The sequence below is a fragment of the Caecibacter sp. AF58-12pH5A genome, from assembly GCF_027681725.1.
Taxonomy (GTDB): domain Bacteria; phylum Bacillota; class Negativicutes; order Veillonellales; family Megasphaeraceae; genus Megasphaera; species Megasphaera hominis.
Genome location: NZ_JAQDBC010000004.1, coordinates 5535 through 63205, shown reverse-complemented (window position 1 = coordinate 63205; position 57671 = coordinate 5535). Strand labels below are relative to the sequence as shown.

Below are 57671 nucleotides of genomic sequence, written 5' to 3'. Positions count from 1 at the left end.
CCCTTAGCGAAGGTCATGCGCCGGGAATTGAAAAAACGGGGCGTCAAGGCCCTTAAGGTCGTCTATTCGCAGGAACAGCCCCTGAAACGGAAGCAAAACGGCTGCGGCAAGAACTGCATTTGCCCGCCGGGCAGCTCGCACAGCTGCGATTTCCGTCGTGCCGTACCGGGCAGCATTTCCTTCGTACCTTCCGTTGCGGGCCTGATCATTGCCGGCACGGTCGTCAACGACCTGGTCGCCGGTCAGATCAAGGATGATACGGCTGCTGTGCCATCTGTATAAGGTGCTCCTATCCCAGTCTCGTTGAGACTGGGATTTTTATATACATATACATATGTTCGCACATGTGCTATACTAAAGAAACGGAAAATAATTCTTTATTGTAAAAAAGAGGACTGCTCATGGATATACAATCGCACTTAAATAAAGATTATCATACGTCTACGCCTTTTCATGTTGTAGCCCCCTATGAACCGATGGGGGATCAGCCTGAGGCCATCCAATCCCTGGCCGATGGTGTCCGTTCCGGCCAATGGACCCAGGTCCTTTTGGGGGCTACGGGGACAGGCAAGACCTTTACCATGGCTAAGGTCATCGAGGCTGTCCAAAAGCCGACCTTGGTCATTGCACATAATAAAACGCTGGCAGCCCAGCTGTGCAGCGAATTCAAGGCCTTCTTTCCCGACAACGAAGTTGCCTATTTTGTCAGCTATTACGATTTTTATCAGCCTGAAGCATACATTGCATCGACGGATACATATATCGAAAAGGACGCATCGATCAACGATGAAATCGATAAGCTGCGCCACTCGGCGACGATGAGTCTTTTTGAACGGCGCGATGTCATCATCGTCGCCTCCGTGTCGTGTATTTACGGCTTAGGCGACCCGGAAGATTATAGCGAGCTCGTCGTATCCCTGCGCCTGGGCCAGGAAAAGCCGCAAAGCGAAATCCTGCGCAAGCTCGTAGACATCCAGTATTCGCGCAATGACCTGGACCTTACGCGCGGTACCTTCCGCGTTCACGGTGATACCATCGAAGTATTCCCGGCAGCCTTTGACAATTCCATCATCCGCATTGAAATGTTCGGCGATGAAATTGACAGGCTGACGGAAGTCGATGTCCTTACGGGTGAAATCGTGGCTGAGCGCAAGCATGTGGCCATTTATCCGGCCAGCCATTATGTAACGACCAAGGACAAGCTGGAGCGGGCTATCGGTACGATCCAGAAGGAACTGGATGAACGATTGGCAGAACTTAAGGAAGGCGGCCATCTCTTAGAAGCACAGCGCTTGGAACAGCGCACACGCTATGATATTGAAATGATGGAAGAAATGGGCTATTGCTCAGGCATCGAAAACTATTCCCGCCATCTGGCCGGCCGCAAGCCCGGCCAGGCACCGTATACGCTCCTAGACTATTTCCCTGATGATTTCCTGATCATGGTCGACGAATCGCATGTGACCCTGCCCCAGCTGCGGGCCATGTACGCCGGCGACCGGTCGCGTAAGCAAAACCTCATCGAATACGGCTTCCGTTTGCCATCGGCCCTGGACAACCGTCCCTTAACGTTCGATGAATTTACAGAACGGATCAATCAAATCATCTACGTCAGTGCTACGCCTGGCGACTATGAAATGAGCGTCCAAACGAACCTGGCCCAGCAGATCATCAGGCCTACAGGACTCTTGGATCCGGCCGTCGAAGTGCGGCCTATTGCCGGCCAGATGGACGACCTCCTGGGAGAAATCCGCCTGCGCATGGAACGGCACGAACGGGTTCTGGTGACGACGCTGACCAAGAAAATGGCTGAAGACCTGACGGACTATCTGAAGGAAATGGGCATCCTCGTGCGCTATCTCCATTCAGATATTGCGACGATTGAACGGGCCGAAATTATCCGGGATCTGCGGGCCGGCGTCTTTGACGTCCTCGTCGGCATCAACCTCCTGCGGGAAGGTTTGGATATGCCGGAAGTTTCCCTGGTGGCCATTCTCGATGCCGACAAGGAAGGCTTTCTCCGTTCCGATACGGCTCTCATTCAGACCATGGGCCGGGCTGCCCGTAATGTGAATGGCCAGGTCATCATGTATGCCGACCGCATTACAGATTCTATGGCCCGTGCTATAGACGAAACGAAACGGCGCCGGGAAGTCCAGGATGCCTATAATAAAAAGCATCATATAACGCCAAAATCTGTTAAAAAGGATGTCGTCGATTTGATCGAACTGACCAAGGTCTCTGAAGATCAGGCGTCTTATAACGGGAAAGAGGCACCCCTCACGCGGGAAGCCCTGCACAAGGTTATCCAGTCCGTAACCCAGCAAATGAAGCAGGCCGCAAAGAATTTGGAATTTGAAAAGGCGGCTGCCCTACGCGACCGCTTGGGGACGCTGCGCCAGCAGCTCTCTGATATTAGTCACGATGACACCCTGCCTAAGGAACTGGCCGGTGGCGATATGCCGTCGTCCCGCTATGTCCGCACTGTACGGCGGCCGGACCGCAAAGCGCACAGAAATACTGCCAACACGGGTATGGACAAAAAAGAAGCAAAGCCAGCCAAGCCGGCTAAGAAGAGCAGCGGCCGTACAGCAAAAGGCCGTACGACGAAAACCAAAGCTGGTACTACTGCAACTACGAAAAGGAGTAAAAAATAGATAAGGTATGGAAGATCCGTATATTGTCATAAAAGGTGCACGTCAGCACAACCTGAAAAACATTGATGTCCGCATTCCCCGGGATAAGCTTGTCGTCTTTACAGGCCTTTCCGGATCGGGTAAATCGTCCCTGGCCTTTGACACGATTTACGCTGAAGGCCAGCGGCGCTATGTAGAATCCCTCTCGGCCTATGCCCGCCAATTCTTGGGGCAGATGGATAAGCCGGACGTTGATTATATTGAAGGCTTGTCACCGGCCATTTCTATTGACCAGAAGACGACGAGCCGCAATCCCCGTTCTACTGTCGGTACGGTCACAGAAATCTACGATTACTTGCGCTTGCTCTATGCCCGGGCCGGTGAAGCCTTTTGCCCGCACTGCGGCAAGCCCATCCGCCAGCAGACGATTCAGCAGATGGCCGATTCAGTTCTGGCCTTAGGTGAAGGGGAAAAGGTCATGATCATGGCGCCTGTCGTCGACGGGCGCAAGGGGACGCACCAAAAGCTCCTGGCCCGCCTGGTCAAGGACGGCTACGTGCGCGTCCGCGTCGACGGAGAGGTCTATCTCCTGTCCGACGACATTCCCATGGAAAAGAATAAGAAGCATACCATCGAAGTCATCATCGACCGCCTGGTCATTAAGGACAGTATCCTCATGCGCTTGACAGACTCCCTGGAAACGGCAGCCAAGCTGAGCGAAGGCATCGTCCATATCCTGCGCCTGAAGACGGATGAAGTACTCACCTTTAGCCAGCACTTTGCCTGCCCGGACTGCCACATCAGCCTGCCGGAAATCGAACCGCATCTCTTTTCCTTCAACAGCCCCTTTGGCGCCTGCCCGGCCTGCTCCGGCATTGGCAGCACAATGGAAGTAGATCCGCACCTGTGTCTGCCGGATGGCAGCATTTCCTTTGCCGATGGCTGTGTGGCGGCCCTCAGCAATAACCGTGATTCATGGTTCATGCGCCAGCTCGGCGGCCTCTTGAAGCGCTATGGCTTTACGGTGGATAATTGCTTCGACGAACTGCCTGTGGAACTGCAGGATAAGATTTTGCACGGCACAGCTGAAGACTGTGTCTTTGAATACGAAAACCTGCGTGGTGAAGTTAAGACCTTTACGACACCCTTTGAAGGCGTCCTGCCTATGGTGCGGCGCCGCTATCAGGAAGCATCGTCGGATATGATGCGCGACCAGTTCGGCCAGTTCATGTCCGTCAAACCCTGTACGGCCTGCCACGGTGCCCGTTTGCGGCCAGAAGCGCTGGCTATCAAGATCGGCGGTCTCAACATCCACGAGCTGACGGACCTTTCTGTCAGTGATATGATCGCGTTCTTTGCCAAGGTGGAGCTGACGCAGCGGCAGGCCCTCATAGCCAAACAGATTCTGAAGGAAATCCGGGCCCGCCTCGACTTTCTGCGTACTGTCGGCCTGGAATATCTTACCATGTCGCGTACGGCCGGCACTCTTTCCGGTGGCGAAGCCCAGCGTATCCGCCTGGCGACACAGATCGGTTCCGGCCTCGTAGGCGTCCTTTATATTCTGGACGAACCGTCTATTGGCCTGCATCAGCGCGATAATGACAAGCTCCTTGATGCCCTGCGTCACCTGCGTGATCTGGGCAATACGCTCATCGTCGTTGAACACGATGAGGACACCATGCGGGCAACAGACTATATCCTCGATATCGGTCCGGCAGCAGGGGAACACGGCGGCCAGATCGTGGCGCAGGGGACGGTAAAAGACATTATGGCCTGCCCGGAATCGCTGACCGGTCAATACCTGAAAGGTACAAAATTCATTCCCTTGCCGGAGGAACGGCGCCACGGGAACGGCAATACACTGGAAGTCATCGGTGCAGCCGAACACAACCTGAAGAATATCGATGTAGCCTTTCCCTTAGGTACCCTTACTGTTGTCACGGGCGTTTCCGGTTCCGGCAAGTCAACCCTGGTGAATGAAATTCTCTATAAAGGACTGGCCGAAGCGGTGTACCATACGCCGCACCGGCCGGGAAAATTCAAGGAACTGCGTGGCACAGAGCACATCGATAAGATCATCAACATTGACCAGTCGCCAATTGGCCGGACACCGCGTTCCAATCCGGCAACCTATACGGGGGTCTTTGATTTTATCCGCCAGCTTTTCAGCCAGACGGCCGAAGCGAAGGTGCGCGGCTATAAGGCCGGCCGCTTTAGCTTTAATATTAAAGGCGGCCGCTGCGAGGCCTGCCACGGCGATGGCATTATCCGCATTGAAATGAATTTCCTGCCCGATGTGTACGTACCCTGTGAGGTTTGTCACGGTACGCGCTACGACAGGGAAACGCTGGAAGTCAAATACAAGGGCAAAAATATTTCCGACGTCCTCAACATGACCGTCGATGACGCGTGTGAGTTTTTCGCCCACATTCCCCGTATTTTGAATAAACTGAAGACACTGCAGCAGGTCGGCCTGGGCTACATCCATCTGGGCCAGCCGGCAACGACCCTCTCCGGCGGTGAAGCCCAGCGTGTCAAGCTGGCTACTGAGCTTTCAAAGCGCAGTACAGGCCGTACGTTATATATTCTCGATGAACCGACGACGGGATTGCATACGGCCGATATCCATAAGCTTATGGACGTCCTGCAGCTTCTCGTCGATGGCGGCGATACGGTCATCGTTATCGAACACAACCTGGACGTCATCAAGGTGGCCGATCACCTCATCGATCTCGGCCCTGAAGGGGGCGACGGTGGTGGTACAGTCGTCGCGACGGGTACGCCGGAAGAAATCTGCGCTGTGCCGGCGTCATACACAGGCAAGTTCCTCGCACCGGTTCTCAAACGGACACGGCAGCTTATGGAACAACGAGAACAACACACGAATGAATAGGAAGAAATCATGGCATTATCAGAAGCAGTATTGGAAAAAGTAAATAATCTCACGACCCAGCCCGGCGTTTATCTCTGGAAAAATGAACAGGGACGTATCATTTACGTCGGCAAGGCCGTTAACCTGCGCAACCGCGTTAAGAGCTACGTCCGTAAGGATAGCAACCGCGCCGTCAAGGTAGCGGCCATGATGAGCCACGCTGTCGATTTGGAAACCATCGTCGTAGCCAACGAAATGGAAGCGCTGATCCTGGAAAATACGCTCATCAAGAAGTATCATCCCCACTATAACATCATGCTCCGCGACGATAAGACCTATCCCTACATCAAGGTCACCATCCAGGAGGATTACCCGCGCATTACCATGACCCGCCGCGTCCTGCGTGACGGCGCCCGCTACTTTGGTCCCTTTGCCGACGCTATGGCTGTCCACTACGTCCTGAAGCTCCTGCAGCAGGCCTTTCATATCCGTACGTGCCGCACCTTGAAGGCGACGCGCCCGTGTTTACAGTACCACTTGGGGCACTGCGATGCTCCGTGCGTCCATTACATTACCAAGGCTGACTACCAGGCCCTGGTCCAGCGCGGTCTCGATGTCCTGGAGGGACGCGACACGACGCTCGTACGGGAATTGCAGGAACAGATGGAAAGGTGTGCAGAAAACCTGGAATTTGAAAAAGCAGCCCTGTGCCGGGACCGCATCGAAGCCATCAAGGTTATTCAGGCCCAGCAGAACATCGTTACCCAAGGCGGCGACATGGACGTCCTGGGCCTTGCCAGTGATGCCGGCCAGACGTGCGTTCAAGTCTATACCATCCGCAACGGCAAGGTCATGGGCCGGGAAACGTTCAGTCTGGAAAACAGCGACGACGCAACGCCGGCCGTCATGATCGAAGCGATCATCGACCAGTATTATACGGCAGATACGTTTATTCCTAAGGAAATTGTCGTCGCCGCTGTAGCAGAACAGGAAGACTGTGAACGGCGCCTGAGCCAGCTCAAAGGCCAGCAGGTAACAATCATCGTACCCCAGCGTGGAATCAAAAAGAAACTCCTCGCCATGGCTGAAGAAAATGCCCGCGTTCTCCTGGAACAGCGGCGTCTCCAGTGGCAGCATGACCGGGAAAAGACGAGCGGTGCCGTCCAGGCCCTGGCGCAGGTGCTCGACCTGCCCTGTCTGCCGGAACGAATGGAATGCTTTGATATTTCCCATACCCAGGGGATCGAAACGGTAGCCTCCATGGTGGTCTTTGAAAATGGCCAGCCTGCCCGTAAGGAATACCGGCGTTTTAAATTAAAAACCGTACAAGGTAAGCCGGACGACTTCAAATCTATGGCGGAAATTATGGAACGGCGTTATAATGAGAAAGAATGGCCTGTACCGGACCTGATCGTCATCGATGGCGGCAAGGGGCAACTCCACGCAGCCTTGCCCGTTATCCGCCAGGCCGGCTGCGAAGCACCGGTCATCAGTCTGGCCAAGAGGATTGAAGAGGTTTTTGTCGAAGGACGGAGCGATTCGATTATTCTCAGCCATCACACGCCGGAGTTGCAGCTCTTGCAGGCAATCCGCGATGAAGCACACCGTTTTGCCATTACGTATCACCGCCATCTGCGCGGCAAGCGCAGCCTCGTTTCTATTCTCGATCACGTTGAAGGCATTGGCCCGGCACGCCGCAAGGCTCTGTGGCAGCATTTCAAGACGCTCGATGACATGAAGCAGGCAAGTATCGAAGAACTGGCAGCTGTACCGGGTATGACCCGCCAGGCGGCGGAAAACGTCTATTACTTTTTCCGCTTAGGAACGGATGAAAAACGCAAGAAAACACAATTGGTCTGACCGGGTATACAGGACCCGGCACGAAGGAGGAACTACGATGAAACATAAAATACTGACTCTGGTCTGCGCCGCTATGCTGGCAGGCTCTTTGTCCTATGCTGCGGAACCGGCCGTCGTCGGCACGGCACCGGCCAGTGTCTATACGCAGGCTGACGGCAGCCGGCTGACACTGCAGCTGCCGGACATTACGATCAGCACTAATCCTGCAGCAGCCCAGAAGATCAATGCGTACTTTGCCAAGGAAGCCGCTTCGACGAAGGCCTTCTTCGATAAGCAGCAGGGCAATGGCAGCGTCATGAGCGAAGATAAGTCCTACGAGGTCACCCTCAACGACGGGACCTACTTGTCCCTCGTCGAAACGGGGCATATCCGTTTCGAAAAAGAAGCCCATCCGACCTATTGGAAGACTGGCGTTACCTTTGACCTGGCTACCGGTGATGTCCTGAACTGGCAGGACCTGGTCAAACCGGAAGACGCTAAGGCGTTCACGCTGAAAAATATCAACCGGGCTCTCTTGCTCAGTAAATACCACTTATCCGGGTACTTTACAGGTCTGACGGAATTGCCAAAAAATTTCTACCTCGATAAAAACCGGGGCATTCATTTCATCTTTGGCCTTTACGAAGTAGCTCCGTATTCTACAGGAATCGTCGATTTGGACATGATGAAGGATGCTAAATAACAAAAACATCATATTAGAAGAAAATATTTATTAATTATTTACTCTCTAGGTGTTGCAAAATTGAGATGTCCATGATATGATGAAAACAGATAAGGAATAACTACTTTTACAAATTGGAGGTCTTTCCCATGGACAAATACGAATGCACTATCTGCGGTTATATTTATGATGAAGCTGAAGGCGATGCTGATACGGGTGTAGCAGCAGGCACAAAATTTGATGCTTTGCCGGAAGACTGGGTTTGTCCGACCTGTGGCGCAGGCAAAGATGCCTTCGTAAAGATGGACTAATTGCAGACAGAGAAACCTCCCGTTGTGAGATAATACCCACACGGGAGGTTTTTTGTACGGGTGCCTGACCCTTTAGGCATACGTGCAGCCTGCAGTGAGTATAAAAAAATTAAGGGAGGCTGTATGGTATGGATTTAAGAGAGGTTTATGAAAACGCGCGCGCTAAAATGAAAGGCTGTCACGTCTGTCCCGAATGTAACGGCAAAGCCTGCATTGGCATGATTCCCGGTTTTGGCGGCTTACGCACGGCCCGTTCTTTTATGCGCAACGTGGAAGCGCTGAAGGAATATGGCCTGATTATGCGCAGCATGGCAGGAGTAGAAGAACCGGATACGTCCTGCGTCATCTTAGGTAAGAAACTGAGCATGCCTGTGCTCATCGCACCGGTGGGCGGGATTGTCCTCAATGCCAAGGTCGAAGGGGATCCGGCAGAGGTCGAACAGGCTTATGATGAAGCTGTTACGCAGGGTGCTATGGACGCAGGCACATTGGCCTTTACGGGCGACAGCGGTGCTGCGTACATGTACGCATCGGGGATTGAATCGTGCAAGAAACGTCCGGGGTATGTCATCCCGACGATCAAACCGCGGGAAGACGACAAGATCATTGAAAAGGCAAAGCTCGCTGAAAGTTCCGGCGTACCGGCTGTAGCATCCGATATTGATGCGGCCACGCTGATCAATATGCGTATCTTTGGCCAGCCCGTTGGTCCTAAGAGTGCTGCCAGCATTCACAAGATCGCTGCTTCGGTCAATATTCCCTTTATCGTCAAAGGCATTATGTCGGCAGAAGAAGCGGTTGCCTGTGCTGATGCGGGCGCACAGGGGATTGTCGTCAGCAATCACGGCGGCCGTATTCTCGACGGTATGGCCGGTACGGCAGATGTATTGCCGGAAATTGCTGCTGCCGTCAAAGGCCGCCTGACCATCTTTGTCGATGGCGGTGTCCGTCACGGTGAAGATGTTCTGAAAATGCTGGCTCTCGGTGCCGATGCCGTTTTCATTGGCCGCCCTGCTGCTGTCGCGGCTATTGGTGGCGGCGCAGAAGGTGTTAAGCTTCTTCTGGACACACTGCGCCAGGAATTAAGCGATGCCATGATGATTACCGGTACGAAACGCTTGGACTGTGTCAATAGCAACGTCCTCAAAAAACTGTAAGAAATCCTATGCTATACGAAAAACGCTGCCTCTGTGGAGAGACAGCGTTTTTTTTACAGCAGCGAGGTAATTGATAAAAGTTCTTGCAAAAAGTCAAAAAGACTAATATAATAAGAGTGTAACAAAAGTCAAAAGGTATAACATCTTTACAAGAATACAACCTATGTGGAAACATTTTAGATAAGCAGGTGATTAGTATGAGTGTATTAGCAGATAAGATTGAACAATTTATACTGCATAAGCTTTTAGAAGATGAAGAAGAAAATATCGTCCTTCGCCGTAACGAATTAGCCGATGAACTGGATTGCGCTCCTTCACAAATAAGCTACGTCCTGAGTACACGCTTTTCCAACGATAAGGGCTTTATGGTCGAATCACGCCGCGGCTCCGGCGGCTTCGTTCGTATTATCCGCCTCGCACCGGAAAAGGAAGACCGGACGCCGGCACCAATTTCGGAACGCCTGCCGGCCGTCAATATTACACTGGAAGATCTGGATGTCCTCTTATACAGGCTCATCAAAAGCAAGTCTTTGACGAACCGCGAGGCCGTTCTTTTGCATCATACCTTCGAAGCGCTTTTTGACGAAGTGGATGAGCCCCAGCGGTTGAACGTCATCGGCCGCATTTTAAAACACCTGAACCTGCGCTAATCTGGTGGAAGGAGGCATCGTATATGCTTTGTGATCAATGTAAAAAAAGAGAAGCCGTAGTGCATATTACCAAAATAGAAAACGGCCATCGGGCAGAACTGCATTTGTGCGCCGAATGTGCCCGCAAGCAGGGGAATTTCCCGGATAGTCCCGATTTTAATATTGTCGATAATGACTTTTTCCGCAAAATGGCCTATCCCGATTATTCCGGCCAGGCAGAAAAAGAACCGTGCTGTGCCAGCTGCGGCATGAAATATAGTGAATTTAACCGTCTGGGGAAATTTGGTTGTCCCGATTGTTATGCTGCTTTTGGGACGGAGATTACACCCCTTATGCGCCGCATCCACGGCCATACGAAGCACGTTGGCAAGGTGCCCAACCGGGGCAGCGGTGTCTTTCGTACGACGAACCAGATCAAGCGCCTGCGCCAGCATCTGCAAAAACTCGTACGGGACGAACAGTATGAAGAAGCCGCGAAGGTACGCGATGAAATCCGTTCCCTGGAACGGCAGCTGCCACCGGGTGACAGGACTGGGGGGAAATGAAGATGCTAAAAGATTTGTTAAAAGAACCGCTGGCACCCTGGCAAAATGGCTCCGGTGACGTAAGCGATATTGTTCTCGATAGCCGTATCCGCGTATCGCGCAATCTAAAAAAATATGTCTTTCCGTCAAAAGCGACAGACGAAGAATTGGCGGCTGTCCTGGCAGAAGGCGAACGGTATTTGCCGTCTTTGAATCTCTTAGGCCATGGCACGTATGAGGCTGTCGGTTTGACGGATTTAACACCTCTCGAACGGGAAGTCTTGGCAGAACGTCATATTTCTTCTGCCACGCAGATCAAGATACCGGCCCAGCGAGGCGTCATGGTACGCCAGGATGGTGCCGTATCGGTCTTAATTAATGAAGATGATCACTTTTGCATTCAGACCGCAGCGCCGGGCTTACAGCTTGAACAGGTGTGGGATGAGGCTTCACAAATTGATGATACCCTCGAAAGCAAGCTGAACTTTGCCTTCCGCGATGATTTCGGCTATTTGACAGCCAGCCCTTCCCTGACCGGTACGGGCCTTGTCGCCGGTGTGACACTGCACCTGCCTGGTCTGGTCATGATGAAACGGTTGAACCGTATCGTTCAGGTCATTACGAAGCTGGGCTTTGCCATTTGCGGCCTTTACAGCGAACGAAATGAATACATTGGCAATCTTTTCCAAGTGACCAATCAGGTAACACTGGGCATTTCTGAAGAAGATATTCTCAAACAGATGAAAAAAATTGTCGGCCAGATCGTACAGGAAGAACGAAACTGCCGCAGTCTCTTATGGACGCATAACCAAAACGCCATGAAAGACCGCCTTTTCCGCAACTATGGTGTTCTTTCCCAGGCCTGGATGATGCAGCTCGATGAAGCTGTCGAATTGTTAAGTGATTTCCGCCTGGCTATCGATCTGGGCGTGATACAAGAACGGCCCCAGGCCTATCCGGCCTTATTGACTGCTGCCGGACCGGGGTGTTTGCAATACCAGGCCGGCCGGGAATTGAATGGGGAAGAATTGGATTTACAACGGGCTCAGACCCTGCGGCAGCTTTTGCGTACCTATGCCGTATAACGAGGTACCATCTGAAACAGGGAAGAGGGACGTTGTGTTTTCTCTATAAGGATGTGAATAACCATGTACAATAGATTTACGAATAATGCGCAGCACGTCTTGCAATATGCACAGCAGTCGGCACAACGGCTGGAACATAACTATGTCGGCACAGAGCATATCCTGCTGGGACTCGTGCTCAATAAAGAAGGCGTAGCCGGACAGCTCTTGTCGCAGCTGGGCCTGACGCCGGAAAATGTTGTCCGCGCTATTGAAAAGCTGGCCGCTCCGCAGCCCCGGAATGACGGGGAAACGGCGCTCCTGCCAAGTACGAAACGGGCCTTAGAATTAGCTGTAGCCGAAGCGAACCGCCTGGGCCAAAACTACGTGGGTACGGCCCAGCTGCTGGCCGGACTGCTCCTCGATGAAAACGGCCGGGCCTGGCAGATCCTGGAATCGATGGATATCGATCCCCAGCAGGTCATGCGCCGTCTGGCCGAAATGACAGGCATGGAAATGGAAGATGCCGGTGACGATGGTTCTGGCCAGGGGAAGGTGGATTTGAATTCCTTTGGCCGTGACTTAAATGAACTGGCACGGCAGGGAAAAATCGATCCGGTAATTGGCCGGGAAAATGAAATCGACAGGGTCATTCAGATCCTAAGCCGCCGGACGAAAAACAATCCGGTCCTCATTGGTGCACCGGGCGTAGGCAAGACGGCTATTGCCGAAGGCCTGGCCCAGCGCATTATTAATGGCACTGTACCGGATATTTTGGCGGGGAAACGTATCTTTTCCCTCGATATGGCCAGCCTCGTTGCCGGCACAAAATATCGCGGTGAATTTGAAGAACGTATCAAAAAGGTTATTGAAGCTATTCGCAACGATCCGACGGTCATCCTCTTTATTGACGAGCTCCATCAGCTTATCGGTGCCGGTGCCGTCGAAGGTTCTATGGATGCAGCCAATATTCTCAAGCCCGCCTTGGCCCGTGGTGAACTGCAGTGCATTGGCGCTACGACCATTGATGAATATAAGAAACATATTGAAAAGGATATGGCTCTGGCCCGCCGTTTCCAGCCTGTCCTCGTAGGCGAACCGTCCCAGGCAGATGCTATACAGATTCTCTTTGGCTTGCGCGACCGCTATGAAGCTTTCCACAAGGCACGCATTACAGACGAAGCTGTGCGCAGTGCCGTAACCCTTTCAGCCCGTTACATTTCTGACCGCTATTTGCCGGATAAAGCTATTGACGTCATGGATGAAGCGGCGGCTAAGGTACGCATGAAGGTGTATTCGCCGACAGACGAAGTGAAGCAGCTTGAACAGAAACTGGCGGATATCCGCAAAGAAAAGGAAGCCGCCCTGGCCAGTGAAGATTTTGAACGTTGCGCCTCCCTGCGTGACGAAGGCAAACAACTATCAGAACAGCTGGAAAGCATGCAGAAGGAACGGAAGCAGCAGGATGATGCCCGCCTGGTCGTTACGGAAGATGACATTGCTGACGTCGTAGCCCAATGGACAGGGATTCCTGTCCGCCAGCTGACGGAAACGGAATCGCACCGCCTGCTCCATTTGGAAGAAGAACTGCATAAGCGCGTTATCAGCCAGGATGAAGCCGTTTCTGCCGTTGCCAAGGCTGTGCGCCGGGCCAGGGCAGGCCTGAAGGACGCCAACCGGCCAATTGGCTCGTTCCTCTTCCTGGGACCGAGCGGGGTTGGCAAGACGGAATTGGCCCGTACGCTGGCACGGCAGCTCTTTGGCAGTGAAGACGCTATGATCCGTATTGATATGAGTGAATATTTGGAAAAATACAGCGTTTCCCGCCTCGTCGGCGCGCCTCCGGGCTATGTAGGCTATGAAGAAGGCGGCCAGCTGACCGATGCCGTACGGGAAAAACCGTACAGTGTTATCCTCTTTGATGAAGTCGAAAAGGCAGCACCGGATTTCTTCAACCTCCTCTTACAGGTCCTCGATGACGGACGCCTTACTGACTCTCAAGGCAGAAGTGTCGACTTCTGCAATACCGTCATCATCATGACCAGTAACCTGGGCGCACAGCACCTGAAACCGGAAGCACCGGTCATGGGCTTTGCTGCAGCCGGTCATGAAAAGGAAAATAAGGAACGGGATTTCCAGGAAGCCAAGAAGGAAATTATGGAAGACGTCCGCCGTTTCTTCCGTCCGGAATTCCTCAACCGTATCGATGAAATACAGATTTTCAAACCGCTGGGCCAGGCAGACCTGCGGCGCATCGTCGCTATTATGCTGCAGGAACTGAACCGGCGCTTGGATGAAAAAGGGATTCAAATGGAATGGACAGAAAATGCCGACGACGTCCTGGTCGATAAAGGTACTGATTTTGCCTTTGGCGCCCGGCCGCTCAAACGGGCCATCCAAAAGCTTGTGGAAGACCCGATTTCAGAAATGCTCCTCAGTGGCAGCCTGAAAAAGGGAAGCCACGTCTATGTAGACAGTAAAGACAAAAAGGAACTCGTCTTTACGACGCAGGCGGAGTAAGCTATGGCCAAAATTAAATCACGGTATGTATGTACGAATTGTGGCAGCGTTTCCAGCCGTTGGCTGGGACGCTGTCCGCAGTGCGGTGAATGGAATACGATGGCCGAGGAAACGGTGCGTCCTGAAGCTCCAAGGCAGGCAGCGAGCCTGCAGCGCAGCGGTCAGGACGTACGGCCCAGACAGCTGCATGAAATTGCCATGGAGAGCATGAACCGCATTGGCACGGGGATTGGTGAAGTAGACCGCGTTCTCGGCGGCGGTATCGTACCGGGGGCACTGATCCTGCTCAGTGGCGATCCCGGCATCGGTAAATCGACGCTGGTCTTGCAGGTGGCAGCAGCGGTGGGGAAGGACGGCGACGTGCTCTATTGTTCAGGCGAAGAATCGGCCGGCCAGATTAAGCTGCGGGCCGACCGCCTGGGTGTGACGGCGCCGGGCCTGCTGATTCAGGCAGATACGTCCCTGGATGCTGTGCTGCAGGAAGCAGAACGGCGCCGGCCGCGCTTGCTGATCGTCGATTCCATCCAAACCGTTTACTGCCAGGAATGCGACGGGGCCCCCGGCAGTATGAGCCAAATCCGCGAAGGCACGGGCCGGCTCATGAACTTTGCCAAGCAAAGCAATGTGCCGGTCATCGTCATCGGTCACGTGACCAAGGAAGGAACCATTGCCGGGCCGCGCATGATGGAGCATATGGTAGATACAGTCCTCTATTTTGAAGGAGACCGTCAGTACCAGTTCCGTATTTTGCGCAGCATTAAGAACCGCTTTGGCTCGACCAATGAATCGGGCCTGTTTACGATGACCGAAGACGGATTGTCTGAGCTGGCCAATCCGTCGCAGCTGCTCTTGGCAGAACGGGCGGCCCAACAGGCCGGCTCTGCCATTGCCGCCGTCCTCGATGGGCAGCGGCCTATGCTGGGTGAAATCCAGGCGCTCACGACCCACTCCGTTTTTGCGGTTCCCAGGCGGACCGCATCGGGAATGGATTATAACCGGCTGATCATCCTGCTGGCCGTTCTGGAAAAACGGGTCGGTCTTAACCTGAGCCAGCAGGATGTCTATATTAACGTCATTGGCGGCTTAAAAATTACGGAAACTGCCGCTGATCTGCCTATTTCCCTGGCCGTCGTGTCGAGCTTCAGGGATTTATCTCTGGAAGAGCATACGGTGGTCATGGGCGAGGTCGGGCTCACCGGCGATATACGCCGCGTGTCTCAGGTGCAGCGCCGCCTGCGGGAAGCAGCCAAGATGGGCTTTACCCGTTTTATTATTCCCAAGGGAAATCTTACAGAAATAAAGGAAACAGAGTTTCCCCAGTGCCGCATTATTGGCGTAAAGACCTTGCGTGACGCTATTACGGCAGCTTTTACAGAATAAATAATAAAAAGTTTAAAGTTTACGGTCCCATGATGGGGTTAGAATGTGTTATACTGATAGCATGGAGAGGAAAGGGGGAAAAGCTAATGTTTCTTGTCCGCACTGGCAAGCACGTATGTGTCGCAACGGCCCTGGTGGCCCTGCTTGGTGGCACTAGTGCGTTCGCTTTTTATCAAAGTCCTTCTTCTGCCAGCCGTACCAGTACGACTGTCTTGAGTCCGGCCGGTCCTGTGACGTATCACCAGGGCTACCGTGTCCTGCCTGATGGCCGGACGGAACCGGTCCTTGCCCGGCCAGGGTATGTTGTCAATTCCCATGGCGCTATTGAACCGGTTACGACGAAGATTACGCCGGCAGCTCCGCAGCCTGTACGTACCGGTCCGGTACAGTCCAATACAGGACAGGACAAACCGGCACAGGCACGTTCACTTATGCCGCAAGCAGGAACTGCGCAGCTGTAACTGCCATCAGTATCGAAAAGGTCTGAAGAGCAGCTTTGCAAAGGTAGATGATGCAGAGCTGCTTCTTTATGTATAGGCTTTGTTACAGTTTTTTCGAAAACGTGGTACATTGGTACAAAGTATGGTATGATTATGAATCATAATCAAGGATGGTATTCTTGATGACCGGAAAGGGGGTGAATCGTATGGAAGATAAAAATATGACCGATACGACAGAAAAGAAGACAGGTGAACACAAGAGGCTCAACGGCCGCAATATTGCGGACAATATCATGAAGGGCGCGATTATGCTGATCCTGGCCATCGTCTTTGTGCTCCTGGCAGATCAGCTGGTTTCTACACCGTTTTTCAGCGCTGAAATTGAAAGCAAGTTTTCCCGTGTAGGTATTTTTGGTACGACCTTAATGGCTATCATTACGTACATTTTGGGAGCTCTCCTGGGAACCCTTTTGGGCTATATCCTTTCGCCGCTGATTTTGGGCTTGGTGTGGCGCGTAATCCAGCGCATGGAAAATGGCCTGAGCGACTTTTCTAGTCAGGACTTGCTGATCGGAACGCTGGGATTGCTTTTTGGACTTATCATTGCTAATTTAATAGGACTTGCGTTCTCACGGCTGCCTATTATTGGTGCGTATGGGCCTATTGTCTTCAGTATCATCTTTGGCTATGCCGGCATGAGTATTGCTGTCCGCAAGAAGACGGAAATTGCCGGCCTCGTAGGTATGCTGCGGTTAAATAAACAGGGCAAGGAAAAGGAGAAAGAACGGAAACGTGATGAATTCTCCGGTAAATTGCTCGATACGAGCTCGATTATCGATGGCCGTATTGCAGAAATCTGCAGCACCGGTTTTCTTGAAGGACCTTTACTGGTACCGGTATTTGTCCTGGAAGAGCTGCAGCTCATTGCCGACTCGTCGGACCTGCTTAAGCGTAATAAAGGCCGCCGTGGCCTCGATATTCTCAAGCAGATGCAGGAAGATAATTACGTAGAAGTACGCATTATCAATGATGATTTTGATGATGTCCAGGGGGTAGACTCCAAGCTGGTACGCCTGGGCCGTAAAATACACGCCAAGGTTGTGACCAATGACTATAACCTGAACAAGGTGGCTGCCTTGCAGGGTGTTGTCGTCCTCAATATTAATGACCTGGCAAATGCCTTGAAGCCGGCTCTCATTCCGGGAGAACAGATGAATGTCCTCGTCGTGAAAGCCGGGAAAGAAAATAACCAGGGCGTAGGCTATCTCGACGACGGCACGATGATCGTCGTCGAAAACGGCCAGCGTCATATCGGCACGACCGTGCCTGTTGTCGTCACGTCAGCCCTGCAGACGTCTGCAGGCCGCATGATATTCGTAAAAATCGCAAACGAGTAGGTGAACGTATTGAAAGTATCTGTCATCATAGTAGCAGCCGGTTCCGGTCGGCGCTTTGGGTATGAACGCAATAAATTGTTTTTTCCCCTCTGCGGCAAACCTGTCCTCACGTATACACTGCAGCACGTTTTTGCTGCCACGTGTGTCAGTGAGGTTGTTCTCGTCATAGCTGAACGGGACCGGGAAGATATTAGGGCTATTGTTGAGAGTCTGCATCCGTCTGTATCCGTACGCTACGCCTTAGGCGGCGCAGAACGGGAGGATTCCGTTTATAACGGACTCAGAGAGACCGCTGCAGACACGGATATCGTCATGGTTCACGATGGTTCGCGTCCCCTGGCCGGCCCGGAATGGTTTGACAATGCCCTGGCTGCCATGGGTGATGCGAATGTAGCTGTCTATGCCATTCCCGTCAAGGATACGGTAAAAGAGCGGGAACATGCCAACGCATGGGGGCTGCAAAAAGTCCGCACGCTGGAACGGAGCCGGCTCATAGCCGTTCAGACGCCGCAGATATTCCGGCGGCAGACCCTCTTGGAGGCGCATCGCTATGCCAAGGAACATCATATTTCCGGTACAGACGATGCCTCGCTGGCAGAAGCCATGGGGGAGGCTATTGTAGTCCTTCAGGGCGATGAACGGAACCGTAAGGTAACGACCATGGATGATGTGCCGATTATGGAATTCTACATGACCGGCCCGTCAGAACACCGCGTTGGCAGTGGCTATGACGTGCATCAGCTGTCGAGCGGCCGGCCCCTTATTTTAGGCGGCGTCCACGTGCCTTATGAACAGGGACTAGCCGGTCATTCCGATGCCGATGTTCTCGTCCACGCCGCCATGGATGCCTTGCTGGGGGCAGCGGGCTTAAAGGATATTGGTACCTATTTTCCTGATAACGATCCGGCGTACGCTGGCATTTCCAGCATCGTCTTGTTAGAGAAGGTACGGCAGATCCTGATTGAAAACAGTTGCCGTATCGTCAATATTGATGTAACATTGTTAGCACAGCAGCCCAAAATTAAGCCATATGTAGAGCAGATGACAAAAAATTTGGCAGAAGCCCTGCAAATCAGTCCCCAAGCCGTGTCTGTCAAGGCTACGACGACGGAACATTTGGGCTTTGTAGGCCGCCAGGAAGGGATGGCAGCCCAGGCTGCGGCTATGGTCATAAAATATCGCAATTAACCTGATTTATGGGAGGAATTTTTCATGTCTAATGAAGTACGCGTTCGTTTTGCTCCGAGCCCGACCGGTCCGTTTCATATTGGCGGTGCCCGCTCGGCTCTCTTTAACTACCTGCTTGCCAAGCATACAGGTGGCACGTTTGTCGTCCGGATCGAAGATACGGACCAGAAACGTTCGACGCGCGAATCGGAAGAAAATATTAAGGATGCCCTGAAATGGCTGGGCATTAACTGGGATGAAGGCATTGACGTAGGCGGTCCTAACGGCCCGTACCGTCAGATGGAACGGCTGGATCTCTATAAAAAATACACGGACCAGCTCCTGGCTGAAGGCAAAGCCTATTATTGCTTCTGCACACCGGAAGAACTGGAAGCCGAAAAAGAAGCTCAAATGGCTCAGGGCGAAACGCCGGTCTATTCCGGCAAATGTGCGAACCTTGCACCGGAAACGGTACAGCAGTATCTGGCCGAAGGTCGTCCCTATGTTATCCGCGTCAAGACACCAAAGAATGAAACCCTGGAATTTGATGACCTCGTACGGGGTCACGTTTCTTTCGACTCCAATAAAGTCGGCGATTTCGTTATTGTCAAATCCGATGGCATTCCTGTATACAACTACTGCGTCGTACTCGACGATGCACTCATGCACATTACCCATGTCGTACGGGCAGAAGAACATCTGTCGAATACACCGCGTCAGCTTGTCCTTTATCATGCCTTTGGTTTTCCTGTACCGACTTTTGCACACGTGTCCTTAATCCTGGGTAAAGATAAGAAAAAGATGAGCAAGCGTCACGGTGCCACGAGTGTACAGCAGTATCGCGACCTGGGCTATTTACCGGCCGCTATTGATAACTTCCTGGCTCTCCTCGGCTGGACGCCGGACAGCGATCAGGAAATCTTTACGATGGAAGAATTGTGCCAGCAGTTCAGTCTCGACCGCGTTGCAAAAAATCCGGCCGTATTTGATATTGAAAAATTGAACTGGATCAATTTCCACTATATGAAGGAACTCGATGAAGACCAGCTCCTGGAACTCTGTCTGCCCCACTTGCAGCAGGCCGGCTATGCAGCGGCCCAGCCGTCGGCAGAAGACCTGCAGTGGCTGAAACACCTTTGCGCCGCCATGCGGGAACACGTACAGTATGGTGCCCAGATCGTCGATGCCGTCAAGGTTTTCTTTACGGACGACTTCGCACCGGAAAATGAAGAAACGGCAGCCGTCCTTAAAGAAGAAACGGCCTCTTCCGTTCTTACCATGTTCTACCAGGAACTGAAAGCCCTTGATGAAGTGACGCCGGATACGGTACAGCCGCTCTTCAAAAAGATTCAGAAGGGCCTGAAAGTAAAAGGCAAATTTGTCTACATGCCAATCCGTGTGGCCGTAACGGGCGTCATGCACGGTCCGGATCTGAACGTCATCGTTGCTCTCATGGGCCGCGATAAAGTCTTGAACCGCTTAGAGGCCAGTGGCTTGATCAACGCCTGACACATAGTTTGAAAGGAGACGATTGCTGTGACGTACGGGGCAGCACGAGAAGTATTGGCGCGTAACTACGCGGCCCGTATCATCGAAGGACGGCACCTGGTGCTGGATGGAGAACTCGAAGTGCGTGAAGGCGACGGGGTCTATACGTACATCCATTGTACGACCCTCGATGACAAGCTAACCTTCCGCGTGACCGATTTCAGCCTTCTCGATGCCATCGAAGAGCGGGATGTATCCCCTATCTTTGGCATTCCGCTGCCACCGTACCGCCTCCTTTTGGCAGATACACCGTGCCGTGAATACTATGAAGGCATCGAAGCTGCTGCGGCATCGGCGTATTACCCGCTTTTTCAGCAGCTGCAACGCAGTCTGGAAGATAAACTGCGCGCAGACACGGAAATAGACGATGAGGAAACGCCGGATGCGTGGGACCGGCCCGACATGGTGTGGGAAAAGCCGGACGAAGACTAGGCCGGTACAAAGGGCAAAAAGGCGGTGTATCGTCTTGACAGATTGCCATTTATTGAGTATCATTTAACTACAAATGATATTTAATAATAAATATCATTTGTATAAAATATGTAAATGCAATGATCAAAATAATCTGTAAGGGAACGCTACAGAGAGGTCGGGCATTAGCTGAGAACCGGGCCAGACGGTGAAATTACAGAGTTGCCTTTGTGAGCAGATCAGGTGAAGTATGGAGTATCCTGGTCCGGAAGCAGCCGTTATCTGCGTCGAGATTATGGCCAGATGCCATAAAGCAGAGTGGAACCACGGGCCACCGTCTCTGTCTAGGGACGGCGGCTTTTTGTATTGAAATTTAGGAGGCCTATGATGAGAGAATTAAAAGTGTACAACACACTAACCCGTCGCAAAGAAACATTTGTACCGGTTACGCCGGGACAGGTAAAAATATATGTCTGCGGTATTACGCCGTACAACCATTCCCACATGGGGAATGCCCGTCCCTTCGTAACGTGGGATGTCATTAAACGCTATTTGGAACACTTGGGCTATGAAGTCACACATATTCAGAACTTCACGGACGTAGACGATAAGATTATCAATGCCGCTAATGGGGAAGGCGTAACGTGGGATACGATTGCTAACCGGTATATTGCCTCGTATTTTGAAGTCATGGACGCCCTGCACGTACGCCGGGCCGATAAATACCCGCGCGTTTCCGAACACATACCGGAAATCATCAACATGGTACAGAAATTAATCGATAAAGGCTATGCCTACGTCATCGATCACGATGTCTATTATCGTGTCGAACAGTTTAAGGACTACGGCGAATTGAGCGGCCGTTCTCTCGATGATATGATGGCTGGCGCCCGTATCGAAGTAGACGACAGAAAAGATAATCCTATGGACTTTGCCCTTTGGAAAGGGGCAAAGCCGGGCGAACCGTCGTGGGACAGCCCCTGGGGTCCCGGCCGGCCGGGCTGGCATATTGAATGCTCGACGATGAGCAATAAATACCTGGGCGATACCTTTGATTTCCACGGCGGCGGCAGCGATCTCATCTTCCCGCATCATGAAAATGAAATTGCCCAGTCCGAAGCTTACACAGGCAAGAAGCCCATGGTCAAATACTGGCTCCATAACGGCTTCATTACGATTAACTCGGAAAAGATGAGCAAGTCCTTGAACAATTTCTTCCTGGTGAAAGACGTACTGGCTCATTACAGCCCTGACGCTTTGCGGTACTTCCTCATTTCTAACCACTACCGCAGCCCCTTGGACTTCAGCGACGAACGGCTGGAAGAAATGACGCGCAGTCTGGAACGGCTGGGCACGTCCATTGACAACGTATTGGAACTCCTGGCGATGCCGGCCGGCGCTAAATCGGAAACGTCTGCCCAGCTCCTTAAGGATGCCCAGGCTGTAGAAGAAAACTTCGAAGAAGCCATGTGCGATGACTTCAATACGGCTCTGGCCAGCGCAGCTATGTTTGAACTGGCTAAGAAGGTCAATATTTATAAAGATGCCGTTCTTACTAAGAACGTGCCTGTCGATTCGGCTGTCATGTCGGAAGTCAAACGTATTTTCAAGACCATGACCGATATTTTGGGGATTCTCGAAGACCGTTGGACCGGCCGCAAAAACGAAACGAGCAATAAGGATTTCGATGATCTCATGAACGTCATCCTCGAAGTCCGTCAGGAATGCCGGGCCCAGAAGCAGTATGCCCTGGCCGATGCCATCCGTGATAAATTGGCGGCTCTTGGTATTACTGTAGAAGACTCGCCGCAGGGAGCGCGTTGGAAAAAGTGAAATTTAAAGCATTGCAAGCCTTAAAAGCAAAAAGCTACGCTGCCTTTGCCAAGGGGGAACGCTTAGACGTTCCCTGTGTAGAGACAGCCCAGCTGGACCCTATTTCCCTGGCCTTTGTCGGCGATGCCTGGTATGCCCAGTATATGCGGCGCCAGCTCGTCGCCCTGGGAATTCCGAACGTACAAGTAATGCATACGCTGGCGGCGGAATTTGTTTCAGCCCGTGTACAGGCTGCTGTATACCGGCAGCTGAAAGACCAGCTTCAAGAGCAGGAAGCCGCTGTCTGCCAGCGGGCACGCAACGCCTATTCGCAGACGCCCAAAAGCGCTTCTGTTGCCGAGTATCATGACAGTACTGCTCTGGAAGCACTCGTAGGATACCTGGTCCTTTCCAAACAGCAGGAACGGTTAGCTGAGGTGATGGAACGAATCTGTCAGTATACGCGGGACTATTGCCGCGCAGCGCATGGCGCTAAGGAGTAACAATGAGTGAAGAAAGTATAATTATCGGCCGTAACAGCGTGTGGGAAGCCTTGCAGGCAGGCCGTTCTATTTCGAAAATTTACATTGCTGCCGGTAATACGGCAGCCCCTTTATTGCGGATTAAAGAATATGCCAGGGAACGGGATATTCTCGTAGAAACGGTACCGTCCAAGGTATTGCACCATCTCGTTCCGGATGGCCGCCACCAGGGTGTCGTTGCCTTTGGTGCGGCCGTTTCCTTTGCCGACCTGACGGAGGTCCTGGCTGGCGTTGCTGAAAAAGGGGAGGTACCGTTCCTGGTTCTCCTCGATGGCATTGAAGATGTTCACAACCTGGGTGCCATCATCCGGACTGCCGAATGTGCCGGGGCGCACGCTATTCTCGTGCCTAAAAGGCGCAGTGCCCCATTGAATGAAACAGTCGGTAAAACCAGTGCCGGCGCCATCGAATACATGCCCATCGTACCTATTGGCAACAGCGTGCAGCTGCTGAATCGCCTAAAAAAACGGGGCTTTTGGGTAATCGGTGCCGATATGGATGGAGAAACGGATTATTTCCATAGTTCGCTTACTGAACCGATTGTCCTGGTTATTGGCAGTGAAGGAAAGGGCATATCCCGCCTGGTAAAAGAAACGTGTGATGCACTGGTACAAATTCCTATGTTCGGTCACATCAATTCGCTGAATGCGTCTGTCGCGGCAGCCCTTTTGATGTACGAAGTGGTTCGCCAGCGTCAGGCGGTGACCTCAAAATGAAAGATTTACTCGTCGTCGATGGCTACAATATTATCTTTGCCTGGAAATCCTTGAAAAGCCTGGCTAACCAGTCGCTGGAACACGCCCAGGAACGGCTTATCGATATCCTGGCCAGCTACGGCAAAGCGAAGGGCTATGAGCTGATTCTTGTGTTTGATGCTATGTATACAGAAGAATCGGCTAAGAGCATGAACGTTGGCAAGGACTGTACAATTATTTTTACGGATAAAGAAGAGACGGCTGACAGCCGTATAGAAAAACTCGTATATGAACATCGGCATGAGCACCGCAGCATTTATGTGGCTACGTCCGACGGGTCTGAACAAAATCAGATTCTCGGTACCGGTGCCTACTGTATTCCTGCACGGGAATTGGCAGATGACGTAGAACGGGCACGGAAGGAATTGAAAAGCTATGAGCGGCAAAACGTGTTGAGTGAAACACACAGCCGCAATGAAGTCGTCAGTCACGTACAAAATGACGAGGTGCTGCAAAAGCTGGAAAAAATACGCAGATCAAAAAAATGATAGAGGAATGATGTCATGGCGTTGGAGGAACGTGCAACTAAACAGAATAAGGATCGCTTTTATGACCTGACAGATGAAGAAATCGTCAGCCTGGCCCAGACAGAGCACGATCAGGAAGCAACGGAATATATCGTGCAGAAGTACCGCAATTTCGTCAAGGCTAAGGCACGTTCGTATTTTCTGATCGGGGCCGACAAAGAAGATATCATTCAGGAAGGCATGATTGGCCTTTATAAGGCGACGCGAGACTTCCGCAGTGATAAACAAACGTCCTTCCGGGCCTTTGCGGACCTGTGCATAACACGACAGATCATCACAGCCATCAAAACGGCTACCCGGCAAAAGCATATTCCGCTCAATTCGTATGTGTCATTAAACAAGCCTATTTATGAGGACGAATCAGACCGGACACTGCAGGATATCGTTACAGGCGTTCAGGTGACAGACCCGGAGGAACTGATTATCAGCCGTGAAAACATGGCTGATATGGAACTGAAGATGAACAAGGTTCTCAGCAATCTGGAATGGCAGGTGTTGACGGCGTATTTAGAGGGCAAGTCCTATAATGAAATATCCCAGGAACTGCATCGTCATGTAAAATCTATCGATAATGCCCTGCAGCGCGTTAAACGGAAACTGGGACAGTACTTGGAAATGCGGGATAAAGAAAATAATGGAACACAGCCTATTGATAGGAATGGAAAATAAGTGTACAATAGTAACGTTAAGTGTGCTGTGTAAGGAGGATTATTGTGATTACTACCGTATTAGAAGTTGTCGTAGTTATTTTATCACTGCTGATCATTGGCGTTGTAGTTGCGCAAAAGAGCAAAACTCAGGGTATGGGTGCCGGCTTTGGCGGCGGCGCAGAAGATTTGTTTGGCAGCAGAGCCCGTGGTATGGATGCCCTGTTATCTAAATTAACAATTATCTTGTCCATTGCGTTTGCTATTTGTACGCTCATCTTAGGGCGGCTGATGAACACATATTAAGAAGAAGTAAGGGCCTGCGGCAAGTGCCGCAGGCTTTTTTTCACAGCACGGGTGTAACGGAAAACATAACAAAATGTAGAAAATGCAGGAGACAGTAATGGATAAACAGTTGACACATGATATAATAAATATATGCAGTGAAACCACAGAAGGCGCTACTGTGGAAGATTGCGCGGAACAATTAGAAATTAAAGGTGATAAGCTGGCGCTGCTGTTTACAGTTTTTGATGAACTGGTAAGGAGTGGGATTCTTATGAGAGTAGCTGGTGAACGATATTTAGCCGTTAAACGGGATGCAGGAATTGCAAGTATTACAGGTATATATAAAGGATATACACCGAATTTTGGCTTTGTCCTAACGGACGATTTGCAGGACGATGTATATATTGCCGAAGCCAATCGCCACACAGCCATGAATAATGACAAGGTAGAAGTGCGGCTCATTCAAAACAGCCGCGGCCATCGCCAGGAAGGGGAAATTATCCGTATCGTAGAACGGGTTAATACGGATATTGTCGGCACGTACGACCGGCAAAAGACCTGCGGCTTTGTTACGCCTGATGACGAACGGCTGCGGGAAGATATTTATGTGCCTCTCGACAAGACGAAGGATGCCCGCAGCAGTGCCCGCGTCCTCGTACACATTACCCGCTGGCCTGAAGCAGGCCGCAAGGCAGAAGGAGAAATTACAGAAATCTTAGGCTACGATGGCGATAAGGATTTGGATATTAAGGTGATCATGGCCCGTCACGGTCTGCCCTTTGCCTTTCCTGATGCGGTCCTGGAAGAGGCAAACCGTATTAATACACAGGTGACCGTAACGGAAGACCGCAAGGATTATCGCGACCGCAACCTGATTACGATTGACAGTGAAGATGCCAAGGATCTGGACGATGCCATTGATGTCGTTCGCCTGCCAAACGGTAATTTCCGCTTAGGCGTCTATATTGCCGATGTCAGCTGGTACGTCAAACCCAACTCGGCCATCGATCAGGAAGCCTATACCCGTGGTACGAGCGTCTACCTCGTCGACCGGGTCATCCCTATGCTGCCGACGGTTCTTTCTAACGGCATCTGCAGCCTCAATGCAGGCGAAGACCGGTACTCTATGACCTGTGTCATGGAAATCGACCACCAGGGCAAGGTCGTAAACTACGAGATTGCTCCAGCAGTGATCCGCGTCAAACGGCGCTGCAACTATCATGAAATCAAAAATGCCCTCTTAAACGGGATTATTCCCGATGACCTGCAGCCATTTATGCCCATGCTGGAAGACCTGAAAGAGGTTACACAAATTCTGAAGAATATGCGCATGCGGCGCGGCGCTATCGACTTCGATTTCCCGGAATACAAGATTATCCTCGATCCGGAAGGAAAACCTTTGCGTTTAGAAAAACGGGACCGCTCCTTGGCGGAACAGATTGTCGAAGAAAGTATGCTCATTGCCAACGAAACAGTAGCCTGCTACTTGCGGGACAGCGAAAATCCGTCTGTGTACCGGATCCATGAAGTGCCTGATCCGGAACGGCTGGAAATGATGCGGACCGTCCTCTCGAGCTTTAACCTGCCCGTACCGAAGGACGACGAAGTCAAACCGGCCGATTTCCAGCGGCTCATTGAAAAATCGAAGGGCACAGAGGCCGAACTGATCGTTCAGACCATTGCTTTGCGGTCTATGCAGCAGGCGAAGTACTCCACTGTCAATGCCGGGCACTTTGGCCTGGCGTCGGAATGCTATACCCATTTTACATCGCCTATCCGCCGCTATCCCGATCTCATGGTACACCGCCTGATCCGCCAGACCAAGCGGCGCGGCAAGCTGAAGGAACAGGAAGCAGAACAGTCGTTGGCATACCACACGCAGGCGTCTATACAGGCGAGCACGCGGGAACGTGTAGCCGTTGAAGCCGAACGGGAAACAGACGACCTGAAGAAAGCCGAATACATGGTGCCTTTCGTAGGCCAGCCCTTTGACGCCCACATTACGGGGATTACGTCTTTTGGCCTTTTCGTGGGCCTGGAAAATGGCATTGAAGGCCTGATCCACATTTCCCTCCTGACAGACGATACCTATGAATTTGATGAAAATACATATACCATGCGGGGACTCTTTGGCGGCCATGTATACCGCTTAGGCGATCCGCTGGAAGTAACGCTGGCCAATGTCAATTTGGAAAAATGTGAGATTGACTTTGTACCGGGCCGCGTAGAATCCTTGGAGGATCTGCAAAAAATCCTGGCAGCCAGTGCCGAACGGCGGCACCATCGCAGCGGCAGCCGGGAACGGAAACAGCCGTCGTGGCAGGAAAGTAAAGATGCCAAGTACGGATCCGGGAAGAAGAAGAAAAAAGGTAAGAAAGATAAAAAAGAAAAAAAGACGAGCACTGCCAAGAAGGGTGGCCATAAGGGAAAGAAAAAGTCCCACAAAGGCGGCCGGGCAGGCAAGAAGTAGGAGGAATAGAATTTGGCTAAACCAGAAGGCGGAGTGAAATATATTACGGATAACCGCAAGGCCCGCCATGATTACTTTATTCACGAAACATTTGAAGCCGGTATTGCCCTTACAGGGACAGAGGTCAAGTCCCTGCGTCAGGGAAAGGTCAACCTGAAGGACAGCTTTTGCCGTATTGAAAACGGTGAGCTCCTCCTCGTCGGTATGCATATTAGCCCGTATGAACAGGGGAATCGCTTTAACCACGATCCCTTGCGGACACGCAAGCTCCTCATGCATAAGTACGAAATACTGAAGCTTTTTGGAAAAATACGGGAAAAGGGATACACGTTAATTCCGCTTAACCTGTATTTCAAGAAAGGCCGTGTCAAGGTTACCGTAGCCCTGGCCAGCGGCAAGAAATTATATGACAAGCGCCAGGCCCTGGCAGAAAAGGAAGCCAAGCGCGATATAGAACGGCGTATGAAAGACCGCAGATAAGCGAAAACCTCCCGGATGGAGCCCGTCCGGGAGGTCTTTTCAAAGGGGCGATCATAGCCGAACGAACCGATCCATGCTATAATAAACGAATGTAGCTATCATTCACCGCAAGGAGGATCACTATGAAATGTCGCTATTGTGAAAATGAAGCGGTATACCCGGACGGCTTGTGCGAACGCTGCCACCGGGCCGAAGCAGAGGCCCGCGGCGCTACCGTCATGTCCGAAGAAGAACGGGATAATTTTAAAGGAAAAACCATCAACGAAGATGGTTCTACGTATAATACGAATGAAAGGGAAGACGAAACATCCCGCATCCATGTGTATGTATCGAATGGCATGCCTTTGCGCATTAAGCTGGCTATAGGCTTTATTGTCTTTTGCCTCTTAGCCATCGTCGTAAGTGCCCTGGGCTTTTTGATTCTGGCGCTGCCATACCTCGTGGCAGCCGGCGTCGTGTATGTCGCCTATAGTGTCATCAAAGCCATCCTGAAGAGCCGCCATTAGGAGGAAACAATGAAAGATAATGTAGTAATCATCGATGGCAGCAGCCTCTTGTATCGTGCCTTTTATGCTATGCCGCTTTTGACGGACAGCCAGGGCCGTTATACGAATGCCGTGTATGGCTTCTTAAATATGTTGCTGAAGTTGTATGAACAATTAGATCCTGAATATATCGCCGTGGCCTTCGATAAGGACAAACATACCTTTCGGAACGACATGTATGCCGAATATAAGGCTACGCGTAAACCTGCACCGGATGAACTGCGGCCGCAGTTTGCCCTGATCAGGGAAACCCTGCAATGTCTGGGCATCTGCGTTCTTGAGTTAGAAGGCTATGAAGGCGATGACATTATCGGTACGCTGGCGCGGGAACTGGAAAAACAAAATCTTTCCATCGATATCGTAACCGGCGACCGCGATGCACTGCAGCTCGTCGATGACGACGTGACGGTGCACCTGACCAAAAAAGGGATTACCAACATGCTCGCTGTAACACCGGACGTCATGCAGGCGGAGTACGGCTATACGCCTGCTCAGGTCATCGACATGAAGGCCCTTATGGGGGATACGGCTGACAATATTCCCGGTGTGCCCGGCGTCGGCGAAAAGACGGCACTGAAGCTCATTACGCAATTCCAGTCTGTGGCCGGTGTGTATGAACACGTTGATGAAGTGAGCGGTAAGAAGCTGAAGGAAAAACTCGTTGAACATAAAGACGAAGCCTTTTTGTCGAAATCCCTGGCTACCATCCGCTGTGATGTACCCCTGACGTACAGCCTGGCTGAATTTGTCCCGCAGCCGCGGGAGGAAGACGTGGCGGAACTGTTCCGCAGCCTGGGCTTTAAAAATCTGCTGGAACGCTTTGCTGCGTTGGGACAGTTCTCCCATATTGCCCGGCAGGCAGCGCCAGAGGCTGAACTGGTATTTTTGGATCCGGCAGACTGGCAGCCCGAACGCTTGGCCGGCCAGACCGTGGCTGTGGCTATGGTATATGAGCCTGCTGTGCCGGTACCCGAACTGAAGCAATTGGCCCTGGCCGTTCCTGACGGTGTCCTCAGTGTGCCAGAAGACCAGCTGGCGGCGTATATGAAAGGCCTTACACAGTGCCACCGGGTCATTACGGCAGACGGTAAGACCCTGCTAAAGGTCCTTTCTGCCTATGCGCCGCCACAGCTGCCCTTAGAGGATACGACTCTGGCAGCATATCTCCTGGACCCGACGCGTACCGCCTATGGCCTGACGTATTTGTCAGAAAAATTTGCCGTACCCTTTACGGACAACCCGGACCAGCCGGCAGCCACGCGCCTGGCTCATGAAGCGGCGTTTCTTTCCGCTCTCTGGCCGCAGACAGAAGCAGCCATCAAGGAATTGGGCTTAGACTCCTTATATAAGACAATCGAAGTACCGCTCTTGCATACCCTGGCCGTCATGGAAATGAACGGCTTCACTATTGACCGGCAGAAGCTGGAAGACATGGAACAGGATCTTTCCCGTCAGGCCGACGCCTTGGAAGAAGCCATTTATGATGACGCCGGTGAAGTATTCAATGTCAATTCGACGAAACAGCTTGGCACGATTCTCTTCCAAAAGCTGGGCCTGCCGGTTATCAAAAAGACGAAAACAGGATATTCGACTGACTCGGCTGTTCTCGATGAACTGGCAGATAAGCACCCGATCATTCCTAAGATACTGCAGTTTCGTGCTTTGAAAAAGCTGATTTCCACCTACCTGGAAGGGCTGGAACCGCTCATTTCCCAAGAAACGGGCCGCATCTACACGTCCTTCAACCAGATGGTGACGGCTACGGGCCGCCTGAGCAGCTCTGATCCGAATCTGCAGAATATTCCTATTCGTACAGAGCAGGGCCGGAAAATACGCTCCCTCTTTGTGCCGGGCGAAGGCTATGATTACATCCTCTCCGGTGACTACTCCCAAATCGAACTGCGCCTGTTGGCACACTTGTCCCAGGATCCGACCATGATCGACGGTTTTCAGAAGGGACAGGACATTCACCGCCGTACGGCGTCGGAAGTCTTTGGCATTCCCTTGGCGGAAGTTACGCCGGAACAGCGGTCTCACGCTAAGGCTGTCAATTTTGGTATCATTTACGGTATCAGTGATTTTGGGCTGGCCCGCAATATTTCTATTACGCGGCAGCAGGCCAAAGAATATATTGAATCGTACTTTGTCCGCTATAGTGCCGTGCACGGTTATATGGAGCAGCTTGTCGCGGAAGCCCGGGAAAGCGGTATGGCCCGGACCATGTTTGGCCGTATACGGGAGCTGCCGGAAATCAACAGTAAAAACTTTACACGCCGTTCCTTTGCTGAACGGACGGCTATGAATACGCCCATTCAGGGCAGTGCCGCTGATATTATCAAGCTGGCTATGAACGCCGTTCAAAGCGAACTGGAACAGCGGGGGCTCAAGAGCCGTCTGCTCGTACAGGTACACGATGAACTGGTACTGGAAGTACCGGCAGCTGAACGGGGAGAAATAGAAGCGCTTCTGCGCGATAAGATGGAACATGTGGTTACCCTGTCAGTGCCGCTGACCGTAGATATCCATTACGGCACGAACTGGGAAGAAGCAAAATAGAAGTAGGAGGACGTATGCCTGAATTACCTGAAGTGGAAACAGTACGGCGTTATTTGGCAGCTTCCCTGCCAGGAAAGTCGATTACTGCTGTAGATGTGCAGCTGCCGCGGCTTATCCGCAACCGGACGGCAGAAGACTTTGCTGCTTCCTTGCCGGGCTGTACCTTCACAGCTGTAGCACGGCGTGGCAAATACTTAAGTCTCATGCTGGACAGCCCGTGGCGCCTGTTGGTACATCTGCGCATGACAGGCCGTCTGATCTATGAGAGCGATACGACGGCACCCTTGCCGCCATATACGCGCATCGTCTTTACGCTCAACGAAGGCCGTCTGGTCTATGGGGATGTGCGTACCTTTGGCTGTCTTTGGATTGTGCCGGCAGCCGGCCCGACCGGTATTTCAGGCTATGACTCCTTGGGCCCTGACGGCCTGAGCGAAGACTTTACGTCAGACTATCTGTGGCAGCAGGTGCATGGGTCTCGCCGCCTCATTAAAGCCCTGCTTCTCGACCAGACCTGTCTGGCCGGACTGGGCAACATTTACGCCGATGAAGCCTTATTTCTGGCGGGTATCCGTCCGTCCCGGCGTTGCAGCCGCGTGACCCGCAAGGAGAGCCGGCGCCTGTATGAAGCCATCCGCACGGTCCTGACAGAAGGGCTGGAAAATGGCGGCACGACGGTTTTTAATTTTATTGACGGCAGCGGCAAAGAAGGAAAAAATCAAGAAAATCTGCGCGTCTATGGCCGGGAAGGACAGCCTTGCCCGGTCTGTGGCGCTACTATCGTATATAAAAAACAAGGCGGCAGGGGCACCCATTATTGCCCGGTTTGCCAAAAATAAAGAGTGAGGAGGCAGGACTATGCGTATAATCGGACTTACAGGTGGGATTGCCACGGGAAAAAGCACTGTCGTAAACATGCTGCGTGCCCGTGGTGCTTGGATTATTGACTGTGATATTCTGGCCCGGGAAGCCGTAGCTCCCGGATCGTCATGTTTGGCGGACATTGCCTGTCATTTCGGCGAAAAAGCGTTACTGCCGGACGGCACGATGGACCGGGCCTATATCGGCAGTATCGTTTTTGCAAATCCGGCACGCAAAAAAGAATTAGAAAGCATTATCTTTCCGCAGATTCATAAACTGCTGGCGGAACGAATTGCCCACTTTAGAAAAAAAGATGAAAATTGCCTGATTTTTCTTGACATGCCCCTCCTTTTTGAGTTAAAATACACCTCGTACGTTGATGAAGTCTGGCTGGTGTATGTGGATCCGGCGGCACAGCTGAAACGGCTGATGGCACGGAATCAATATACTGAAAGCGAAGCATTGGCGCGCATTCATGCTCAACTTCCTATAGATGAAAAACGGTCATTGGCTCAGGTTGTCATCGACAATACCGGTTCTCTGGAAAGCACGGAAGAACAGGTAGATAAAGAATGGAATGAACTAAGAAACCGGGTTTGGTCTGAGGAGTAAGCTGTGAGACGGAGAAATAATACGAAGGTAAAAATTATTATAGCCCTGTGTCTGGCAAGCTTTTCAGCTATGTATTTTTACTCCTGGAAAGATGATGTAATGCGCAAGATTGTATACCCTTTGCAGTACGATTACATGGTACGGCAGTATGCCTATGAGGACCATGTGGATCCGGCCCTGGTGGCAGCAGTCATCCTTGTAGAAAGCAAATTCAATCAGTCCGCAGCGTCCCATCGCGGGGCCAGCGGTCTCATGCAGATTATGCCGGACACGGGGAAATGGATTGCTGAGGAAATGGGTATTAAGAATTTTACGCCTGATCAGCTGAACGACGTACAGACCAATATCCGGATGGGTACGTGGTATCTCGCCTATTTGTTAAAAGAGTATGACGGCAATACGGTTCTGGCCCTGGCAGCATATAATGCAGGACGCGGTCATGTCGACGAATGGATGGAAAAGTATGGCTGGGATAAAAACTTTGAAAAAATTGAAGAAATACCCTTTACAGAGACCCGGGAATATGTTAAGATGATTTTGTTGAAGCGAGAAAGATACAAAGCCCTGTATAACTTTTAGTTTCTTTTTTATGCGGTTGTGGCGGAATGGCAGACGCGCTGTCTTCAGGCGGCAGTGATCGTAGATCGTGTGGGTTCAACTCCCACCAACCGCACCAAGTTGTATTATGGATGATACATTGATTGAAACACTCAAACAATGGAATATCTCAATGAATCTCCCACCTCAGGTGGGAGATTTTAAATTAGTGAAGGAATTTCGGCCTCTTTCAGATCAAGGTGCTGATAGCGACTATCTTATCTTTACCTATGAGAATGAAAAAAACGGCTGGACCGTCAAGGCGACGCTCAATGCGGCGACAGAGGAATTCTTTATCCGTACGGATATTGGCATGCTGGAGTTTGCCTTAGTGGAATTCATTACAGAAGATTTTGCCATCTTTCGCCGAAACGTTGAAGGACGGCTGCCGGCGTTAATCCGCGATTATTATGTGGAACGGCAGAATAACTTCAGCGTGCTCCTCATGAATAAGGGGATAACGACCGTAGCCTGGGACGATGTCCTGCCGGAGCAGTACAAGGGGTTGCAGCGTACGGTCAGTCCGAACGATGCCGTCCGCATTATTAATGGCTCCTACATGATACTGGCCTATTATGACCGGCAGACACGGAGTGGTTTGTCTTTGATGTATAATATTCTGCGCGACGATTTCTTCGCTGAACGACGCATTCATAATTTTCCTAACCTCGTACATGATTTCGATAGCAGCGATGTAAGAGTATTGCACGATTCGTTAAAAAAACGTCTCGTACCGGTCCTCGACGCGATTGTTGCCGACATGGCAGAGCCTGAGTAGCTTTTTTCGTTGTCAGCAGGCCCTGTTGGTGGTATACTCTAATTAATTAGATGGAAACTTTTCTAAGAGTGGGTGAAAGCCCACTCTTAAATTTTACTTACGTGCATTTTTGAGAAAGATACAGGTGACATATGGGACGCGAACATATTGAAGATTTGGTAGCAAAGGAAGTAGAAAAAATCATCGCAGGCTCAGACCTGGAACTGGTGGACGTCGAATACGTCCGGGAACGGAATTGGTATTTACGTGTATTCATCGATAAACAAGGCGGCGTCGATTTGGAAGATTGCCAGTCTGTCAGCGAAAAACTGAGCAAGGTACTGGATGAAAAAGATCCCATTGGTGACAATTATCTTTTGGAAGTATCCTCGCCAGGTCTGGACCGCGTATTGAAGAAAGAAAAAGACTTTATCCGCTATCAGGGACGAACAGTAGATATCCATTTCTTTAAGCCCTACGATGGAACAAAGCTGATCGTGGCGGACCTGGTAGAAAAAAATGGCGATACCCTCAAAGTGCAGTATAAGGACCATTTGGAAGAACTGCCCATGAAAGAGATTTCCCAGATTCGTTTACACATTGATTTTTAGTGGAGGTATTAGAAAGTGAACAAGGAATTACTGAATGCGATTGAGTTTTTGTCTAAAGAAAAGGGCGTATCGAAAGACATCATCTGTGACTCATTAGAAGCCGTACTGATTACAGCTTATAAGAAGGAACCGGATGCAAATCCCAATGCTGTCGCAGAACTGAATCGTACGACCGGTGATTATAAGATCCTGGCACCCAAAACGGTAGTGGCAGAAGTGGAAGATGAAGAATCGGAAATCTCTCTCTCTATGGCACACATTATGGATTCGTCCTACGAAGAAGGCGATGTCGTCAACGTCAATGTCACGCCGAAGAATTTTGGCCGTGTTGCTGCCCAGGCAGCTAAACAGGTCATGATCCAGCGCCTGCGTGAAGCAGAACGGAACATGATCTACGATGAATTTTCCAATCGTACCGATGATATCATCACGGGGATTATTCAGCGCGTAGAACAGCACAACGTATATGTCGACCTGGGAAAAGCCGAAGCTGTTTTGCCGGCTTCGGAACAGATCCCGACGGAAACCTATGCCATCGGCCAGCGCATTAAATGCTACGTCGTAGAAGTCCGTAAGACGACTAAGGGTGCCCAGATCCTCGTATCGCGGACACATCCGGGCCTGCTCAAACGCCTTTTTGAACTGGAAGTTCCGGAAATTTATGATGGTGTCGTTGAATTGAAATCCGTTGCCCGTGAACCGGGCCGCCGTTCTAAAATTGCCGTCTATTCCCGTGATGCCAACGTCGACTCTGTCGGTGCCTGTGTCGGTCCGAAAGGCGCCCGTGTACAGAATATCGTAACGGAACTGCAGAACGAAAAAATCGACATTGTCAAATGGGACGAAGATCCGGCAGTATATATTGCCAACGCCTTGAGCCCGGCTTCTGTCGTTTCCGTTACTGTTGACGAAGCAGAAAAAACATCGAACGTCGTCGTACCGGATTACCAGTTATCCCTGGCAATCGGCAAGGCCGGACAAAATGCCCGTCTGGCAGCCAAACTGACAAACTGGAAAATTGATATTAAGAGTGAAAGCCAGGCTGCAGAATTAGCTAATGAAGCACCGGCTGTCAGCGAAGTGCCGGAAACGGACGATCTCTTGTCGGAATTAGCAGTCCCGGCTGCAGCAGATACACCGGCCGTTGCAGAAGAGCAAGACACTGACGCTGAGGCTGCGAAAGAGTAGGTGACAGGCATGAAAAAGAAAAAGGTACCTTTACGGGTCTGTGCGGGCTGTCAGGAACAAAAGAGCAAGAAAGAAATGATCCGCGTCGTCCGTACGCCGGAAGGAACTGTAGAAATTGATAAGACCGGCAAAAAGGCCGGCCGCGGCGTGTACATTTGCCAAAATGAAGCCTGTCTCGAAAAAGCCTATCAGGAACACCGCCTGGAACGGTCTTTGAAGACCAAGGTTTCTGCAGAAATATATGAAGCCCTCCGCCAGGAGCTCTTATGACCGGGCGCGAGAAGATTTGGAACCTCCTGGGTCTCGCCTGCCGGGCCCGCAAGACCATTTGTGGTGCCGGTGCGGCGGAGAAATTTTTAAAGAAACATCGGGTTCCGTTGCTGTTCATCGCGTCAGACGGCGGCGATAACGCCGTAAAGTACCGGCGCTTGGCAGAGCGTCGTAGCATGACAGTGATTGACATATTTACGAAGGAAGAATTAGGTGAAGCCGTAGGAAAAGCGCAGAACGTCATCATCCTGTTAGATGACCCGGGCTTTGCTAAAGCGATAGATGATGTAAGCAAGATGATGTAGAAGGGGGTAACCAGATGACGAAACGAGTATACGAAGTCGCAAAGGAATATGGCGTATCGTCCAATGATGTTATCAAAGTATTGGAGGAACATAATATAAAAGCTACTAACTTTTCAAGTGTAAACGATAAAGAAAAAGATTTGCTCGACAAAACATATCATAAAAAGCCTGCCGATAACCAAGGCAAAAAGACAAATACAGCTCAAGCCGGCCAGAATGACAAGGGCCAGCACAAAAAAGAAAATGGCGACCGGCAGAATCAAAATAAAAATGGCGGCAATACCCACCAGAATGATAATAGCAGCAAGCACAATAATGCGCATAATCATAACGCTGGCGGTGGTAACCGCAGCCAGCAGCCGCAGCGCAATAATCAAAACAATAACCAAAATAATGGCCAGAATAACCATAAAAAGGGCGGCACGCCGGTCCAGGGTATGCAGCAATCCCAGCAAAATCACCAGCAAGGTGACAATAAGCGTACGAAATACTTTGGCCATGCCAAACAGAACGGCGATAACCGCAATACATCATCGGATAATAAAAATCGTCATAACAACAATAACCACGGAAAGAACAATAACAACCAGGGAAACAACCGGCCTCATACCCTCTTGTCTAACGTCCTGAATAAAGGGAAACACAAGAATAAGCGGAATAAAGGGCAGTTTGCCAACCAGCACACACAGGAAGCCCCAGTGAAAAAGACCAAGAATTACCCTACGTCTATCGAGTTGCCGGAAACGATCATCGTAAAGGATTTTGCCGAACGCTTAGGCCGTGAAGTCAGCGAAGTCATTAAGAAGCTCTTCATGGATGGTTTTATGGCAACGATCAACCAGGAAATCGATTATGAAACGGCCTCTATTATTGCTGATGAATTCGGCGTAACCGTCACGCAGGAAGCCCCGCCGGAAGATCCTACGGAAATTGAAGAAATCGTAGATGCCCCGGAAACGCTGAAAACGAGACCGCCTGTAGTTACCATTATGGGTCACGTCGACCACGGTAAGACAAGCCTCCTCGATGCGATCCGTCAGAGCAGCATTACCAGCCACGAAGCCGGCGGCATTACACAGCACATCGGTGCCTATCAGGTCCGTTATGAAGGCAAGAAGATCGTCTTCATGGATACGCCGGGGCATGAAGCCTTTACGGCTATGCGTGCCCGCGGTGCTCAGGTAACGGATATTGCCGTCCTCGTCGTCGCCGCTGATGACGGCGTTATGCCACAGACCATTGAATCGATTAACCATGCCAAATCGGCAGGCGTACCGATTATCGTGGCCATCAATAAAATCGATAAAGAAAGCGCTAATCCCCAGCAGGTTATGCAGCAGCTTACGGAATACGGCCTGATCAGTGAAGAATGGGGCGGCGATACGATCATGGTTCCCGTTTCGGCCCACAAGAAAATCGGCCTTGACGACCTTTTGGAAAACATCCTCGTCCTCGCTGAAGTACTGGAATTGAAAGCGAACCCGGACCGTCCGGCCCAGGGCGTCGTTATCGAAGCCAAGCTCGACAAGGGCCGCGGCCCTGTCGCTTCTGTCCTCATTCAGAAAGGTACACTCCATGTAGGCGATACGATTATTGTCGGTTCCTGCTATGGCAAGGTCCGTGCCATGACCAGCGAACGGGGTGAACGCGTCAAGAAGGCGGAACCGTCTATTCCGGTAGAAATCCTCGGCCTCAACGACGTTCCGGAAGCCGGCGATATCCTCAACGTGACGGACGAAAAGACAGCCCGTTCCGTTGCGGAAAAACGTTTGGAAAAGAAACGCTCGTCGGAATTACACGTCAATGCCAAGGTCACCCTGGATGATCTCTTTAACCAGATCCAGCAGGGGGAATTGAAGGAATTGTCCCTTATCGTCAAGGGCGATGTACAAGGCTCTGTCGAAGCATTGAGCCAGTCCCTGATGGCAATCAAAAGTGATGAAGTCCGTATTTCGATCGTCCATGCCGGCGTCGGTGCCATTACTGAATCGGATATTATGCTGGCCTCTGCCTCTAATGCCCTGATCATCGGCTTTAACGTACGGCCTGATGCATCGGCCCGCAAGGCTGCAGAACATGAAAATGTTGACATGCGTACATACCGCGTCATTTACGATGCGATTAATGATGTCGAAGCAGCCATCAAGGGGATGCTCGAAAAGAAATACGAAGAACATATTACGGGCCGGGCAGAAGTCCGTCAGGTCATTACGACGCCGAAGGTCATCGTTGGCGGTTCCTATGTCAAGGAAGGCAAGATTACCAGCTCCTCTAAGATCCGCCTGATCCGCAATGGTATTGTCGTACACGAAGGGGCTATCGACGGCCTGCGTCGTTTCAAGGATGACGTAAAGGAAGTTGCCGAAGGGTACGAATGCGGCATTACCCTGGAAAACTACCGTGATATTAAGGAAGGCGATGAAATCGAAGCCTACGAAATGGTAGAAGTTGCGCCGGAATAAAGTGAGGAAGTAACTATGGGTGAATTACGAGCACGTAAAATACAAGAATTTATTAAGCAGGAAGTGTCTAACATTATCCTGCGGGAATTAAAGGATCCGCGCATGGGCTTTGTTACCGTCACGGATGCACGCATTACCGGTGATCTGCGGGAAGCTACGGTCTATGTCAGCCTCTTTGGCGACGACGCACAGAAGAAGGATACATTGAAAGCGCTGAAAAGTGCTAACGGCTATATCCGTTCTGAAGTAGGCAAACGCCTGGGCATCCGCTATTCGCCGACTATCGAATTTAAGGAAGATACTTCTCTGGATTATGGCATGAAGATCGATAAGATTCTTCATGATATCGAAAAGAAGGACTGAGGCACATGAATTGTTCTGTTTCTGAACTGAAGGAACTCTTAGGGCAGTATGAACATATTTTGCTGACAGCTCACGTCAATCCTGACGGTGATGCTGTCGGCGCCTTGGCGGCGACCGGGGAAATGCTTAGGGCCTGGGGGAAACAGGCAGTCATCGTGTTAGATGATGACGTAGATGATAAGTTTGATTTTTTACCGGGCATCCGGACTGTCTATAAGCCGGACGATGTAAAAAACGATGCGTCGTGGCTGACACTGATCCTCGATGCTACGGGGGTAGACCGCATTGGCAAGACGGCGGAGCTCATCCGCGGCCCCTTGGTGAACATTGATCATCATATTTCCAACGCCCATTTTGCTGATGCTGAGTATATCCGGCCCGATTATGCCGCAACGGGTGAAGTATTGACTGACCTCTTTACGCAGTGGGGCTGCACCATTACACCAGCAATGGCCAATGCCTTATATTTGGCTATTGCTACCGATTGTGGCTTCTTTAAATTCAGCAATACGACAGGGCACACGTTGCGCATGGCAGCGCTCCTCGTGGAAGCGGGAGCACAGCCTAATGTCATTTCTGAGCATTTGGAAGCCCAGTCTCTCGTGAAGCTGCAAGCTCTTTCGGAAGTGCTGAAGCACATCGACCTTTATGGCGATGGCAAAGTGGCAGGGATTACCTTTACGCCCGATATCCTGCAATATACAGGGGAACACACGGGTGGCTATATCGATTATGCCCGTACCGTCAAAGGCGTAGATGTGGCCTTTACGGTCAAGTACATCAGCGCAGAGGAAACGCGGGTCAGCCTGCGCTCCAAGGCGACCGATGTCAATGCCATTGCAGCCGTCTTTGGCGGTGGCGGTCATATCCGCGCTGCAGGCTGTACGATCAAAGCCCCTTTGGCTGAGGCGAAAACTATGCTCATAAAGGAAATACTGAAAGCCCTATGATACATGGAATTGTCAATGTTTTAAAACCGACAGGCATGTCCAGCCACGATGTGGTTGGGCAGCTGCGCCGGATTTATCAAATGAAAAAAGTCGGTCATGCTGGTACGCTCGATCCGCTGGCCGCTGGCGTCCTGCCGGTCTATCTGGGGCAGGCAACGCGTCTCATCGAGTATGGTGACAGTGATATTAAGACGTACCATGCCGAATTCACGCTGGGCCTGGCGACGGATACAGAAGATATTACAGGTCAGGTCGTACAGACACTGCCTGTACCTGCCATGACGGATGCACTGGTAGAGGCGGCGCTGCAGACGTTCTTAGGTGAAACAGAGCAACAGCCGTCACGGTATTCTGCCATCAGCATCAACGGCGTCAAAGCCTATAAGCTGGCACGGCAGCATCAGGATTTCGTCTTGCCGGCACGGCAGATTACGATCCATGATATTCGCCTTTTGGCCTATCATGACGGCCGGGGCGTCTTAGCCGTAACCTGTTCCAAAGGGACCTATGTCCGTTCCTTGATTCGCGACCTGGGAGAAAAACTTGGTACGTGTGCCTGCATGTCCTATTTGGTCCGCGTGCGTGCCGGCCTGTTTGATATCAGTTCGGCAGCGACGCTGGAGGAACTGGAACAGGATCCGCAACGCTATGTCCTGCCGGCCGACCAGGCGATTCAGTCCTTGAAAAAAGTGCGGCTTACAAAACAGCAAGGTACGTTCCTCCTGCAGGGCCGTGCCGTGCCGTTCGCCGGCCGGGGTCTGGCACAGGGAGAAATTCTGCGCGTTTATAATGAAGCCGGAAACCTCATGGGCATTGCCCGCTTTGATGTAGAACATCACGTGATCCGGCCGCATAAAATGTTTGCAGAGCTATTGTGAGGTAATCAACCATGGATGTTTTTCATTCTTTTGAAGAGGTGCAGCACTATCCGCAAACGGTAGTGGCGCTAGGCACGTTCGATGGCGTTCATTTAGGCCATCAGAAGGTCATGCACGAAGCCTTGAAAAAAGCAACGGAACTGCAGGCAAAAGCCGTCGTCGTCACCTTTGCGGCGCATCCTTTATCGGTGCTGCGTCCGGAGAAGGAACCGGCACGGCTGGCGACGGTCGAACAAAAAACGCGGTACATCGAAGAGCAGGGCATGGATGGCCTCGTCCTGCTGCCGATGAACCGGCATCTAATCGATGAATCGCCGGAAGAATTTTGCCGTCAGCTGCTGCAATATATGAAACCGAAAGCCATCGTCGTCGGCTCCAATTTTACGTATGGTGCCAAAGCGGCTGGCAATACGGATACGCTGCGTGAGTTTATGCAGGCCTATAACGTGCCGGTCTGTGTGCTGACCTTACTCGGCAGTCCCGGTCATCCCACGCCGATTAGCAGTACGGTCATTCGCAAGCTTGTCGCCCAGGGACACATGGAAACGGCAGAACTCCTGTTAGGCCGCCCTTTCGAACTGGAAGGCAGTGTTATGCCCGGCGACCATCGTGGCACGACAATCGGCTTTCCAACGGCTAATATGCACATTCCGGAACACATGGCTATGCCGCCGGATGGCGTCTATGCCACTGGCGTCTGGCTCAATGGAAAAATCTGGCCGTCTATGACCAATATTGGCAATAATCCGACCTTTGCCAATCAATACCGCCGCATTGAAACCAATATTTTGGACTGGCATGGCGATTTGTATGGCCGGCAGCTGCGCTTGTTCTTTTATAAACGGCTCCGTCATGAAATCACCTTTGTCGAAACGGACATGCTGATCCGGCAGATGGAACAAGACCGGGAACACGTCCGGACTTATTTTGCACAGAGAGAAAACAAATTAAAAACGAATAGCAATGATTGATGATGCATAAATCCGACTAAATTGTTTTAGTCGGATTTTAATCTTTTTCTAATCTTCTTTAAATTGAATTTATATCATAATAATGATACAATAAATATATAATTAAGGTATGCGTTCGGATTAAAGAAGGAGTGGATTGAAATGAAATTTTCAAATCTTGCTAATGGTTTAAAGGCTTCGGAAATTCGGGAACTCTTGAAATTGACGGCTCAGCCGGACATTATTTCGTTTGCTGGCGGCCTGCCGGCTCCGGAACTCTTCCCGCTGGAAGAATTAAAGAAAGTAGATGCAGCTGTCATCGATAAGGAAGGCCAGGCAGCCGTACAGTATGGGACGACTGATGGGTATGTGCCCCTGCGTCAGCACATTTGCGAACGGATGAAAAAATCCTTCGGCGTAGATTGCAAGGTCGATGAAGTATTCATTACATCCGGCTCCCAGCAGGGCTTATCCTTTATCCCTCAGATTTTTCTGAATCCTGGCGATGTAATGCTCGTTGAAAGCCCGACTTATTTAGGTGCCTTGAACGCCTTTAAACTGTGCGGTCCGGAATTCGTAGAATTGCCGACAGATGACAAAGGTGTTATTCCCGAAGAACTGGAAAAAATACTGAAGAAATATGGCGATCGTATCCGCCTGGCCTATGTCATTCCGGAATTCCAGAATCCTACCGGTGTAACCTGGCCGATTGAACGGCGCAAAGCCTTTATGGATCTTATCAACCAGTATGATTTCCCGGTTATTGAAGATGATCCGTACGGCGAACTGCGCTATGACGGCGACAAGGTTCCATCCTTGAAATCCATGGATATAAAAGGCAATATCATTTTCCTGGGATCGTTCTCGAAGATCATGATGCCAGGTCTGCGTGTTGCCTGGATCGTAGCCGACCCGGCTATTATCGATAAATGCGTTAAATACAAACAAGCTGCCGATTTACAGACGTCATCCTTTGCACAGCGTCAGGTTTCGTTCTTCCTCGATATGTATGATATCGATGCTCACATCAAGGAAATCTGCGACCTCTATGGCAAACGCCGTACATTGATGCTCGATAAGATGAAGGAATACTTCCCGGCAGAATGCACCTTTACGTATCCGGAAGGCGGCCTCTTCACATGGGTAACGTTGCCGGAAGGTATGGACGCCAAGGAATTGATGCCGAAGGTACTGGAAAAGAAAGTTGCCTACGTACCGGGCGGTGCGTTCTATCCGAATGGCGGCGGTGAAAACCACTTCCGTATGAACTATTCGTGCATGCCGGAAGATAAGATTATCGAAGGCGTAAAACGGTTAGGCGATGTATTAAAAGAAGAAATTGCCAAAATGAAATAAGCTAATCTATAAACGAGAGGGACAGTGGGGCATCTGCAGCACTGTCCCTCTTTTGTATGGTGCATGCTGCTTTTACCATGTTTGCAATCTCTATATATTGGTGTTATAATTTTACCACTGGGGAAAAAATAAAACAGGGGTGATTTTTATGACAAAATTTTCTGATTTTGCAAATACGTTACAGGCATCTGACATTGCAGAACTCTTGGCACTGACGGAAAAACCGGAAGTGATTTCCTTTGCCGGCGGTTTGCCTGCACCGGAACTGTTCCCAATCGAAGAAATGAAACAGGTTGATCAGGCTATTTATGAAAAAGAAGGCCGTCAGGCTGTACAGTATGGTACGACAGAAGGATATGTACCGCTCCGTGAAGGAATCGCCAAACGTATGAAGAAATCTTTCTTTGTCGACTGTGAACCAAAGGATATTGTTGTTACGACCGGTTCGCAGCAGGCACTCTTTATTTTATCGCAGATCCTCGTCAATAAGGACGAAACCATTGCTATGGAAAGCCCGTCCTATATGGGCGCCATCATGGCTTTTGATCCTGTACGTCCGAAATATATTGAAGTACCGACTGATGACAAGGGCATTGTTCCGGAAGAACTCGATGCGATCCTGGCTAAAGATGACAGTGTCCGCATGATTTACGTTATTCCTGAATTCCAGAATCCGACAGGTATTACGTGGCCTGTAGAACGCCGTAAAGCGTTTATGGATGTCATCAATAAATATGATGTCGTCGTTGTAGAAGATGATCCGTACGGTGAAATCCGCTATGATATCGAAAAGTTACCGTCCTTGAAATCCATGGATACGCAGGGCAAGGTTGTCTTCCTGGGTTCCTTCTCGAAGATTTTCATGCCGGGCCTGCGCCTGGGCTGGACGATTGCCAATCCGGAAATCATCGACAAATTCGTTAAATTCAAACAGGCTGTTGACCTGGGCACGTCGACCTTTGGCCAGCGCCAGGCAGCGTATTACTGCCAGATGTTTGATATGGATGCACACATTAAAGAAATCAACGCACTCTATGCAAAACGCCGCGATTTGATGTGTGAATCCATGAAAAAATATTTCCCTAAAGAATGCACCTTTACGTATCCGCAGGGCGGCCTGTTCACATGGGTAACCTTGCCGAAAGAACTGGATGCGAAAGAATTGATGCCTAAATGTCTGGAAAAAGATGTAGCCTATGTACCGGGCGGCATTTTCTATCCGAATGGCGGCAATGGCAATCACTTCCGCCTCAATTATTCCAACATGCCGGAAGACCGCATTGTCGAAGGGATCAAACGATTAGGGGAAGTATTGACCGAAGCATTGGCCAAATAAGCCGTGCCGGTTATCATGTACGTAGAGAAGGGCGTGCCATTAGGGCATGCCCTTTTTTTCAGGAAAGGAGACTTGTTTTGCAGCCCACAGACATTTTAAAACAATATTTTGGTTATTCCTCTTTCCGGCCGGGTCAGGAAGAAGTAATCAAAACACTGCTGGCACGACGGGATTGCCTGGCTATTATGCCGACGGGTGCAGGGAAATCCCTTTGTTTCCAGATTCCCGGGCTTATGCTTCCCGGTATCACCCTGATTATTTCTCCGCTTATTTCGCTCATGAAGGATCAGGTGGATACACTGGTCAATCAGGAAATCCCGGCAGTTTATATCAATAGCCAGTGCACGTGGGATGAACTGCGGCAGCGCTTTTCGGAAATCCGGGCTGGCCGTGTGAAACTCGTCTATATTTCACCAGAACGGCTGCAAAATGAGTTCTTTACGTCTTTTATGCAGACCCAGCCTATTTCCTTGGTAGTCATTGATGAGGCCCATTGTGTTTCCCAATGGGGACACGATTTCCGGCCCAGCTATTGTGGAATCAGCGCCTGGGTGGAAGCCTTGCCCCAGCGGCCTGTAGTAGCGGCTTTTACGGCAACGGCGACGGAAAAGGTAAAAAAGGATATGCAGCAGCTCCTGGGACTCAGGGAAGAGCGGGTCTTTGTCGGTGGCTTCGACCGGCCTAATTTGTACTTCCGTGTTATCCGTGATACGGACCGGACGCGGTTCATATTGGCCTATTTGGCCAGTCATCGGGAGGATAGCGGCATTATCTATGCGGCAACGCGCAAAGAGGTGGACCGCCTCTATACGGAAATACGGCATCAGGGCTTTTCCGTCGGCCGCTACCATGCAGGCATGAGTGACGAAGCCCGGAAGAAAGAACAGGAACGGTTTACGTATGATAAGATACAGGTCATCGTTGCGACCAATGCCTTTGGCATGGGCATCGATAAGAGCAACGTCCGCTACATTATCCATTACCAGATGCCGAAAAACATCGAAAGTTACTACCAGGAAGCCGGTCGTGCCGGTCGTGACGGCGGTCCCGGTGAATGTATTCTCCTTTTTAGCCGTCAGGACATTATGATTCAGAAATATCTCATCGAGCATTCTGTCCATACGGCAGAGCAGCAGCAACGGGAACAGGATATGCTGAACCGCATGGTCGGCTATTGTGAAACCAGGGGCTGCCTGCGCCAGTATATTCTTTCTTATTTTGGTGAACGCCCGGAATGGACTGCCTGCGGCAAGTGTGGCAACTGCGACCAGGAAGTCGTAGAAGAGGACCAGACGAATATCGTCCGTCCGATTTGTGCCTGTGTCGATGAATTAAAGGGCCGCTTTGGTATGACACTGGTCTGTGATATACTTAAAGGCAGCCAGTCAGCCAAGGTAAAGCAGTATGGTTTCCAACGCCTCGTCCTTTTTGGTGCCCTCAGCAACTTTACGGGCCGGGAAATTCGGGATAGCGTACGTCAAAGTGTCCTCGACGGATATTTGCAGCAGTCTGAAGGCAAGTACCCTGTTTTATCTCTCACGGCGTTAGGACGGCAGGTCCTGGCAGGCAAGGAACGGGCCATCCAGAAGGTAGCCGTACGGCAGGAACCGGAACTGGCTGCCGTACCGAAAAAAGCGAAGAAAAAGACCGTGGGCACCATCGATGAAGAGGCCTTGCGTCCCATCTTTGACGTGCTCCGCCAATTGCGTCTGGAATTGGCACAGGACGAAAACATTCCGCCCTTTGTTATTTTCTCCGACGCCACCTTGTGGGCGATGGCCCAGGAGCGCCCTCATACACTGGAGGAAATGAGTAATATTAAAGGCGTCGGTGCCTTTAAGCTGCACAAATATGGTCCTCAGTTCATAGAAGCGTTGCACAGCTTTGAGTAAAGGGAGAGTGAATGCGCGTGAGTAACGCAGATACACAATATTTGGATATGGTAGAGCGGATTCTAAAGGACGGCTATTATTCCAATAATCGCACGGGAATTCCAACGTATAAACTGCCTCACCAAATTATGCAGTTTGATCTGGAAAAGGAATTTCCAATTTTAACGACAAAATTCGTTGCCTTCAAGACGGCTATCAAAGAAATCCTCTGGATTTGGCAGCTTCAAAGCAATGATGTACGGGAATTACAAAAGATGAACTGCCACGTCTGGGATGAATGGATGCGTCCCGATGGTACGATCGGCAAAGCCTATGGATACCAGATCCGTAAATATAAGCAGGTCGATACCCTGCTGGAACAGCTGACAAAGGATCCGCAGAACCGGCGTATGATTGTCAGCCTGTGGAATATAGAAGACTTGCCGGACATGGCCCTTCAGCCCTGTGCCTATCAGACCCTTTGGGATGTCAGTGACGGCCGACTGAACTGTATGCTCATTCAGCGCAGTGGTGACATGGGCCTGGGCGTGCCTTTTAACATGGCCCAGTATGCTGCCTTGGTGCACATGATCGCCCAGGTTACCAACCTGCGTCCCGGCCTCTTTACGCATGTCATCAATAATGCCCACGTTTATGAAAATCACGTAGAAGCCATGCGGACGCAATTAGCCCGGCGCGACCAGGCATTTGCAGCACCGGTACTGAAACTCAATCCGGACATCCACAATTTCTACGCCTTTAAGCCGGAAGATATTGTTCTCGAAAATTATCAGCACCTGGGCAAGATTTCTATGGAGGTGGCTGTCTGATGCTCCACCTCATTGCTGCCGTCTGCCAAAATGGCGGCATCGGTAAGGACAATGATCTCCTCTGTCACCTGTCAGCCGATTTGAAACGCTTTAAATCCCTGACTATGGGCCATACGATGATCATGGGCCGCAAGACCTTTGAGAGCTTGCCGGGCCTTTTGCCAGGCCGGCCCCATTGGGTGTTGACGAGCCAGGCAGGGTATGGCTCGCAGCATGCAGGCGTTACGGCTTTTCACAGCTTGGAAGCCATCCTCCAGGCTCTCGATCCGGCAGAAGAGTATTACGTCATTGGCGGTGCGTCTTTGTATGCCGCCTTTTTGCCACACGCAGACAGCCTGTACCTGACGGAAATTGCAGCGGCTTTACCGGCTGATACGTATTTTCCGGCGTATGATCAGTCGCAGTGGCGCGAAGTAAGCCGCGAAGAGCATGCTGCCGATGACCGGAATGTCTATGCTTTTTCTTTTGTGCATTATATTCATAAATAAGGATTTTCCGTATGCATTTTAGTTATATGGAAAATAAATAAAAAGTTGACATTAAGGCATGGGTGTGATAGAATTACATTCAGAGCTAGAGAATAGCTGCATTTGTTTTTTCTTAGGAGGATTTTGTTATGCACGGTAAAGTAAAATGGTTTAGCGCAGAAAAAGGTTATGGCTTCATTGAAAGAGAAGATGGTGGCGACGTTTTCGTACACTTCTCCGCTATTCAGGAAGATGGTTTCAAATCCTTGACAGAAGGTCAGGAAGTTGAATTTGATATCGTAGACGGCGCACGTGGCCCTCAGGCTGCTAATGTAACTAAAGCCTAATTAATTACGCGCTATTAGATATAGAAACCTTTTAATCGGTAACTCCTTGGGAGTTACCGATTTTTTGTTTTCCCGCTTATAACAGTTCGCACATAGGTAAAGAAAAACAATTGGTTTAATTTACAAAAATATTGCATAAAAACTTGTAATTATAAAATGACTATGGTATGATATACCTATGTTCCAGGTAAGACACAGTTTATAAGCGATTTGGAGGATGAATATACATGAAACATGCAAACAGCTTTAGCGACTACAGCGTAGAAGAATTAAAAGGAATTTTGCTACTGGCAGAAAAAATCAAACAAAATCAGCAGGCTTTTTCTCATTTGCTGGATGGTAAAAAACTGTATACCCTGTTCGAAAAGACGTCGAACCGCACGTATCTCTCCTTCAATATCGGCATGGAAGAATTAGGCGGCAAATCGTATAATCAATTGTGGAAGGACAGCAACTTTACAATTGGCGATCTGCCCAGTGAAGTCAAATACGTTGGCCGTAATGTAGATTGCATTATGGGCCGCTTTAAGAAATCGGAAACGACCCACGCCTTTATGGATGCATCGATCGTACCGGTAATCAATGGCTGCGATAATACGTTTCATCCGACACAGGCTCTGGCCGATATGCTGACTCTCTATGAAAAGACAGGTCATTTCGATGTCAAAGTACTGTACATCGGTGCCAAGAATAATACGTACAATTCCCTCTGTGAAATCGTGACGAAGCTGGGCGGCACTATGTACGGTCTCACTCCGTTCAGTCAGGTCATGGGTGTAGATGACTCGTTCTACAAGGAACTGAAAGAAACGGGCCGGTATATCGAATTGTCCGATCAGATCAGCAAAGACGATCTGAAAAAAGTCGTAGCTGACGTAGACTGTGTCTACACGGATACGTGGGTGGATATGGAATTCTTTACCAACCCCGATTATGCGGAAAAGAAAGACCAGATCATCAGCATGATGAAGCCGTATCAGATCGATGGCGATCTCATGGCCGGCACGGATACGATGGTCTTCCATGATATGCCCATCCACCCGGGCTATGAAATTACGCAGGATGTCGTAGATGCTCATTTGGAAACGATTCTGGACGAAGCAGAAAACCGGCGCCATGCAGAAAAAGGCCTGCTCGTATACCTCATTACAGGCAAACTCGACTGGTAACGATGCACGTTCCATACGCTCCCTTTTAGGGAGCGTATTTTTTTGTAGTCAAGAACTGGTATGGTGGAGTATAATAAACAAAAAAGAATAGTGAGGAGGCACATATATGAAAATAGTAGTAGCAATGCCTGTTACAGAACAACAGAAAGGCTGGCTGCAGACGGCAGCACCGGGCCATACCTTTTATTATGCGGACACGACGGCAGCCGTAGGCGTTGAAGTCCCATCTAGTGAGTTGGCAGATGCCGAAGTCATTATCGGCAATCTTTCCCCCAAACTCGTGCAGCAGGCGCAAAATCTGCGCTGGATGCAGCTTAACAGTGCCGGCAGCGGTGCTTACGTACAGCCTGGTATCTTACCGGACGGCGCGTTACTTACGAATGCCACCGGCGCCTATGGCCTGGCTTTATCGGAGCATATGCTGGCCCAGCTGCTTGCTATGATGAAGAAACTTTTTACGTATTACGATAACCAGAAACAAAACCTTTGGCAGGATGCAGGGCCGGTCACGTCTGTCTACGGTGCTACGGCACTGATTACAGGTTTTGGCGATATTGGCAGTGAATTTGGCAAACGCCTGAAAGCCTTAGGTGCCCACGTCATTGGCATTCGCCGCCGCAGTACGGACGTGCCGCCTGAAGCAGATGAAATGGGAACGATGGACCACCTGGATGAATACCTATCCCGGGCTGATATCGTAGCCACGAGTCTTCCTGATACGCCGGCAACACGCTATCTCTACAATAAAGAACGCTTTGCTGCCATGAAAAAAGGCGCCTGGTTCCTCAACATTGGCCGGGGCAATTGCGTCGTCCAGGCAGATCTCATCGAAGCCGTACAAAGCGGCCACCTGGCCGGGGCAGCCTTGGATGTAACCGATCCGGAGCCCTTGCCGGCAACGGATCCTATTTGGCAGGTGCCGGGAATCTATATTACACCACATGTTTCGGGCGGCTTCCACCTGCAGGCGACGCATGACCGGATCATTCAGATTGCCTGTGAAAACCTCAAGGCCTATCTCAACGGCCAGCCCCTAAAAAATATAGTAGATTTTACAACCGGTTATAAGAAATAAGGAGGACGAAGACATGCTAAAAACGATTGGCTTTATCGGTGTAGGTATTATGGGCAAGCCTATGGTACGCAACCTTATGAAAGCAGGCTTTTCCCTGCGCATTTATGCCCGGACCAAGGCGAAAGTCGAAGACGTCATCAGCGAAGGTGCTGAATTTTTCCCGACTATCGGTGAATGCGTACAAGGCTGTGACGCTGTGATTACGATGGTAGGCTTTCCTAAAGACGTAGAAGACGTGTATTACGGCGAAGGCAATATTTTTGCAGCGGCAACAGCAGGCCAGTACCTCATTGATTGCACGACTACCAGTCCGAGCCTGGCAGAACGTCTCCATGAAGATGGGGCAAAAAAAGGTCTCCACGTTTTGGATGTTCCTGTTACCGGCGGCGAAGGCGGTGCTATTAAAGGTATATTATCTCTCCTCGTCGGCGGTGACCGGGAAGATTATGAAGCCTGCCTGCCTATCTTTAAGGCCGTTGGGACCAATATCAATTATTTTGGCAAAGCCGGCAATGGCCAGCATGCCAAAATGGCAAACCAGATTCTCGTAGCCGGTGCCTTAGGCGGTGTGTGCGAAGCCCTGGCATACGGGAAAGCCGAAGGGTTGGATTTGCAGGCGCTCTTTGATGCCGTTTCGACCGGTGCCGGCGGCAGCGCCCAGCTGAGTGCCTTAGGCCCCAAAATTTTGGCTGGCGATTTCCGTCCCGGCTTTTATATGAAACATATTATTAAAGATCTGCGCCTGGCTACAGAAGAAGCCGAACGCAAAGGCCTTACCCTGGATGTGGTGCCTAAAGTACTGGCTGATTTCCGTGAACTGGAAGAAAAAGGTCTGGGTGAAGAAGGTTCCCAGGCACTGATTAAACACTATGTTCATAAAAAAAACTAATTTATAGACGTATTTCTGGAAGAAACCTTGTCGTATACGGGCAGGGTTTCTTTTTATTTTACATAATTATGACAGAGGCCAGGCATAAAACTTACAGAGTGCGGTTACACTTAGACCTGTAATTATGAACTTATTCTACATGGGAGATGAAATCGCAATGTACTCTTTACATCGCAACAAAAAAAGCTCTGGCTGCCTCTATCGCAGCCGTACTCTGTATGGCCTCTGTCGGCGTATTTGCCGCTACGGAACACTGGAATGATGCGTCCCTGACGCCGCAAATGACGACCCGCACAGCCGTATCCAATAATACGGACTGGCAGCAGTGGAAAGCCCATTGGGACGAAGTAAAGTCCAACTATGAACAAGTATCGATCGCACCAGGTGCCGATGCCTCTAAACTGAATTTTGGCTGGTACTCCAAAGACAAAGCCGACCAGTCTAAAGTCCGCATCTCTAAAAACGAAGATATGAGTGATGCTAAGACCTTCAAAGGCTCGAGCAAAGCCGGTACAGTCATCGAAGGCGTAACGTACTACAGCAACAAAGTTACCGTCAAAGGCCTGAAACCTAATACGACGTACTGGTATCAGGTAGAAATCGACGGTCAGTGGCAGGCAGCCCAGAAAATCGTAACGGGCGATCCCCACGATTTCTCCTTCATGTATGTCGGTGACCCGCAGATCGGCGCTTCTAAAGGCCAGACACCATCTGATGGCAATGCCAAACAAAATGCGGAAATCGCTGCCCGTAACGATGCGTATAACTGGAATAAGACACTGAACAGTGCCTTGGCACAGCATCCGGAAATTGACTTCCTCGTTTCCCCTGGCGACCAGATCAACGAACCAGCTGAAGACCAGTCCGCCGCTAAGATCCTCGAACAGGAAACGGAATACGCCGGCTATCTCTCGGCAGCAGCCCTGCGCAACCTGCCGGAAGCTTCCAGCATTGGTAACCATGATAGCATGACGACAGGGTACCAGAACCACTTTAACGTACCGAATCCGTTCACGGACGAAACGAACCCGACCAAAGCCGGCCATGGCTATTACTATACCTATGGCAACGCCCTCTTCATCGTCATTAACGCCAACAATTACAACGTAGCCGATCATCAGAAGCTGATTGAAAAAGCTATCAAAGCGCATCCGGATACAAAATGGCGTGTTGTCGTTATGCATCAGGATATTTACGGCAGTGGTCTTGATCACTCCGATTCCGACGGCATCCTTTTGCGGACGCAGCTCACACCGATTTATGACGCCAATAAGATCGACGTCGTTCTTCAGGGCCATGACCACACGTATGCCCGTACGTATCAGCTGAGCAGCGACGGCAAACAGCATGCTACCTTCGATGAAGTCAAGGTTCCCGGCCAGAGCGGTCAGTCTCATAAGCTCCTGAGCACAGCTCTCAAAAATAAAGATTTCAAGGCCAACTACGAATCGCAGAATATCTGTTATACCATTGAAGATATGAGCCAGGGCGTACTCCATAACCCGAAAGGCGTCTTCTACATGTCTTCGAACTCGGCTACAGGTTCCAAGTTCTATAACCTCATTCCGCAGCAGCAGGATTACATTGCTGCCCGCAGCCAGACGTGGCGCCCGACGTACTCCGTCGTACGCATTACGGACAATGCCTTTACAATCACGACGTATGATGCGGAAACGGGTACACCGATCGATAGCGCCTACAGCATCGTCAAAGACTAATGCAGAAGTATATTTTCCGCTTAATCCTGATTGTAGTACTTCTTTGTGGCGGCGCCTATTTTCTCGTAGCCTGGAATCAGGTAGATAAGCCGGTCCTCGTCAATACGGACGGGCGGACCTTCGAAAAGGCACAGGTCGTTTCTATCGTCCGGGACAACTTGCAGGAAAACGGCAGCCGTGTGGGTGATCAGATTGTAGAAATTGAGCTGGAAACTGGCAGTCATGCCGGCGCCAGGGAAGAGGCGAACTGTCCGAACGGCCTTCTCTTTGGCACGGTATGTGAGCCAGGTATGGAAGTCATCGTCATTACCAGCCAGGTGGGAGAGCTGAAGCTCCATACAGTATACAACATAGACCGGTCACTGCCTCTCTACGCTTTTATCGGCGCCTTTCTCTTGCTCCTCTGTCTCATTGGTGGCAAGAAGGGAATGAAGTCAGCGGCTGCGCTGGTATTCACGTTTATCTGTTTTGTATTCTTCTTCTTTCCCATGCTGCTTCGTGGCATCAACCCGATTGCGGCGGCCTTGATTACCTCAGCCATTGTACTGGCAGCAACCATATGGCTGATCAACGGAAGCACGCGCAAGGCCGCCATGGCCTTTCTGTCCACGTTGGGCGGAATTACCGTGTCCTGCCTGGCAGCCGTCATCTTTGGCTGGATGACTCATCTTTCCGGGTACAATGTACCTAATATAGAGAACCTCATGTTTGTAGCGCAGAATACGGGCATGGACGTAGGAGAGCTTCTTTTTGCAGGCATCCTCTTCGCCAGCCTCGGTGCAGTCATGGATATTGCCATGGACATCACCAGCGCCTGCTACGAGCTGGTCCGGCATAATCCGGATATTACGCGGCAGCAGTTATTCCAGGCCGGTATGAACGTGGGCCGGGATGTTATGGGCACGATGGCAGCAACCCTGATTTTGGCGTTTTTCGGTGGCTCCCTGGGTGTCTGGGTCATGGACTACGTGTACAATCTGCCGTACTTACAGCTTGTCAATTCCAATGCCATTGGCATTGAAATCATGAAAGGCTTTTCTGGCAGCTTTGGCGTCATCCTGACAGTACCTATTGCGGCAGCTCTCAGTATGCTCCTCAAACACAAAAAAGACGCATAACCTCATACGTATGGTGACCCCCTCTTCTGAAGGAATGGAAGAGGGGGTCTTTTTATTCGTAATAACAAAATTTTTATACTACTTATACCAAGTACATCTTTTATGCTTTTTTATATTGTTTTCATGTATGATCATTATTTACATTGAATATACAAGGCGCATATGGTAATATAAACATATATCCTTTTTGTAGTTTAAGGGAATAAATATTCGTTTTGAAGCTGTAAAAGAAACAGCTGGGAAAGAGGCTGCATATGAGTCAAAGAACTGATATCCATAAAATCCTGATTATCGGCTCGGGTCCGATTGTTATTGGTCAGGCCTGTGAATTCGACTATTCCGGCACACAGGCCTGCAAAGCCTTACGTAGTCTGGGCTATGAAGTCGTTCTGGTCAACTCCAATCCGGCGACGATTATGACGGATCCGGAAATGGCTGACAAAACCTATATTGAACCGTTGAATGAAGAATGCGTAGCCCGAATTATTGAAAAAGAACGGCCCGATGCGTTGCTGCCAAATCTGGGCGGCCAGTCCGGCCTGAATTTGTGTGCCGAACTGTATAAGGCCGGTGTCCTGAGTAAATACGGCGTCCAAGTCATCGGTGTACAGGTAGATGCTATTGAACGGGGCGAAGACCGCATTGCCTTCAAAAAGACCATGGACGACTTGGGCATTGAAATGGCCAAGAGCGAAGCCTGCTACAGCGTAGAAGAAGCTCTCGATACGGCAAAAAAACTGGGCTATCCTGTCGTCCTGCGTCCGGCCTACACGATGGGTGGTGCCGGCGGCGGCCTGGTTCATGATGAAGAAGAACTGCGTACTGTTTGCGAACGCGGTCTCCAGGCCAGCCTCATTCATCAGGTACTGGTGGAAGAATCGATCCTGGGCTGGGAAGAACTGGAACTGGAAGTCGTTCGCGATAAAGACAACCATATGATCACGGTCTGCTTTATCGAAAACGTCGATCCCGTCGGTATTCACACGGGTGATTCGTTCTGCACGGCACCGATGCTGACTATTCCCGAAGACGTGCAGCAGGAACTGCAGCGCCAGGCCTACAAAATTGTCGAACACATCGGCGTCATTGGCGGTACAAACGTCCAGTTTGCCCGCGATCCCAAGACAGGCCGCGTTGTCGTCATTGAAATTAATCCGCGTACGTCCCGTTCGTCTGCTCTGGCTTCTAAAGCAACGGGGTTCCCTATTGCTCTCGTTTCGGCCAAATTGGCAACGGGCCTGACCTTAGCGGACCTGCCTTGCGGTAAATACGGCACTCTCGACCGCTATGTGCCGGATGGCGATTATGTCGTTGTCAAATTTGCCCGCTGGGCCTTTGAAAAATTTAAAGGCGTTGAAGATAAACTGGGCACACAGATGCGTGCCGTCGGCGAAGTCATGTCCATTGGCAAAAACTACAAGGAAGCATTGCAAAAAGCCATCCGTTCCTTGGAAAAGAACCGTGCCGGTCTCGGCCATGTGGCAAAATTTGAAAACCTTTCCCTGGACGCATTGCTGACCCTTTTGGAAACGCCTACATCGGAACGGTATTTTGAAATGTACGAAGCCCTGCGCAAAGGAGCCACTGTAGAAGATATCCAGTCGCGTACCATGGTCAAGGCCTATTTTATTGAACAGATGAAAGAGCTGGCCGACGAAGAAGGGGCACTTCTGCAATATAAAGGCAGTGTGCCGGCTGATGCGGCCCTCATTCAGGCCAAAAAAGATGGCTTCTCCGATGAATACCTGGGTCAGATCCTGGGTGTTTCTGAAGATGCAATCCGGACGCGCCGCCTGGCTCTTGGTCTCGAAGAAACGTGGGACGGCGTACACGTAAGCGGTACGACGGACAGCTCGTACTATTATTCTACCTATAATGCAGCGGACCATAACCCCATTGCAGCCGATGAAAAGAAGATCATGATCCTCGGCGGCGGCCCGAACCGGATCGGCCAGGGCATCGAATTTGACTACTGCTGCGTCCACGCGGCCCAGTCCCTGAAAAAACTCGGCTTCCACACGATCATCGTCAACTGCAACCCTGAAACGGTTTCTACAGACTACGATACGTCGGACAAGCTGTATTTCGAACCGCTGACCCTCGAAGATGTACTCAGTATTTATAAAAAAGAAAAGCCCTTAGGCGTTATTGCCCAGTTTGGCGGCCAGACGCCGCTCAATTTGGCTGCCAAATTAAAAGCCGAAGGCGTCAATATTCTAGGAACGACACCGGAAGTCATCGACCTGGCAGAAGACCGCGACCAGTTCCGCGCTGTTATGGATAAACTCGGCATCCCCATGCCGGAATCCGGCATGGCCACGACAGTCGCCGAAGCGCAGGCTATTGCAGCCAAAATCGGGTATCCCGTTATGGTACGGCCGTCGTACGTTCTGGGCGGACGAGGCATGGAAGTTGTTCACGACGAAGCCTCTATGGCAAACTATATGGAAGCTGCTGTCGGCGTCACGCCGGACCGGCCTATCCTCATTGACCGTTTCCTGCACAATGCCCTCGAATGTGAAGCGGATGCGATCAGTGACGGTACAGATGCCTTCGTGCCTGCTGTCATGGAACATATTGAACTGGCAGGGATTCACTCCGGTGACAGTGCCTGCATTATCCCCAGCCGTACGATTAGCCGGGAAAATCTCGATCTCATCAATGAATACACCCGCAAGATCGCTGTCGAAATGCACGTTGTCGGCCTGATGAACATGCAGTATGCTATTGAAGATGACAAGGTTTACGTTCTCGAAGCCAATCCGCGTGCTTCCCGTACGGTACCGCTTGTATCCAAGGTCTGCAATATCCGCATGGTACCCTTAGCTATTGACGTCATGACGGCTTCTATTACAGGCCGTCCGTCGCCGCTGCCGGAATTGAAGGAACAGCATATTCCGTACTACGGTGTAAAAGAAGCGGTATTCCCCTTCAATATGTTCCCGGAAGTCGATCCGGTGTTAGGGCCGGAAATGCGTTCTACAGGCGAAGTGTTGGGCTTGGCACAAACTGCCGGCGAAGCGTATTTTAAAGCCGAAGAAGCTGCTAAAGCAACGCTGCCCCTCAAGGGTGCCGTCCTCATTTCCGTCAGTGATGCAGATAAACCGTACGTTGCGGCCATTGCCCAGCGCTTTGCCGAAGATGACTTTACGATTTATGCGACGGATAAGACGTATCGCCTTCTCCAGGCAGCCTGCATTCCTGTACAGCGCGTCAATAAAATTTCCGAAGGTACACCCCACGTGGAAGACCTGATCACCAACGGGACGATCCAGATTGTCATTAATACACCGTCACCTGTAAAAAATTCGGCTGTCGACGATGGCGCCTTGCGCAAGGCTGCCGTCCGTGCCCGTATTCCCTACGTGACGACCATTGTTGCCGCGAAGGCCAGTGCCGATGGTATTCACCGCATGATTACGCATGGCCGCAGCCCTGTCCTGTCCCTGCAGGAATGGCACCACATGATTA

At 50.8% G+C, this 57671-nt stretch carries 52 protein-coding genes and 1 tRNA gene (1 of these 53 only partly in view); all 53 read left to right on the top strand.

The genetic code is table 11. From position 1 onward, the window contains the following. Window positions 1–282, top strand: partial view of a tRNA threonylcarbamoyladenosine dehydratase gene (locus PGX44_RS03285; protein ID WP_498854243.1) — the final stretch only. Its footprint begins 501 nt before the window's first position; the window shows 282 of its 783 coding nt (coding positions 502–783); the start codon falls outside the window, past its left edge; it ends in the stop codon at window positions 280–282. A gap of 119 nt (window positions 283–401) precedes the next feature. Beyond that, entirely contained in the window at window positions 402–2657 is a 2256-nt protein-coding gene (gene uvrB, locus PGX44_RS03280) for an excinuclease ABC subunit UvrB (RefSeq protein WP_498854242.1), read from the top strand. A 7-nt stretch (window positions 2658–2664) separates the two neighbouring features. Beyond that, window positions 2665–5529 carry an excinuclease ABC subunit UvrA gene (gene uvrA / locus PGX44_RS03275; RefSeq protein ID WP_498854241.1) on the top strand — a complete coding sequence of 955 codons (2865 nt, stop codon included), beginning with the start codon at window positions 2665–2667 and terminating at the stop codon, window positions 5527–5529. 9 nt (window positions 5530–5538) lie between these two features. Next, window positions 5539–7368: an excinuclease ABC subunit UvrC gene (gene uvrC, locus PGX44_RS03270; RefSeq protein WP_498854240.1), complete on the top strand. Its 1830-nt coding sequence runs from the start codon at window positions 5539–5541 to the stop codon at window positions 7366–7368. Between the two features lie 37 nt (window positions 7369–7405). Next, window positions 7406–8050, top strand: a complete 645-nt coding sequence (locus PGX44_RS03265; protein ID WP_498854239.1) for a DUF3298 and DUF4163 domain-containing protein — start codon at window positions 7406–7408, stop codon at window positions 8048–8050. Between the two features lie 128 nt (window positions 8051–8178). Then, window positions 8179–8340: a rubredoxin gene (locus PGX44_RS03260; protein ID WP_186502020.1), complete on the top strand. Its 162-nt coding sequence runs from the start codon at window positions 8179–8181 to the stop codon at window positions 8338–8340. 128 nt (window positions 8341–8468) lie between these two features. Continuing rightward, window positions 8469–9497, top strand: coding sequence for an alpha-hydroxy-acid oxidizing protein (locus PGX44_RS03255; protein WP_498854238.1), 1029 nt, complete (start codon window positions 8469–8471; stop codon window positions 9495–9497). Window positions 9498–9694: 197 nt separating this feature from the next. Next, a complete protein-coding gene (locus tag PGX44_RS03250; RefSeq protein ID WP_498854237.1) occupies window positions 9695–10147 on the top strand; it encodes a CtsR family transcriptional regulator in 453 nt (150 codons plus the stop codon). A gap of 23 nt (window positions 10148–10170) precedes the next feature. After that, window positions 10171–10692 carry a UvrB/UvrC motif-containing protein gene (locus tag PGX44_RS03245; RefSeq protein ID WP_289001417.1) on the top strand — a complete coding sequence of 174 codons (522 nt, stop codon included), beginning with the start codon at window positions 10171–10173 and terminating at the stop codon, window positions 10690–10692. A 2-nt stretch (window positions 10693–10694) separates the two neighbouring features. Continuing rightward, window positions 10695–11756, top strand: coding sequence for an ATP--guanido phosphotransferase (locus PGX44_RS03240; RefSeq protein ID WP_498854236.1), 1062 nt, complete (start codon window positions 10695–10697; stop codon window positions 11754–11756). A gap of 63 nt (window positions 11757–11819) precedes the next feature. Continuing rightward, a complete protein-coding gene (locus PGX44_RS03235) occupies window positions 11820–14255 on the top strand; it encodes an ATP-dependent Clp protease ATP-binding subunit (protein ID WP_498854235.1) in 2436 nt (811 codons plus the stop codon). A 3-nt stretch (window positions 14256–14258) separates the two neighbouring features. After that, window positions 14259–15635, top strand: coding sequence for a DNA repair protein RadA (gene radA, locus PGX44_RS03230; protein ID WP_498854234.1), 1377 nt, complete (start codon window positions 14259–14261; stop codon window positions 15633–15635). Between the two features lie 86 nt (window positions 15636–15721). After that, the gene (locus PGX44_RS03225) at window positions 15722–16096 is read left to right on the top strand and encodes a KH domain-containing protein (RefSeq protein ID WP_498854233.1); all 375 of its coding nucleotides are present in this window, start codon (window positions 15722–15724) and stop codon (window positions 16094–16096) included. Between the two features lie 185 nt (window positions 16097–16281). Then, entirely contained in the window at window positions 16282–17472 is a 1191-nt protein-coding gene (locus PGX44_RS03220) for a PIN/TRAM domain-containing protein (protein WP_186502028.1), read from the top strand. Beyond that, complete coding sequence (ispD, locus tag PGX44_RS03215; RefSeq protein ID WP_498854232.1) at window positions 17473–18660, top strand: 2-C-methyl-D-erythritol 4-phosphate cytidylyltransferase; 1188 nt, start codon at window positions 17473–17475, stop codon at window positions 18658–18660. It begins immediately after the preceding gene. 24 nt (window positions 18661–18684) lie between these two features. Then, window positions 18685–20148 carry a glutamate--tRNA ligase gene (gene gltX, locus PGX44_RS03210; RefSeq protein ID WP_498854231.1) on the top strand — a complete coding sequence of 488 codons (1464 nt, stop codon included), beginning with the start codon at window positions 18685–18687 and terminating at the stop codon, window positions 20146–20148. 27 nt (window positions 20149–20175) lie between these two features. Beyond that, window positions 20176–20619, top strand: coding sequence for a hypothetical protein (locus tag PGX44_RS03205; protein ID WP_498854230.1), 444 nt, complete (start codon window positions 20176–20178; stop codon window positions 20617–20619). A 366-nt stretch (window positions 20620–20985) separates the two neighbouring features. Beyond that, a complete protein-coding gene (gene cysS / locus PGX44_RS03200; protein WP_498854307.1) occupies window positions 20986–22431 on the top strand; it encodes a cysteine--tRNA ligase in 1446 nt (481 codons plus the stop codon). After that, window positions 22428–22913, top strand: coding sequence for a Mini-ribonuclease 3 (locus PGX44_RS03195; RefSeq protein WP_498854229.1), 486 nt, complete (start codon window positions 22428–22430; stop codon window positions 22911–22913). The genes cysS and PGX44_RS03195 overlap by 4 nt, the downstream gene beginning before the upstream one ends. A gap of 2 nt (window positions 22914–22915) precedes the next feature. After that, a complete protein-coding gene (gene rlmB / locus PGX44_RS03190) occupies window positions 22916–23668 on the top strand; it encodes a 23S rRNA (guanosine(2251)-2'-O)-methyltransferase RlmB (protein WP_498854228.1) in 753 nt (250 codons plus the stop codon). Beyond that, entirely contained in the window at window positions 23665–24195 is a 531-nt protein-coding gene (locus tag PGX44_RS03185) for an NYN domain-containing protein (RefSeq protein WP_498854227.1), read from the top strand. The genes rlmB and PGX44_RS03185 overlap by 4 nt, the downstream gene beginning before the upstream one ends. A gap of 21 nt (window positions 24196–24216) precedes the next feature. After that, a complete protein-coding gene (gene sigH, locus PGX44_RS03180) occupies window positions 24217–24903 on the top strand; it encodes an RNA polymerase sporulation sigma factor SigH (protein WP_498854226.1) in 687 nt (228 codons plus the stop codon). A 47-nt stretch (window positions 24904–24950) separates the two neighbouring features. Beyond that, window positions 24951–25187: a preprotein translocase subunit SecG gene (gene secG / locus PGX44_RS03175; protein ID WP_186502064.1), complete on the top strand. Its 237-nt coding sequence runs from the start codon at window positions 24951–24953 to the stop codon at window positions 25185–25187. Window positions 25188–25284: 97 nt separating this feature from the next. Next, window positions 25285–27639 carry a ribonuclease R gene (rnr, locus tag PGX44_RS03170; protein ID WP_498854225.1) on the top strand — a complete coding sequence of 785 codons (2355 nt, stop codon included), beginning with the start codon at window positions 25285–25287 and terminating at the stop codon, window positions 27637–27639. Window positions 27640–27651: 12 nt separating this feature from the next. Beyond that, window positions 27652–28119 carry an SsrA-binding protein SmpB gene (gene smpB, locus PGX44_RS03165; RefSeq protein WP_186502036.1) on the top strand — a complete coding sequence of 156 codons (468 nt, stop codon included), beginning with the start codon at window positions 27652–27654 and terminating at the stop codon, window positions 28117–28119. Between the two features lie 122 nt (window positions 28120–28241). Next, entirely contained in the window at window positions 28242–28625 is a 384-nt protein-coding gene (locus tag PGX44_RS03160; RefSeq protein ID WP_186502037.1) for a hypothetical protein, read from the top strand. A gap of 9 nt (window positions 28626–28634) precedes the next feature. Continuing rightward, complete coding sequence (polA, locus tag PGX44_RS03155; RefSeq protein ID WP_498854224.1) at window positions 28635–31220, top strand: DNA polymerase I; 2586 nt, start codon at window positions 28635–28637, stop codon at window positions 31218–31220. A 14-nt stretch (window positions 31221–31234) separates the two neighbouring features. Next, window positions 31235–32059, top strand: a complete 825-nt coding sequence (gene mutM, locus PGX44_RS03150; RefSeq protein WP_498854223.1) for a DNA-formamidopyrimidine glycosylase — start codon at window positions 31235–31237, stop codon at window positions 32057–32059. A gap of 19 nt (window positions 32060–32078) precedes the next feature. Further along, on the top strand, window positions 32079–32693 hold the full coding sequence (coaE, locus tag PGX44_RS03145; protein ID WP_498854222.1) for a dephospho-CoA kinase: 615 nt from the start codon (window positions 32079–32081) through the stop codon (window positions 32691–32693). A 3-nt stretch (window positions 32694–32696) separates the two neighbouring features. Continuing rightward, a complete protein-coding gene (locus tag PGX44_RS03140; RefSeq protein WP_480207284.1) occupies window positions 32697–33272 on the top strand; it encodes a lytic transglycosylase domain-containing protein in 576 nt (191 codons plus the stop codon). Between the two features lie 12 nt (window positions 33273–33284). Then, window positions 33285–33369: transfer RNA gene (locus tag PGX44_RS03135), tRNA-Leu, on the top strand. 90 nt (window positions 33370–33459) lie between these two features. Next, window positions 33460–34068, top strand: a complete 609-nt coding sequence (locus PGX44_RS03130; protein WP_498854221.1) for a hypothetical protein — start codon at window positions 33460–33462, stop codon at window positions 34066–34068. Between the two features lie 131 nt (window positions 34069–34199). Next, a complete protein-coding gene (gene rimP, locus PGX44_RS03125) occupies window positions 34200–34658 on the top strand; it encodes a ribosome maturation factor RimP (RefSeq protein ID WP_498854220.1) in 459 nt (152 codons plus the stop codon). Between the two features lie 15 nt (window positions 34659–34673). Next, window positions 34674–35846: a transcription termination factor NusA gene (gene nusA, locus PGX44_RS03120; RefSeq protein ID WP_498854219.1), complete on the top strand. Its 1173-nt coding sequence runs from the start codon at window positions 34674–34676 to the stop codon at window positions 35844–35846. Window positions 35847–35855: 9 nt separating this feature from the next. Then, a complete protein-coding gene (gene rnpM, locus PGX44_RS03115; RefSeq protein WP_498854218.1) occupies window positions 35856–36116 on the top strand; it encodes an RNase P modulator RnpM in 261 nt (86 codons plus the stop codon). After that, window positions 36113–36421: a L7Ae/L30e/S12e/Gadd45 family ribosomal protein gene (locus PGX44_RS03110; RefSeq protein ID WP_498854217.1), complete on the top strand. Its 309-nt coding sequence runs from the start codon at window positions 36113–36115 to the stop codon at window positions 36419–36421. The genes rnpM and PGX44_RS03110 overlap by 4 nt, the downstream gene beginning before the upstream one ends. A 14-nt stretch (window positions 36422–36435) precedes the next feature. Beyond that, window positions 36436–38883, top strand: a complete 2448-nt coding sequence (infB, locus tag PGX44_RS03105) for a translation initiation factor IF-2 (protein WP_498854216.1) — start codon at window positions 36436–36438, stop codon at window positions 38881–38883. 15 nt (window positions 38884–38898) lie between these two features. Further along, window positions 38899–39246, top strand: a complete 348-nt coding sequence (gene rbfA / locus PGX44_RS03100) for a 30S ribosome-binding factor RbfA (protein WP_186502047.1) — start codon at window positions 38899–38901, stop codon at window positions 39244–39246. 5 nt (window positions 39247–39251) lie between these two features. Next, window positions 39252–40196 (top strand): DHH family phosphoesterase, encoded by a 945-nt coding sequence (locus tag PGX44_RS03095; protein ID WP_498854215.1) that lies wholly within the window; start codon window positions 39252–39254, stop codon window positions 40194–40196. Next, window positions 40193–41074: a tRNA pseudouridine(55) synthase TruB gene (truB, locus tag PGX44_RS03090; protein WP_498854214.1), complete on the top strand. Its 882-nt coding sequence runs from the start codon at window positions 40193–40195 to the stop codon at window positions 41072–41074. The genes PGX44_RS03095 and truB overlap by 4 nt, the downstream gene beginning before the upstream one ends. Before the next feature lie 11 nt (window positions 41075–41085). Further along, the gene (locus tag PGX44_RS03085) at window positions 41086–42045 is read left to right on the top strand and encodes a bifunctional riboflavin kinase/FAD synthetase (RefSeq protein ID WP_498854213.1); all 960 of its coding nucleotides are present in this window, start codon (window positions 41086–41088) and stop codon (window positions 42043–42045) included. 141 nt (window positions 42046–42186) lie between these two features. After that, window positions 42187–43380: an aminotransferase-like domain-containing protein gene (locus PGX44_RS03080; protein ID WP_498854212.1), complete on the top strand. Its 1194-nt coding sequence runs from the start codon at window positions 42187–42189 to the stop codon at window positions 43378–43380. Between the two features lie 148 nt (window positions 43381–43528). After that, window positions 43529–44716 (top strand): aminotransferase-like domain-containing protein, encoded by a 1188-nt coding sequence (locus PGX44_RS03075; protein ID WP_498854211.1) that lies wholly within the window; start codon window positions 43529–43531, stop codon window positions 44714–44716. A gap of 77 nt (window positions 44717–44793) precedes the next feature. Continuing rightward, window positions 44794–46608 (top strand): DNA helicase RecQ, encoded by a 1815-nt coding sequence (recQ, locus tag PGX44_RS03070; RefSeq protein ID WP_498854210.1) that lies wholly within the window; start codon window positions 44794–44796, stop codon window positions 46606–46608. A 17-nt stretch (window positions 46609–46625) separates the two neighbouring features. Continuing rightward, a complete protein-coding gene (locus PGX44_RS03065) occupies window positions 46626–47417 on the top strand; it encodes a thymidylate synthase (RefSeq protein WP_498854209.1) in 792 nt (263 codons plus the stop codon). Next, window positions 47417–47905 carry a dihydrofolate reductase gene (locus tag PGX44_RS03060; protein WP_498854208.1) on the top strand — a complete coding sequence of 163 codons (489 nt, stop codon included), beginning with the start codon at window positions 47417–47419 and terminating at the stop codon, window positions 47903–47905. The genes PGX44_RS03065 and PGX44_RS03060 overlap by 1 nt, the downstream gene beginning before the upstream one ends. 128 nt (window positions 47906–48033) lie before the next feature. Then, window positions 48034–48231: a cold shock domain-containing protein gene (locus PGX44_RS03055; RefSeq protein WP_023054391.1), complete on the top strand. Its 198-nt coding sequence runs from the start codon at window positions 48034–48036 to the stop codon at window positions 48229–48231. A 227-nt stretch (window positions 48232–48458) separates the two neighbouring features. Continuing rightward, window positions 48459–49400: an ornithine carbamoyltransferase gene (locus PGX44_RS03050; RefSeq protein ID WP_498854207.1), complete on the top strand. Its 942-nt coding sequence runs from the start codon at window positions 48459–48461 to the stop codon at window positions 49398–49400. 106 nt (window positions 49401–49506) lie between these two features. Further along, entirely contained in the window at window positions 49507–50475 is a 969-nt protein-coding gene (locus PGX44_RS03045; protein ID WP_498854206.1) for a D-2-hydroxyacid dehydrogenase, read from the top strand. A 13-nt stretch (window positions 50476–50488) separates the two neighbouring features. Continuing rightward, window positions 50489–51364, top strand: a complete 876-nt coding sequence (locus tag PGX44_RS03040) for an NAD(P)-dependent oxidoreductase (protein ID WP_498854205.1) — start codon at window positions 50489–50491, stop codon at window positions 51362–51364. A gap of 218 nt (window positions 51365–51582) precedes the next feature. Further along, window positions 51583–53082 carry a purple acid phosphatase family protein gene (locus tag PGX44_RS03035; RefSeq protein ID WP_498854204.1) on the top strand — a complete coding sequence of 500 codons (1500 nt, stop codon included), beginning with the start codon at window positions 51583–51585 and terminating at the stop codon, window positions 53080–53082. Continuing rightward, on the top strand, window positions 53082–54200 hold the full coding sequence (locus PGX44_RS03030) for a YibE/F family protein (protein ID WP_498854203.1): 1119 nt from the start codon (window positions 53082–53084) through the stop codon (window positions 54198–54200). The genes PGX44_RS03035 and PGX44_RS03030 overlap by 1 nt, the downstream gene beginning before the upstream one ends. Window positions 54201–54454: 254 nt before the next feature. Then, the coding region (gene carB / locus PGX44_RS03025; RefSeq protein ID WP_498854202.1) for a carbamoyl-phosphate synthase large subunit at window positions 54455–57671 on the top strand (3217 nt) is incomplete at its 3' end.

Bases quoted from the DNA above. Each gene is read 5' to 3' on its own strand.
- PGX44_RS03255 (WP_498854238.1), top strand. From the start codon at position 8,469: ATGGATTTAAGAGAGGTTTATGAAAACGCGCGCGCTAAAATGAAAGGC.
- PGX44_RS03260 (WP_186502020.1), top strand. From the start codon at position 8,179: ATGGACAAATACGAATGCACTATCTGCGGTTATATTTATGATGAAGCT.
- rlmB (WP_498854228.1), top strand. From the start codon at position 22,916: ATGAGTGAAGAAAGTATAATTATCGGCCGTAACAGCGTGTGGGAAGCC.
- rbfA (WP_186502047.1), top strand. From the start codon at position 38,899: ATGGGTGAATTACGAGCACGTAAAATACAAGAATTTATTAAGCAGGAA.
- PGX44_RS03055 (WP_023054391.1), top strand. From the start codon at position 48,034: ATGCACGGTAAAGTAAAATGGTTTAGCGCAGAAAAAGGTTATGGCTTC.
- rnpM (WP_498854218.1), top strand. From the start codon at position 35,856: ATGAAAAAGAAAAAGGTACCTTTACGGGTCTGTGCGGGCTGTCAGGAA.
- PGX44_RS03110 (WP_498854217.1), top strand. From the start codon at position 36,113: ATGACCGGGCGCGAGAAGATTTGGAACCTCCTGGGTCTCGCCTGCCGG.
- PGX44_RS03240 (WP_498854236.1), top strand. From the start codon at position 10,695: ATGCTAAAAGATTTGTTAAAAGAACCGCTGGCACCCTGGCAAAATGGC.
- coaE (WP_498854222.1), top strand. From the start codon at position 32,079: ATGCGTATAATCGGACTTACAGGTGGGATTGCCACGGGAAAAAGCACT.
- PGX44_RS03035 (WP_498854204.1), top strand. From the start codon at position 51,583: ATGGCCTCTGTCGGCGTATTTGCCGCTACGGAACACTGGAATGATGCG.
- PGX44_RS03160 (WP_186502037.1), top strand. From the start codon at position 28,242: ATGAAATGTCGCTATTGTGAAAATGAAGCGGTATACCCGGACGGCTTG.
- PGX44_RS03245 (WP_289001417.1), top strand. From the start codon at position 10,171: ATGCTTTGTGATCAATGTAAAAAAAGAGAAGCCGTAGTGCATATTACC.
- PGX44_RS03220 (WP_186502028.1), top strand. From the start codon at position 16,282: ATGGAAGATAAAAATATGACCGATACGACAGAAAAGAAGACAGGTGAA.
- truB (WP_498854214.1), top strand. From the start codon at position 40,193: ATGATACATGGAATTGTCAATGTTTTAAAACCGACAGGCATGTCCAGC.
- cysS (WP_498854307.1), top strand. From the start codon at position 20,986: ATGAGAGAATTAAAAGTGTACAACACACTAACCCGTCGCAAAGAAACA.
- PGX44_RS03265 (WP_498854239.1), top strand. From the start codon at position 7,406: ATGAAACATAAAATACTGACTCTGGTCTGCGCCGCTATGCTGGCAGGC.
- mutM (WP_498854223.1), top strand. From the start codon at position 31,235: ATGCCTGAATTACCTGAAGTGGAAACAGTACGGCGTTATTTGGCAGCT.
- radA (WP_498854234.1), top strand. From the start codon at position 14,259: ATGGCCAAAATTAAATCACGGTATGTATGTACGAATTGTGGCAGCGTT.
- PGX44_RS03235 (WP_498854235.1), top strand. From the start codon at position 11,820: ATGTACAATAGATTTACGAATAATGCGCAGCACGTCTTGCAATATGCA.
- infB (WP_498854216.1), top strand. From the start codon at position 36,436: ATGACGAAACGAGTATACGAAGTCGCAAAGGAATATGGCGTATCGTCC.
- PGX44_RS03080 (WP_498854212.1), top strand. From the start codon at position 42,187: ATGAAATTTTCAAATCTTGCTAATGGTTTAAAGGCTTCGGAAATTCGG.
- polA (WP_498854224.1), top strand. From the start codon at position 28,635: ATGAAAGATAATGTAGTAATCATCGATGGCAGCAGCCTCTTGTATCGT.
- PGX44_RS03060 (WP_498854208.1), top strand. From the start codon at position 47,417: ATGCTCCACCTCATTGCTGCCGTCTGCCAAAATGGCGGCATCGGTAAG.
- PGX44_RS03040 (WP_498854205.1), top strand. From the start codon at position 50,489: ATGCTAAAAACGATTGGCTTTATCGGTGTAGGTATTATGGGCAAGCCT.
- uvrA (WP_498854241.1), top strand. From the start codon at position 2,665: ATGGAAGATCCGTATATTGTCATAAAAGGTGCACGTCAGCACAACCTG.
- uvrB (WP_498854242.1), top strand. From the start codon at position 402: ATGGATATACAATCGCACTTAAATAAAGATTATCATACGTCTACGCCT.
- PGX44_RS03075 (WP_498854211.1), top strand. From the start codon at position 43,529: ATGACAAAATTTTCTGATTTTGCAAATACGTTACAGGCATCTGACATT.
- uvrC (WP_498854240.1), top strand. From the start codon at position 5,539: ATGGCATTATCAGAAGCAGTATTGGAAAAAGTAAATAATCTCACGACC.
- PGX44_RS03095 (WP_498854215.1), top strand. From the start codon at position 39,252: ATGAATTGTTCTGTTTCTGAACTGAAGGAACTCTTAGGGCAGTATGAA.
- gltX (WP_498854231.1), top strand. From the start codon at position 18,685: ATGTCTAATGAAGTACGCGTTCGTTTTGCTCCGAGCCCGACCGGTCCG.
- rnr (WP_498854225.1), top strand. From the start codon at position 25,285: ATGGATAAACAGTTGACACATGATATAATAAATATATGCAGTGAAACC.
- PGX44_RS03185 (WP_498854227.1), top strand. From the start codon at position 23,665: ATGAAAGATTTACTCGTCGTCGATGGCTACAATATTATCTTTGCCTGG.
- PGX44_RS03045 (WP_498854206.1), top strand. From the start codon at position 49,507: ATGAAAATAGTAGTAGCAATGCCTGTTACAGAACAACAGAAAGGCTGG.
- PGX44_RS03085 (WP_498854213.1), top strand. From the start codon at position 41,086: ATGGATGTTTTTCATTCTTTTGAAGAGGTGCAGCACTATCCGCAAACG.
- PGX44_RS03050 (WP_498854207.1), top strand. From the start codon at position 48,459: ATGAAACATGCAAACAGCTTTAGCGACTACAGCGTAGAAGAATTAAAA.
- rimP (WP_498854220.1), top strand. From the start codon at position 34,200: ATGGGACGCGAACATATTGAAGATTTGGTAGCAAAGGAAGTAGAAAAA.
- PGX44_RS03250 (WP_498854237.1), top strand. From the start codon at position 9,695: ATGAGTGTATTAGCAGATAAGATTGAACAATTTATACTGCATAAGCTT.
- PGX44_RS03225 (WP_498854233.1), top strand. From the start codon at position 15,722: ATGTTTCTTGTCCGCACTGGCAAGCACGTATGTGTCGCAACGGCCCTG.
- PGX44_RS03030 (WP_498854203.1), top strand. From the start codon at position 53,082: ATGCAGAAGTATATTTTCCGCTTAATCCTGATTGTAGTACTTCTTTGT.